The organism is Rhodoferax sp., assembly GCF_028688795.1.
Classification (GTDB): Bacteria; Pseudomonadota; Gammaproteobacteria; order Burkholderiales; family Burkholderiaceae_C; genus Rhodoferax.
Genome location: NZ_JAQTXM010000025.1, coordinates 1 through 56242 on the forward strand (window position 1 = coordinate 1; position 56242 = coordinate 56242).

The window sequence follows — 56242 nt, forward strand, 5'->3', positions numbered from 1 at the left end:
CCGGTTTCTGACATAAAAATGAACCGGAATTCATTTATATTGGTGCCCAGGAAGGGACTCGAACCCCCACGAAGTTACTCGCTAGTACCTGAAACTAGTGCGTCTACCAATTCCGCCACCTGGGCATTTCAGGAAAGAAAGGCATTGTATCAAGAATAGTAAGCAAACCAGCTTGTTGCTGGAAGAAATTGAAGGAATAGTTCAAGGGCATCGTGACGGTCACGGTTTTGTGATTCGGGATGATGGTGAAGCAGATATTTACTTGCCACCCAATGAGATGCGAGCTGTCCTACACAAGGATCGCGTCAAGGCCCGTATTGTGCGCAGCGACCGTAAAGGGCGACCAGAAGGCCGGGTGGTTGAAATTGTTGAACGCAACAGCAAGGTCATCATTGGCCGCCTGCTGCATGAAAGTGGCATTTGGATCGTGGCGCCAGAGGATAAGCGCTATGGTCAGGATGTGATGATTCCCAAGACCGCCACGGGTGCGGCAAAAGCCGGCCAAGTGGTGGTGGTTGAGTTGACGGAGCCGCCTGCGCTCTTTGGGCAACCCGTGGGCCGTGTCAAGGAAGTGCTTGGCGAAATGGATGATCCAGGCATGGAGATTGAAATCGCGGTGCGCAAATACGACGTGCCGCATGAGTTTTCTGAAGCCTGCATTGCCTTAGCTAGGGCGCTTCCAGACAAAGTGCGTCCAGAAGACAAGCGTCAGCGCGTGGACTTAACCGACGTGGCGCTGGTCACCATTGACGGTGAAGATGCCCGTGACTTTGACGACGCTGTGTACTGCGAGCCCGTCAAAATCGGAAAAGGCCGCTCGGCCGTCCCAGGATGGCGCTTGCTTGTCGCCATTGCTGATGTGAGTCACTACGTGGAAAACGGCTCGGCCATTGACATTGATGCCTATGAGCGTGCCACCAGCGTGTATTTTCCACGCCGGGTCATTCCCATGTTGCCAGAAAAATTGTCAAACGGACTGTGCTCGCTTAACCCCGAGGTAGAGCGCCTGTGCATGGTGTGCGACATGATGGTTACTGAAGACGGCGAAGTGTCCGCCTACCAGTTTTACCCGGCCGTCATGTTCAGTCATGCACGTTTTACCTACACCGAAGTTGCAGCTATTTTGGCCAATACCCGTGGCCCTGAAGCCACGAAGCGCAAGGACCGCATTACTGATCTGATGAACCTGCACGACGTGTATCGTGCGTTGCTCAAGTCCCGCGAACGTCGAGGTGCGGTTGATTTCGAGACAGTAGAGACGCAAATTGTTTGTGATGAAGCGGGCCACATTGAAAAGATCGTTCCGCGCACACGCAATGATGCGCACAAGCTGATCGAAGAGGCCATGTTGGCCGCCAATGTGTGTAGCGCAGACTTTATTGCTCAGAGCAAACATGCCGGCCTGTTCCGCGTGCATGAAGGGCCCACGCCGGAGAAAAAGGAGATTCTGCGTAATTTCCTGAAGATTACAGGTGTCGGTCTTAGCATCAGCGACGATCCGTCACCTGCTGAATTCCAGGCGATTGCGAAGGCCACCAAGGATCGTCCGGATGCACAGCAGATACAGACCATGTTGTTGCGCTCCATGCAGCAAGCCATCTACACCCCAGTGAACAGTGGTCACTTTGGTTTGGCGTTTGAGGCATACACCCATTTCACCAGTCCGATACGGCGGTACCCTGACCTGCTGGTACATCGGGTCATCAAGGCCATTTTGGCGAAAGCCAAGTACGAGTTGCCTATTTTGCCTACGCCGGGTGAAGCACATGCCAAGCTGTCCAAACGGTTGGAGAAAAATCTGGCATCCAAGGTGGCTGAGCCAGGCCAAAAACCTCGCAAGCTCAGCATTGACATGCAGGCTTGGCAGGCCGCCGGTCTGCATTGCAGTGCCAACGAACGGCGGGCAGATGAAGCCAGTCGTGATGTAGAGGCGTGGCTCAAATGCAAGTACATGCGTGAGCATTTGGGTGAGGAATTCAGCGGCGTGGTCAGCGCTGTCACCAGTTTTGGCATCTTTGTCACGCTTGATGCCATGTACGTCGAAGGCCTGGTGCACATTACAGAACTGGGTGGTGAGTACTACCGGTTTGACGAAGCGCGTCAGGAATTGCGGGGCGAACGCACCGGAATTCGTTTTGCGCTGGGCACCCGTGTCCAAGTGCAGGTAAGCCGTGTTGACCTGGATGGGCGGCGCATTGATTTTCATCTGTTACCAGAAGGCGATGGGTTGCTCGCGCGCTCATCCAAAGACCGCGAGCCGTCGCGGGAAACCACTGAGCGAAAGCTGGTTGACGACGTTGCCAATGTGGCAGATTCGGGTCGGCGCAGTCGAAAAATAGCCGAACCTCTGCCCCGCACCGGAGAGCGCAAGCGCACGCCTGGGGCAAAAGTGGCGCCAGTGGCAAAGGCCAAAGACAAGACACGCAAGCCGCGTCGCCGCAGTTGATTTTGCAAAACCCTCAGCACACTAACGTCATGACAAAAACAATCAAAGTCGCCTTGGTCACGGGTGCAGGAACTGGTATTGGGAAATCCGTAGCACTGGCTTTGCTGGCTGACGGCTGGCATGTGGTGCTGGCAGGACGGCGGTTGCAGCCTTTGCTGGATGTGGCCGCGCTGTCTGCTGCATCCGAACGGGCCCTGGCAGTGGCTAGCGATGTGACGCAGGAGGCCTCGGTGGTGGCGTTGTTTGATGCCGCCTTGCAGAAGTTTGGCCGTGTTGATGTGCTGTTCAACAATGCCGGTACCAGCTCGCCACCCGGCGTGCTACTTGAGGATTTGACGCTGGCGCAGTGGCAGGGCGTGGTCGATGTTAATTTGACTGGTATGTTTTTGTGCCTACGTCAGGCGTTTCGGGTCATGAAGCTGCAACTGCCGATGGGTGGACGCATCATCAACAACGGCTCAATTTCAGCTACCACGCCGCGTCCGAATTCGATCGTCTACACGGCCACCAAGCATGCGGTCACGGGCTTGACAAAAACGGCCTCGCTGGATGGCCGCAAGTACAACATTGCGGTGGGTCAGATTGACATTGGCAATGCCGCGACGGACATGACCCAGCGCATGCGCACAGGCATTCTGCAAGCCAATGGCAGCACGATGGTTGAACCAGTGATGGATGTTGGCATCGTGGGCCAGTCCGTCGTGTACATGGCCAACCTGCCTTTAGAGGCCAACGTGATGTTTCATACCGTGATGGCGACCCAGATGCCGTTTGCGGGTCGGGGCTGATAATTTATAAGAAATAGGCTTCTAGCCCTTATTAAATAAGCGTAAGCAGCTATCAATTAAATTAATACTCGACCTTGTTGGGGGCTGAGACGCAAGCTTTGAAGCTGTCAGTATGGACGTTACTGGCCAACTATCGGCGATTTGTCCATGTTGGTAAACCGCATCGCAGGCCGCCTGAAAAGCAGAGGCCCCAGCAGCTAATTTTGAGCCGATCATGCCTGCCAGGACATCTCCCGTGCCCGCCGTTGCCAACCGTGCATTACCCGTGGGGTTGATGGCTGTGAGTTGGTCTGGTGCGGCAATCACAGTGCCTGAACCTTTCAGCACCACGGTGCATGCAAACCGCTGTGCCAAGCGGGTGGCTGCGCCTAGCCGGTCTTGTTGCACCTGGTTGGACGTGCAATTCAAAAGGCGTGCCGCCTCAAGTGGATGCGGGGTCATTACGGTCGCAGCACCCCTGTTGATGCGGGCTACCAGAAGCTTCTGCAGGGCTACATCGCCTGCTATTGAATTCAAAGCGTCGGCATCAAGCACCATGGCGGATGATGCCAACAATGCCTTAGGTATGACCGACGCGACCGCATCGCCCCCGCCGCACCCGCACACCACGGTCTTGGTGTTGAAGTCCAAAGAATCTACCGACCTGAACATGAGTTCGGGCTGGGTCATGTCCACGCTCAGGCTGCCGCCATCAAGCAAGCCGACAAAAACCCGTCCAGCTCCTGCATGCAGGGCAGCGTTGGCTGCCAGCAGTGCCGCACCAGTCATTCCTGGCGCACCGCCAATCACGGCCACATCGCCAAAAATACCTTTGTGGCTGGCGTGGGTTCTGTGTGCCGGTGCTGGTTGGGCCAGTAGTCTGGCGCTAGCGCCAATGCGTTTCAGCATGTTTGGTGCGACTTGCAAGTCGTCAAGCCAAACGGTGCCGCTTGCGTCTCGGCCATGCGCGGTGAAGAGGCCGGGTTTGAGTGTCAACAAGCTCAGGGTATGCGTGGCATTGATGTGCCGCTGGGTTATTTGACCCGTGTCAGCGTCGAGCCCACTCGGGACATCAACGGCAAGAATGGGCACATTGCTGCCATTCATTTGATCGATCCAGCTGCCCATGTCAGCATTGGGTTCACCCAGATGTGCACCAATCCCGAGCAGCGCATCAATGCACAGTTGAATGTTGGTTGGCACCTGCGTGCTGAATGCCACGCCCGCTGACACCGCGCGCTGGTAAGCGGCCAAGGCATCAGGTGGCGCACGGTCGGGCTGACCCAGCCAAGTCACGATAGCCTCTTTGCCCCAGTGGTGCAGGTGAATCGCCGCCTCCAGGCCGTCGCCACCATTGTTGCCTGGACCACAGGCGATCCAGATACGGTGTGCATGTGGTGCAACTGCCAAGGCGAGTTTCGCAACGACCAAACCGGCGCGTTGCATTAGCGCGTGTAAAGGCAGCGTAGCGGTCGCTAGTGCCTCGATTTGGCGTGTTGCGGCAACGTTGTGCAAATGCCGCTCTAAACCTGGTTGGATGCGTTGCACGGTCTAGAACTCGTAGCTTTCGCCTTCTCTGGCCAAGCGGTACTCGGGGTCACCTGCTTGCTTGGGGTGTTCTTGCAACACTTGGGCAAAAACGGTTTCGAGCGCATCGTCGCTGCGGGTGGGTTCATGGTGTGTGCAATACAACACCTTGGCGCCCGCATGTTTGGCATAGTCAATGCTGGAGTGGAAAGTGCCGTGCCCCCAGCCTTTCTTTGAGATGTATTCGGCAGAGGTGTAGGAGCAATCTGCAATCAGCACATCGACACCCGCCATGGCGCGCAGGATGCTGGCCGATTTTTCATCAACAAAGCTTTGATATTCGGCAAAGTCAGGGTCGTTTGGCTCGTAGATGTTGAGCGGTGGTTCGTGGTCGCCGGTGAAGAAAATGGACTTGCCGTCGGCCTCAATCCGGTAGCCGAAGTCCACGACCGGATGGTTCATCAAAAAGGGCGTGACCTTGGCAGATCCGATTTGGATACTTTGCTCTGGCACCAACGTGACGTATTCAATTTGTGCTTTCATCTCGGCTTCGCGCACCGGGAAATAACTGTATTGCAATTGCACCGACATCACTTGCTCAATGCCCCTGCCAGACACCGGATCGAAGGCGCCGTGCAGCCTCAAGGTGTTCCCAGGGATGAAATTGGGGATGAAAAATGGCAAGCCTTGAATGTGGTCCCAGTGTGAATGGGTGATCAAGACATTCGCCGTTACAGGCAGTTCGGCCATGAGCGACTGTGACAGCGGAAATATGCCCGTGCCCGCATCAATGATGATGAGTTCATTCTGGTCAGTGCGAATTTCAATGCAGGTGGTGTTGCCACCGTAGCGCACCGTGGATGGTCCTGGGGACGCAATGGAGCCACGCACGCCCCAGAATTTAACTTTCATGCAGGTACCTCAAATTTTTGCAAACAACTTCGCTTCTTCAAATGCTGCATTCAAATCACCGGCCGTCAGAATCACCTCGTCAAGAGACCCCCCCATGATTTGAGCAACCGTTGGTGGTAATTCATAAACAAGGGGGTTGCCTGCATACCCAAACCGGAGTTTCTTGCTGATCTGATTTGCGGTAAAAACGCAGGCGAAAAGTTCAGAGGGTCGATCTGGTGCTCTATATTGATGTGCAATGGTGTCGATCAGGCTGGGCGCAAACCGCCATTTTTCAACCAGCATGGCCCCAATCACGGCATGATCTGTTCCCAGGGTGCGTTGTAAGGTTTCATGAAGCGATGTGCCATCCGTCTCGGAAATCTTCAGCGCCTGCCTGAATTCATCAGGCATGAACTGGGCGCAGACCACCTTGCCGAAGTCATGGAGAAGGCCGCCGATAAAACTATCCATCGGGTCTGCATCATCCAGGTGTGTGGCCAGTTGTTTGGCTATGACAGCGGTAGACAGTGAATGCAACAAGTAATTGTCAACATCAAAACCCGCAGCGTTGTGTTTTGGCAAGATGCCTATGGCGGCAATGCTAAGCGCCAGGTTTTTTATCGTGTTGAAGCCCAGGTACACCACAGCGTGGTTGACAGACGTGATTTGCTTGGGCAGGCTGTAATAGGCTGAATTGACAACCCTGAGAATTTTGACGGTGACCACAGGGTCTTTGTCGATCACTTGTACCAAATCCCTTGGTGTGCAGTTGACATCCCGCGTGAGTTCCAGAATCTTCTGGACACTTTTAGGGAATGCCGGCATGCCGTCAACGGCAGTGGCGAGCTTCTGTGAGAGTTCAGGTGACATGGCTTTCATTGTCTGTCTAATCATTCAACGGGATGACTGCGGAATTGAAATCTTTCAAAATCAAACTCCAAAGAACGTCGGAGGTTCAGTTTTCGGGCGAAGTCTTGCTGTGCGAGGCGGTGGGAAGGAAACTTGGGCGCGAATGCTATACTCGAAAAGCTTAACAAAGGCATGGTTAACATGTTGATGTCGGGTTCATACGCAAACCAGTCTCATCAAGGTGTTGTGGTGCCAGCCCCAAATACGTGGGCGTCGCTACAAAACGAGCTGGATTTTAGACTTAACCTTTGGAGTTATTCATGGCAATTACCATGCGAGAAATGTTGGAAGCTGGCGTCCATTTTGGTCACCAAACGCGCTTCTGGAATCCCAAGATGGCCCCCTTCATTTTTGGCCATCGCAACAAAATTCACATCATCAACCTGGAAAAATCGTTGCCGATGTTCCAGGAGGCTGCTAAATTTGTGCGCCAAATTTCCGCCAAGCGCGGTACCGTGCTGATGGTTGGCACCAAGCGCCAAGCCCGCGAAACGATTGCAATTGAAGCTCAGCGCGCTGGTGTTCCTTATGTTGACCAGCGTTGGTTGGGCGGCATGCTGACCAACTTCAAGACCGTCAAGACTTCGATCAAGCGCTTGAAAGATATGAAGATTCAGCAAGAAGCTGGTCTGGATAGCATGAGCAAGAAAGAGCAGTTGATGTTTGCTCGCGAGCTGGCAAAGCTTGAGCGCGATATTGGCGGTATTCAAGATATGGCTGTGTTGCCTGATGCTATTTTTGTGATCGACGTTGGCTACCACAAAATCGCCATTGCTGAAGCGCGCAAGCTTGGCATTCCACTGATTGCGGTCGTGGATACCAACCATTCGCCAGAAGGCATTGAGTATGTGATCCCCGGTAACGATGACTCGTCCAAGGCGGTAGCTTTGTACGCTAGTGGCATCGCAGACGCGATCATTGAAGGCCGTGCCAACGCGATGGACGATGTCGTGAAGGCTGTGGCTGCTGAAAGTGCTGATGAATTTGTGGAAGTCAACGAGGCTACAGCCTGAGTTGTCTGTTTCCCCAAAAAAGGGGGCTTTGTTGCCCCCTTTTTTTGATCAAATTTTTAATTAACTGAACTGAATCTGGAGAATAGAAATGGCTGCAATTACCGCAAGCATGGTGGCTGAACTTCGTGGCAAGACTGACGCCCCCATGATGGAGTGCAAGCGCGCTTTGACAGAGGCTGAAGGCGACATGGCCAAAGCAGAAGAGTTGCTGCGCGTCAAGCTGGGTAGCAAGGCGGGCAAGGCGGCAGGTCGTATCACGGCTGAAGGCGTTGTAGTCAGCAGCATCAGTGGTAATGTGGGCGCTTTGCTTGAAGTCAACTGCGAAACTGACTTTGTGACTAAAAATGACAGCTTTCTGGCGTTTGCCAACGCAGCGGTTGAATTGGTTGCGAAGAATGATCCAGCAGATGTGGTTGCCTTGGGCGGGTTGCCGTATGAGCAAGACGGTTTTGGACCAACGCTTGAGGATGTTCGTAAGGGGTTGATTGGCAAGATTGGTGAAAACATGAGCTTTCGCCGATTCAAGCGTTTCGCATCAGGTGCGCAGATTGCTTCCTATTTGCACGGCACCCGCATTGGTGTTGTTGTCGAATTTGAAGGTGATGCAAATGCGGCCAAGGACGTCGCCATGCATGTGGCAGCCATGAAGCCAGTCGCGTTGTCCAGTGACGACGTGCCGTCTGATTTGGTTGCACGTGAGCGTTCGGTGGCAGCTGCCAAGGCTGCAGAAGATGCGGCCGTCGCTACTGCTGCTGGCAAGCCAGTCCAGTCTGCTGAAATCGTTGCCAAGCGCATCGAGGGTGGCGTGCAGAAATACCTCAAGGAAGTCTCTTTGTTCAATCAGTCATTTGTGAAAAATGACAAGCAAACCGTTGAGCAGATGCTCAAGGCTGCCAGTACCACGGTGAAGTCTTTCACCTTGTATGTGGTGGGTGAAGGCATTGAAAAGAAGGTGGATGACTTCGCGGCAGAGGTGGCGGCGCAGGTTGCTGCGGCCCAGCAAGCTGCCTGAATTTCGCCTCATTTATGCCGACTTGTACCAAACCACATCAGGAGATTCACATGTCAACCGCCAAGCCCGCCTATAAGCGAATTTTGCTGAAATTGTCGGGCGAGGCCCTGATGGGTGATGACCAGTTTGGTATCAATCGCGACACCATCGTTCGAATGGTGGATGAGGTCGTTGCCGTGACGCGCCTGGGTGTCGAGGTCGCGGTTGTGATTGGTGGCGGTAACATTTTTCGTGGTGTTGCGGGTGGCTCTGTTGGGATGGATCGGGCCACAGCTGATTACATGGGTATGTTGGCCACTGTCATGAATGCTTTGGCTTTGGGTGACACCATGAACAAGGCTGGTTTGACTGCTCGCGTCATGTCGGCCATTGCCATTGAGCAGGTGGTCGAACCCTATGTGCGACCCAAAGCTTTGCAGTACCTCGAAGAGGGTAAAGTTGTTATTTTTGCCGCTGGTACTGGCAATCCATTTTTCACGACAGACACCGCAGCGGCTTTGCGTGGTGCCGAAATTGGTGCAGAGATCGTTCTGAAAGCTACTAAGGTAGATGGCGTGTACAGCGCTGACCCGAAGAAAGACCCAACTGCGACCCGGTACAGCAAAATCTCTTTTGATGATGCGATATCACAGAATCTTGGCATCATGGACGCCACGGCTTTTGCGCTGTGTCGTGATCAAAAGCTCCCTGTTAAGGTTTTTTCAATATTTAAACATGGTGCGCTGCAACGAGTCGTGATGGGTGAAGATGAAGGCACGTTGGTGCACGCTTGAGCGTGCCAAAATTCTGTTTTTAAGAGGCTGGTTGAACGCCGTGTGAGGAGAAAATATGCCAATTGTTGATATAAAACGCAACACTGAGTCCAAGATGGACCAGTCGATCGAATCTTTCAAACATAACCTGACCAAGATTCGCACAGGGCGCGCTAATCCCGCCATTCTTGACACGGTTCACGTGGACTACTACGGTGCCATGGTACCTATCAGTCAAGTGGCCAATGTTTCGCTGCTTGATTCCCGCACAGTAAGCGTTCAGCCTTGGGAAAAAGGCATGGGTGCCAAGATCGAAAAAGCCATCCGTGACAGTGACTTGGGGTTAAATCCATCGTCGATGGGGGACTTGATACGTGTGCCGATGCCTCCTATGTCTGAGGAGCGGCGAAAAGAGTTGACCAAACTGGTTCGAAATGAAGGCGAAAGTGCCAAAGTGGCTGTTCGTAATTTACGTCGGGATGCCAATGAGTCGCTTAAGAAGCTGGACAAAGACAAGCTGGCTTCTGAAGACGACCTGAAGCGCTGCGAAGCTGACATTCAAAAGGTCACGGACAGACACATTCTGGCCATAGACCAATTGGTGGCTGGCAAAGAGCAAGACATCATGGCGGTCTAGGCTTGCCATGACCGTCCAGCGAGTGCCGTATCACATTGCCATTGTCATGGACGGCAATGGTCGGTGGGCTAACAAGCGGTTTTTACCTCGGATTGCCGGACACAAGGTGGGCGTGGATGCACTGAAACGTTGTGCCAAAGCCTGCGACGCGCGTGGTGTCCGGGTTCTGACTGTCTTCGCCTTTTCGTCGGAAAACTGGAAGCGTCCGAGTGACGAGGTTTCAGGACTGATGGATTTGTTTGCCATCGCACTTGCCCGTGAGGTGCCACAACTCAATGCTGATGGTGTGCAACTTCGTTTTATTGGGGAGCGACAGGGCTTGTCCACGCGTGTGCTCAAAGGCATTCAGCAAGCCGAAGCCGTTACTGCTTTGAACACGCGGCTGGTGCTCAATGTTTGTTTCAATTACGGTGGTCGGTGGGACATCGTCCAAGCTGCTGCCAAATTGGCTGCACAGGGCATCTTGCCGACTGAGCAGCACTTGAGCCAAGCCATGGCTTTGGCACATGTGCCTGACCCTGACTTGGTGATACGCACAGGTGGGGAACTGCGAATCAGCAATTTTTTGTTGTGGCAGTCAGCCTATTCGGAATTTGTTTTTGTCGATACGTTGTGGCCCGATTTTGACGATGCTGCGCTTGCCGCTGCAATTGCGTCTTACGCTGGCCGCGAGAGGCGTTTTGGCAAAACGTCCGATCAGCTCCAGTTAGTCAATACGCCGACGCGGGTAGGTTGATTAGAACTATGCTCAAACAACGAATCATTACTGCGCTGGTGTTATTACTGCTGCTGTTGCCTGCTTTGTTTTATAGCGAACCATGGCCGTTTTGCCTATTGGCACTCCTTTTTATCGGTGCAGCCGGCTGGGAATGGGCGCGCGCAAACGGCTGGAATCAGACTGTGGCCTTGGCGGCTGGTGGGTTGTGTTGTGCAGTTTGCGGCCTGATGTGGTGGCAAGGTTGGCTTATGCAAAGCATGCCGCGTTTGTGGCTGATGGTGGGTGGGGCTTGGGTTCTTGGAGGCGCTCTGATTTTGAGGGCCGGCGTGGCTGCATGGGCCACCCACTCACGCTATTTGCGTTTGTTTTTAGGTGTGGCGGCTTTGTCATTGACTTGGTTGGCCGTTGGCCAGGCCAAGGTCATCGGCACCAATTTTTTGTTGTCAGTTTTGGCGTTGGTCTGGACAGCCGATATCGCAGCCTATTTTGCCGGTCGGACTTGGGGTGGGCGCTGGAGTCGGAGCAAGCTCGCGGCCTCTATCAGTCCCGGCAAGAGTTGGGAGGGGGTTTGGGGCGGCATGGCTGGTGTGCTGCTGTTGGCCTTAGTCTGGCGTGCCACAGACCTGGTGACTGGCGCAACGGTGCCCAGCTTGTACACCCATGTGGGTGAAAAAAGCCTGTGGCTGTTGATGGTTGCGGCGATCTTCATGGCGGCCATGAGTGTGGTGGGGGATTTGGTTGAGTCTCTGGTTAAGCGCAGCGCAGGCATTAAAGACAGCAGTGGCTTACTGCCCGGCCACGGTGGTGTGTTGGACCGGGTCGATGCGTTGTTGCCAACATTGCCTCTGGCGATGATGCTGTATTCCTTGTAAGGGCAAACATGTCTGACCAAAGTGGCTTGAAAAAGCAGCGCGTCGCAATTTTGGGGTCAACCGGATCAATCGGTGTCAGTACCTTGGAGGTAATGGCATGTCATCCAGATCGTTTTGAGGTGTTTGCGCTCAGCGCTGCAACACAAGTTGACAAATTGCTGGCTCAATGTATCCAGTTTAAGCCCGCTTTTGCGGTGATGGCCAGCGTTGCACATGCACGTGACTTGGCCCAAAAGTGCGCGGTGCTTGGTCTTCCTACGCATGTGCTCAGCGGGGCTGATGCGATCACCGAAATCGCGAAGCATGAGCTTGTAGACACAGTTATGGCTGCGATCGTTGGCGCTGCAGGGCTGGCATCATGTTTGGCTGCTGCGCGGGCAGGCAAACGCTTGTTACTTGCCAACAAGGAAGCACTGGTGGTCGGTGGTGAGTATTTTCTTCAGGCCGTGATTTCTGGTGGCGCTAAATTGTTGCCCATTGACAGCGAACACTCTGCTGTGTTTCAGTCCTTGCCCGATGATGCGTCGCTTTGGCCCGAGCAAATCCACAAAATCATTTTGACCGCTTCCGGCGGGCCTTTCCGACGGCGTGACCCTGCAACTTTTTCAGACATCACCCCTGATCAAGCTTGCGCCCATCCCAATTGGGTCATGGGGCGGAAAATTTCTGTGGATTCCGCCACCATGATGAACAAGGCGCTGGAGGTGATTGAGGCGCGGTATCTTTTTGGTGTGGCACCTGTGCAAATCGAGGTAGTGATTCACCCACAAAGCGTCATTCATTCCATGGTGCAGTACCGTGACAACTCGGTCATAGCCCAGCTGGGTACGCCTGACATGAAGGTGCCAATTGCCTACGGGTTGTCCTGGCCGGACCGGATGACATCCGGTGCGTCAGCGCTTGATTTCACGTCCATGGCGGACCTCTCGTTTGAGTCATTGCAGGCGCATGGTCATGCCGAACGTTTTCCGGGTCTTGCACTTGCGTGGTCTGTGCTTGAGGCTGCGCCCGGTAGCACCGCCGTATTGAATGCAGCCAACGAAGTGGCGGTGGACGCTTTTCTTGATCGTCGAATCCGGTTTGATCAAATTCACAGTGTGAACCTCGCGACGCTGGCTGCCATCAGTCCGGCATCACCCCACTCCCTGGAAGATTTGCTGGCGCTTGATGCGCAGTCTCGTGCAGCAGCGCGCGCAGCCGTGACGCGCATGGGCATGTAACCTTGACCCAGGACACTTTGCCATGCTGACCCTGCCTGCCTTCATTCTGGCGATCGCCCTGTTGATCGCGGTGCATGAATACGGGCATTACCGCATGGCTTTGGCGCGTGGGGTGAAGGTGCTGCGGTTCTCAATTGGTTTTGGAAAACCACTTTTCTGTTGGCGGTCAAAAAAATCTGGCACCGAGTTTGTCTTGGCATTGTTTCCCTTGGGTGGCTACGTCAAGATGCTCGACGAGCGTGAGGAACCGGTCGAACCTGCGCTGCGGCACCTTGCTTTCAACACGCAGCCCCTGCGCAGTCGCGTGGCGATTGTGGCGGCTGGGCCACTGGCCAATCTGGGACTGGCGGTGTTGCTCTATGCCTGCGTGAACTGGATGGGCGTTGAACTGCCGGCTGCTGTGTTGAGTGTGCCAGCCGCGGGAACCTTGGCCAGCCAGGCTGGGGTGACTGGTGGTGAACATGTGCTGCAGGTGGGGATTGATGAGCAGGATTTGGATGAAGTTCGGTCTTTTGAGGATGTGCGTTGGGCGTTGACCCGCGGCAGCCTTGAAGGCGATGACGTGCGCTTGGTATTGGCATCGCCCAATTCTGAAGCGCGTGAGGTGGTGCTGAAAGTTTCCGGGTTGCCGCGATCTGAAGTAGATGCCCAACTGTTTGCCAAAATTGGTGTGATCGCGCCCTTTAGTCAACCATTGATAGGGCAGACCGTAGCCGATGGTGCGGCAGCGCGTGCCGGCCTGTTGGATGGCGACGTCGTGCGAAGCGTGAATGGTCAGCGCGTCATTGATGGCCAGCAGTTGCGGCAGATGATTCGTCAGTCTGGTGCCAATGGGGTGCCGGTTGTACAAGTTTGGCAAGTGATTCGCAGTGGTCAGGTTCATGATATTTCAGTGGCACCTCAAGTGGTGGCGGAAGGCGCACTGACCATCGGTCGCATTGGCGCCTATGTGGGTGCTCGTCCGGAAATGGTCACGGTGCGTTATGGTGTGCTGGACGGCTTTTGGCAAGGCGCTGTCAAAACCTGGGACGTGTCGGTGTTAACGCTGAAGATGATGGGCAAGATGCTGATTGGTGAGGCGTCTCTTAAAAATATCAGTGGCCCGCTGACCATTGCTGACTACGCAGGCAAGTCTGCCAGTCTGGGTTTGACGCAATATTTGATTTTTTTGGCGCTGATCAGCGTCAGTCTGGGTGTCTTTAACTTGCTTCCCTTGCCGGTTTTAGACGGGGGACACCTGATGTATTATCTTTGGGAAGGGATGACCGGCAAGCCTGTCTCTGAGGTTTGGATGGAGCGTTTCCAAAGGGGCGGCATCGGTATTTTGGTACTTATGATGTCCATCGCCTTATTCAATGATATTTCCCGTTTGTTTGCTTTGTAAGTGAGGGCGCCGTGGGTGCCCCTTCCTAGTTTTTGGTTTTAAAAAATGCAACTAAATCGCTTTCGTCTCAAAACGCTTTCTACGCTGGTGTCTCTGGCTTTTGTGGCCCAGTCGGCATGGGCTGTTGACCCCTTCACGGTGCGTGACATCCGCATTGAGGGCTTGCAACGTGTCGAGCCGGGTACCGTGTTTGTGTCAATGCCCGTGCGCGTAGGTGACACCTATGATGACGACAAGGGCACTGCCGCCATTCGCGCCTTGTTTGGACTGGGCCTGTTCAAAGACGTGCGCATTGAAGTCAATGGCGATGTGCTGGTGGTGGTGGTTGAAGAGCGCCCAACCGTGGCCACTGTTGAATTTGTGGGCACCAAAGAATTTGACAAAGACGTATTGGTGAAGTCTTTGCGCGATGTGGGTCTGGCAGATGGCCGGCCCTTTGACAAGGCACAGCTTGACCGCGCCGAGCAAGAGCTCAAGCGCCAGTACATCAACCGCAGCCTGTATGCGGCTCAAGTGGTGACCACGGTTACGCCAATTGAGCGCAACCGCGTCAACCTGACCTTCACGGTGACTGAAGGCGAGCCCGCCAAGATCAGTGAGATTCACATTGTGGGCAACAAGGTGTTTAACGAGTCCACGTTGCGCAATTTGTTTGATCTGGACACAGGTGGCTGGCTCAGCTGGTACACAAAATCCAATCGATACTCGCGCGCTAAGCTCAACGCTGACATTGAAACCCTGAAGTCTTATTACCTGACACGTGGCTACCTTGAGTTCAAGGTCGAATCGACCCAAGTGGCTATTCTGCCTAACAAGACGGACATTGGCATCACCATCAATGTGACCGAGGGTGAGCGCTTTGTGGTCAGCAGCGTTAAATTGGCTGGTAATTACCTGGGCAAAGACGATGAATTCAAGGCCTTGGTGGCAATTCGGCCTGGTCAGGCCTTCAATGCAGATGAAGTCGCCAAGACCACCAAAGCGTTTACTGATTATTTTGGCAATTTTGGTTACGCCTTTGCACGGGTTGAAGCCAAGCCCGAAATCGACCGGGTGAATAACCGGGTGGCGCTGGTGTTGCAGGCGAACCCTTCTCGGCGTGCTTATGTGCGCAACATCAATGTAGCCGGCAACACCCGTACCCGTGATGTGGTGGTGCGTCGTGAGTTTCGTCAGTTGGAAGCGTCCTGGTACGACGGTGACAAAATTCGCGTATCGCGTGACCGGGTTGACCGTTTGGGATACTTTGGAGACGTGGGTATTGAAACGCAAGAGGTGCCAGGTTCCCCCGATCAGGTTGACCTGACGATCAGCGTGACTGAAAAACCAACCGGTAGCCTGAGTCTGGGCGCTGGCTATTCAAGCGGCGACGGCCTTGGGTTGTCATTTGGCTTGAAGCAGGACAATGCGTTTGGGTCAGGCAACTCACTGGGTATTCAGGTGAACACCAGCAAGATTAACCGTGTGGTGGTGCTCAACACCACTGATCCCTATTTCACAGCAGATGGCGTCTCGCGCACCTTTGACGTCTACCACAAGACCAGCAGTCCGTACCAGGATCAGGACTACTACCAATTGATCACGTCGGGTGGCGGGGTTCGGTTTGGTGTGCCATTCACTGAAATTGACACTGTTTTCTTTGGCGCAGGCCTGGAAAACACAAAAATTGTTCCAGGCACCTTGTTGCCCACTTTGTATGCGGCGCACATCAAGGAATACGGCACTTCCAGCCTGGCCGTGCCGTTCACGGTCGGCTGGGCGCGTGACAGTCGTGACAGCTCAATGGCACCCACCAACGGCCGCTTTCAGCGAGCCAACGCAGAGTGGTCCTTTGCAGGTGATGTCAAGTACCTTCGAACCACTTACCAGTACCAGCAATATGTGCCTTTGAGCAAACAATACACCGCTGCATTTAATGCAGAGCTCGGTTTGGGGAGTGCTGCGGGTGGGAAATCCTACCCTGTCTTTAAAAATTTCTACGGTGGTGGCCTGGGTTCGGTTCGTGGTTTCGAGCAGGGTAGCCTGGGCCCTCGTGATGAAACCGATACCGTCCTGGGCGGTACACGCAAGCTCAACGTCAACATGGAAATTCTGACGCCGTTTCCCGGTGCTGGTAACGACCGCACCTTGCGGATGTATGGCTTCCTCGACGCCGGTATGGTGGGCGGATCAGGTGGTGTGAATGCAAATGCCAGCAACTTGCGCTCGTCTGTGGGTGTTGGTATCAGCTGGATTTCTCCAGTCGGGCCTTTGCGCTTGGCGTTTGCCAAGCCGATCAAGAAATTTGACGGCGATAAAATCCAGACCATGCAATTTCAAATTGGGACCAGTTTCTAATGAATTACTTTTTACGTCAGTTATCCGCCACCCTCGTTGTTGGGCTGAGTCTCTCTGTAGCCCAGGCTGAAGAGGTTCGTTTAGGTTTCGTTAGCACTGACCGTGTGCTGAAAGAAGCCAGCACCGCCAAGGCCGCTCAAACCAAACTTGAGCAAGAGTTTTCCAAACGCGAAAAAGAGTTGGTTGACCAGGGCGCCAGCATCAAATCGATGGCCGACAAGTTTGAGCGTGATGCGCCCACCTTGCCTGAAACCCAGCGCCAGGCAAAGCAAAAGCAATTGCTTGAACAAGACCGTGACTTTCAAAGAAAACGGCGCGAGTTTCAGGAAGACTTGAACGCGCGCAAGAATGAAGAATTACAGCTGGTGATCCAGCGTGCCAACAAGGTCATCAAGGACATCGCTGTGGCTGAAAAGTACGACTTCGTCTTTCAAGATGCGGTCTACGTCAACCCAAAACATGACATCACTGACAAAGTGATCAAGGCGCTCAATACGCCTGCTGCCAAGTAAGCCGACTGCGAAGGCTGGCGGCGCGTGTCCCTGCGTTTGGCATCTATTGTTGAGGCATTGGGCGGTGAGTTGCATGGCGATGTGTCGCTGCTGATTGAAGGACTTGCACCGCTGGAAAGTGCCCGTGTTGGGCAACTGAGTTTTCTCAGTCACCCCAAATACCAAGGGCAATTGGCGCTTACCCAAGCCTCTTGTGTCATTGTGAGCCCACAGTTTCAGGCGCAAGCCTTTGCCCGCGGCAGCTGCATCGTCACGGATCAGCCCTACCTCTATTTCGCGCGCTTGACGCAACTCTGGAAGAACAGCCTGCCAATGACCGCCAAGCCGCTGGTGCACCCCACGGCTGTCATTGATCCTTTGGCCCAAGTCCACGCCACAGCAAAAATTGGTGCGCTGTGTGTGATTGAAGCTGGAGCTGTGATTGGGGCAGACACCGAGCTCAAATCGCGTGTCACTTTGGGCGAGCGTTGTATCGTGGGTGAGCGATGCCTGATTCACCCCGGTGTGGTGATCGGGGCTGATGGTTTTGGTTTTGCGCCCAACGCCGGGGCGTGGGAAAAGATCGAACAATTGGGTGCGGTCCGCATTGGCAACGATGTTGAAATTGGTGCCAACACCTGTATTGATCGGGGCGCTTTGCAAGACACCGTGATTGAAGACGGCGTCAAGCTTGACAACCTGATTCAGATCGGACACAACGTCCAAGTTGGTCAACACACGGCTATGGCCGGTTGTGTTGGCGTGGCGGGCAGTGCCAGCATCGGTGCGCATTGCACCGTAGGTGGCGGGGCGATTGTGCTGGGCCATCTGACTCTGGCAGATGGGGTCAATATTTCGGCGGCGTCCGTGGTGACCCGCTCCCTTCACAAACCCGGCCACTACACCGGCATGTTTCCGATCGACGAAAACGCTGCATGGGAAAAAAACGCCGCGTCGCTCAAGCACCTGGCCAAACTACGTGAACGTATTCGCACGCTGGAATCGCTGGTCAAGACCAGTCAAGACATTCAATAAGGAAAAAAGTTAATGGACATTCACCAAATCCTCAAGCAACTGCCGCACCGTTACCCATTTTTGCTGGTGGATCGGGTGTTGGAAATAGACAAGGGTAAAACCATCAAGGCCCTGAAGAATGTCACCATCAATGAGCCATTTTTTCAAGGGCATTTTCCACATCGTCCGGTGATGCCGGGTGTTTTGATGCTCGAAGCGCTGGCGCAAGCCGCGGCCCTACTGGCTTTTGATACGCTGGATTCCTCACCCACCGACGACATGGTGTATTACTTTGCTGGCATTGATGGCGCGCGTTTCAAACGGCCTGTGGAGCCGGGTGATCAGCTGATTCTGGAGGTTGAACTATTGCGCATGAAAGCCGGTATCTTCAAATTCAAGGCGCGCGCCCTGGTGGCTGGCGACTTGGCTGTTGAGGCCGAACTCACGTGCGCCATGCGCAAGATTGCCTAAGGAGGCACGTTTGACAGCGATTCACGCCACCGCCCTTGTTGACCCGGCTGCCGAACTTGACAGTTCAGTCACCGTCGGCCCTTATACCGTCATCGGTCCAAACGTCAAGATCGGTGCTGGCACCACGGTGGGCCCGCATTGTGTGATCGAAGGCCACACCACACTTGGGCAGGACAACCGAATTTTTCAGTTTGCGTCGCTCGGCGCGATTCCTCAAGACAAAAAATACGCTGGTGAGCCGTGCCAGTTGGTCATTGGTGACCGCAACACGGTTCGCGAGTTTTGTACCTTCAACATCGGCTCACCCGGTGATGTGGGCGTGACGCGCGTGGGTGACGACAACTGGATCATGGCCTATTGCCACATTGCCCATGATTGCCAGGTGGGCAACCAGACCATTTTTGCCAATAACGCCCAGCTAGCGGGGCATGTGCAAGTGGGTGATTGGGCTATTTTGGGTGGGTTTACTGTGGTGCACCAGTTTGTTCGTATCGGTGCCCACAGCATGACGGCGATGTGCACGTTGTTGTTTGCGGACCTGCCGCCGTTCGTGATGTGCCAGGGGCAACCCGCCGCAGCCCGCTCGATGAACTTTGAAGGCTTGCGCCGCCGTGGTTTCTCGCCCGAGCGCGTCAGTGCGGTCAAGGCGATGCAAAAGGCCTTGTACCGTGACGACTTGACCTTGCAAATGGCGCGTGAGCGCATTGCAGATATCAGTCAATCTCATCCCGAGTCCAAACCAGATGTGCAGATGATGCTCTCGTTTTTAGAGCAGACATCACCCCAGCGCGGCATTGTTCGCTAGCTTTTGGGCGAGAGCATGATGCGCGCAGCGATGGTGGCGGGTGAAACGTCTGGCGACTTGCTGGCCGGTTTGTTGCTCGACGGGTTAAAACAGCGTTGGCCTGATCTCCAGGCTGCTGGCATTGGCGGTCCACAGATGGCGCGGCGTGGCTTTCAGGCCTGGTGGCCGCACGACAAACTGTCGGTGCATGGTTTTGGCTGGGAGGTGCTGCGCCGCTACCGCGAGATTGTGGGCATCCGCCGACAGCTCAAAGCACGCTTGCTGCAAGACCACCCGGATGTTTTTATTGGTGTTGATGCACCTGACTTCAATCTTGACCTGGAGGCTGACTTGAAGGCGCAGGGCATCAAGACCGTGCATTTTGTCTGCCCCTCCATTTGGGCCTGGCGACCTGAGCGCATCGAGAAAATCAAGCGCAGCGTCGACCATGTGTTGTGCATTTTTCCGTTTGAGCCTGCCTTGCTTGCCGCTCACGGCATCGCCGCCACCTATGTCGGTCATCCGCTGGCCAATGTGATTCCGATGCAGGTTGACAAATCTGCTGCCCGCGCGGCCTTGGGTCTGGCTCCGGATGATCGGGTGGTAGCCGTCTTGCCGGGCAGCCGGGAGTCAGAAATCAGTCATTTGGCTTATAAGTTTTTTCAGGCTGTAGCCCTTATTAAACAAGCGCAGTCAGCTATTAAATTCATAGTGCCTGCGGTGCCTTCTCTCAAGGCAAAGATTGAAGCTGCAGCGCGCGCCGCGGGCGTGTTCGCGTCGGTGCAAGTGCTCAGTGGCCAATCCCATACGGCTTTGGCAGCCTGTGATGTGACCCTGATCGCCAGCGGCACGGCCACCCTGGAGGCGGCCCTGTTCAAGCGCCCGATGGTCATCGCCTACCGCATGGGGGCCGTGTCATGGCAGATCATGCGCCGCAAACAATTGCAACCTTGGGTTGGTCTGCCTAACATTTTGTGTCGTGAGTTTGTGGTGCCTGAGCTGCTACAAGATGCGGCAACGCCGCAGGCGCTGGCTGCAGAAGTCTTGCGTTGGCTCGATGCCATTACCGCCGAGCCTGAGAAAATACGAGCCCTTGAACAACGATTCGCCGCGCTGCACACCGAGTTGCAGCGCGACACACCAGAGCTTGCTGCCCATGCCATTGCCCAAACCCTCAGAAGCTAAGCCCGCTAAAGTCAAGCCTGCCAAGCTCAAGTCCACCAAGGGTCAGCCTGCTGCCACCTCAGCAGTGGTCAGGAGCAGCGCGGCACGGGCGAAAAAACCTCGCAGTGCCAATCCCGCCAGCGCCCAGCAAGTCGCTTTGCAGTGGGGTGTGACGGGGCTGGTCGCTGGCGTGGACGAGGCTGGCCGTGGCCCGCTGGCCGGCCCGGTGGTGGCGGCGGCCGTGATTCTGGATGAGCTCAACCCCATTAAAGGATTGGCAGACTCCAAAAAGCTCACGCCCCGCAGACGTGAGCAACTGTTTGACGAGATTCGTGCCAAAGCCTTGTGCTGCTCGGTGGCGCAGGCCAGCGTGCAGGAAATTGACGACCTGAATATTTTGCAGGCCACTTTGCTGGCCATGCGCCGCGCCGTTGAAGGCTTGCGCCTGGCACCCAAGCTGGTGCTGGTCGATGGCAATCGCTTGCCGGTGTTGTCCGTGCGCGCCGAAGCCATTGTCAAGGGTGACGCGCTGGTGGCCGCCATTTCTGCCGCCTCTATTTTGGCCAAGGTCACGCGGGACCGCTGGTGTGTCGAGGTGGACCAACAGTATCCCAACTATGGTTTTGCCAAACACAAAGGGTATGGCACGGCGGTGCACTTGGCCGCGCTGCAGGTACATGGCGCGTGTCCTGAACATCGCACCACGTTTCGGCCAGTGACTGATGTGCTGGACAGGGCCTCTAAATGACTGCGCCATTGCTGATCAGCTCGCGTGACAACGCATTTGTCAAGGATTTGAAGAAGCTCGCCCATGGCAGCACCGAATACCGAAAACAGCGACGCGTTTGGGCCGAAGGCGATCATTTGCTGCGAGCCGCCATGGCCCGTGGTTCACGTCCTGGTTTAGGTATTTTTTCAGAGTCTTTTTGGCCTCTAGCCCCCGTAGAATATGCGCAAGCAGCTATAAAAAATATAATTATCTCTGATGTGTTGTATGACACGGTGAGCGCTTTGGAGTCGCCTGCGCGGATGGGTTTTGTCTTTGACCTGGCTGAACCACCCGCCATTGAGTCAAGTGCCGCGAGTGTTATTTTGGACCGTGTACAAGACGCTGGCAACGTGGGTGCCATTTTGCGCAGTGCCTCGGCCTTTGGTTTCAAGCAAATCATTGCACTCAAAGGCACGGCAGCGCTTTGGTCGCCCAAGGTGTTGCGTGCTGGCATGGGCGCGCATTGGGGCCTGCAACTGATTGAAGGCGTTGAGCTGCCTTTGTTGGACGGACTGCAGGTGCCGTTGCTGGTGACCAGTTCACATCGTGGCAGCTATTTGCACCAGGCGCTGTCTAATAAAGAGCTACCCATGCCCTGCGCGTGGGCGTTGGGGCACGAAGGGCAGGGCGTCAGTGCCGAGCTTGAGGCCCGCACGAGCCTTCATGTGCGTATTGCCCAGCCGGGCGGTGAAGAGTCGCTGAATGTGGCCACTGCAGCGGCTATTTGCTTGCATGCCAGCGCAACCGCACACTTGATCTAGCTCGTTTTTAGCATGGCGGGCGGGCAAGTTAGGGTTGCCCCTAGGCTATAATTGGGGCCAATTTCGCACCCGCGTACGCTCGCAGCAGCAGTCCAAGCCCAATCCCTTTTTGACGCAAACCCAGGAAGCAATTCCTGTGTGCTTGGGCGTACCCGTAACATTTCGGAGAACCCAGTGCTTTTGTCTCTTAAGGGAAATACCCCACCAGCCATTTTGGCGCTCGCAGACGGCACGGTCTACCACGGCAATTCCATTGGGGCCACTGGCTCCACGGTCGGTGAGGTGGTGTTCAACACCTCCATGACCGGCTACCAGGAAATCCTGACGGACCCCAGCTACTGCCAGCAGATCGTCACCCTCACTTACCCACACATTGGCAACTATGGTGTGAATGCGCAAGATGTCGAGTCGGACCGCGTTCACGCTGCCGGCCTGATCATCAAGGACCTGCCGTTGTTGGCATCCAATTTTCGCTCCACCCAAACCCTGGACGCTTACTTGCGTGACCAAGGCACGGTGGCCATTGCCAACCTTGACACCCGCCAATTGACACGCCAGTTGCGTACGAATGGCGCACAAAATGGCTGCATCCTGGCTTTGGCGCAAGGTGAGGTGGTGACACAGGTCGTGATTGACCGTGCCGTCGCTTTGGCCCAGACCGCGCCCAGCATGTCTGGTCTGGATCTGGCCAAGGTGGTCAGCGCCAAGTCTGGTTATGACTGGACGCAGACCGAGTGGATGTTATTCAATCCTGAGCAGGGTAGTCAGCCAGGTTTTGGCGAGCAAACTGCCCCGCGTTTTCATGTGGTGGCGTATGACTTTGGCGTCAAGAAAAACATCTTGCGCATGTTGGCGCAACGCGGCTGCAAGGTCACGGTGGTGCCAGCCAAAACCTCGGCAGCCGAGGTGCTCAAACACCAGCCAGACGGTATTTTCCTGAGCAACGGCCCGGGCGACCCTGAGCCGTGTGACTACGCTGTCGCTGCTGCGGCAGAGTTGATGGATTCCGGCATCCCGACTTTTGGTATTTGCCTGGGTCATCAAATCATGGCGCTGGCCTCGGGTGCCAAAACCTTCAAGATGAAGTTTGGTCACCACGGCGCAAACCACCCGGTGAAAGACCTGGACAGTGGCCGGGTGTCCATCACCAGCCAGAACCACGGTTTTGCAGTGGATGAAAAAACCCTGCCTGCCAACTTGCGGGCCACCCACATCAGCTTGTTTGATGGCACCTTGCAAGGCATGGAACGTACTGACAAGCCCGCATTCGGCTTTCAGGGTCACCCTGAAGCGTCACCCGGACCGCATGACATTGGTTACCTGTTTGACCGCTTCATTGCTTCCATGGCATCGCGCGCATGAGTTTTTACGGCGTCACTGACCTGTGGACTTACGTGATTGGTGCCTTTGGCATCATCTTGTTGCCTGGGCCGAATTCGCTGTATGTGCTCTCTGTGGCCACGGCACGCGGGGTGCGGGCCGGTTTTCAAGGGGCTTATGGGGTGTTTGTGGGTGACACGATATTGCTGCTGTGCACCGCTCTGGGCGCCGCCAGCTTGATGCGCACCCACCCGATGGCGTTCATGGTGGTCAAGTATGCAGGTGCGGCCTATTTGTTTTGGGTGGGTTTGAATTTGTTGTATGCCGCGCTCATGGGGTTGCGGTCGCGACCTGATGCGCTGAAAGCCGTGGCGGACGCATCCACCCCAAGCGTAGCTGCCAGCGCCAGCCATTTGCAGAGCCCGTTTCGGCGTGCTCTGGTGATCAGTCTGCTGAACCCGAAGGCGATTTTGTTCTTGCTGTCGTTTTTCGTGCAGTTCATTGACCCGGCCTATGCGCAGCCTGAGGTGCCGTTTCTGATTTTGAGCGCCATCCTGATGAGCTTCAGCGCGCTTTACCTGGCGGTGCTGATCTTTACTGGCGCGCGCCTGGCTGAAACCTTTCGGCAACGCCGGCGCTTGTCGTCGGGCTTGTCCAGCCTGGTGGGTGGTTTGTTTGTGTGGTTTGGCAGCAAACTGGCCACGGCCAGTCTCAATTAAATTGATATAAAAATAGGAGCTGCTAACGCTTGGTTTATAAGGGCTAGAGGCAGTTTTAATAGAAAATTATGGCAAAACGTACTGACATCAAAAGCATCCTGATCATTGGCGCAGGCCCGATCATCATCGGCCAGGCCTGTGAGTTTGACTACTCTGGCGTGCAGGCTTGCAACGCGCTGCGTGAAGAGGGCTACAAGGTCATCCTGATCAACAGCAACCCCGCCACCATCATGACCGATCCGGCCACGGCCGATGTGACTTATATCGAGCCCATCACCTGGCAAACGGTTGAAAAAATTATTGCCAAAGAGCGGCCTGACGCGATTTTGCCGACCATGGGTGGTCAGACCGCGCTGAATTGCGCGCTGGACTTGTGGCACAACGGCGTGCTGACCAAGTACACCGGCGCCGCCACGGGTAAGCCAGTGGAACTCATCGGTGCCAAGCCAGAGGCCATCGACAAAGCCGAAGACCGCCTTAAGTTCAAGGATGCAATGACCAAGATTGGTCTGGGTTCAGCGCGCTCAGGCATCGCGCACACCATGGAAGAAGCCTGGGGCGTGCAGAAAACAGTGGGGTTTCCCACCGTGATTCGACCCAGTTTCACGCTGGGTGGTACCGGCGGCGGCATCGCCTACAACCCTGAAGAATTTGAAGTCATCTGCAAGCGCGGCCTGGAAGCCTCGCCCACCAATGAGTTGCTGATTGAAGAGTCGCTGCTCGGCTGGAAAGAGTACGAGATGGAAGTGGTGCGAGACACCGCAGACAACTGCATCATCGTCTGCTCCATTGAAAATCTCGACCCAATGGGTGTGCACACCGGCGACTCGATCACCGTGGCGCCAGCGCAAACCCTTACGGACAAGGAATATCAGATTCTGCGCAACGCCTCATTGGCCGTGTTGCGCGAAATTGGCGTGGACACCGGCGGCTCCAACGTACAGTTCTCCATCAACCCGGCAGATGGCCGCATGGTGGTGATCGAGATGAACCCGCGCGTGTCACGATCTTCTGCGCTGGCTTCCAAGGCCACCGGTTTCCCGATTGCCAAAGTGGCTGCCAAATTGGCCGTGGGCTACACCTTGGACGAACTCAAGAATGAAATCACGGGTGGCGCGACACCGGCCAGTTTCGAGCCCAGCATCGACTACGTGGTGACCAAGATCCCACGTTTTGCGTTCGAGAAATTCCCCACAGCCGACAGCCGCCTGACCACGCAAATGAAGAGCGTGGGCGAGGTGATGGCCATGGGCCGTACGTTCCAGGAATCGTTCCAGAAAGCTTTGCGCGGCCTGGAAGTGGGTGTCGATGGCATGAACGAGAAAACGCAGGACCGCGAAGTGTTGGAGCGTGAGCTGGGTGAACCCGGCCCGGATCGCATCTGGTACGTGGGTGATGCTTTTGCTGCGGGCTGGAGCGTGGATGAGGTGTTTGCGCTGACCAAAATCGACCGTTGGTTTTTGGTGCAAATTGAGCAGATTGTCAAAATCGAGCTGGAAATTGAAAGCCTGCCGCAGCCTGCTGTGGGCACGGCGCTTGACAGCATCGATGCCGCCACATTGCGCGCCTTGAAGCAAAAAGGCTTTTCTGACCGCCGTTTGGCCAGGCAATTTAAGACCTCAGACACCGCAGTGCGCGCCCGCCGTCACGCCCTGGGGGTGCGCCCTGTGTACAAGCGAGTTGACACCTGCGCAGCAGAATTCGCCACCAACACGGCTTACCTCTATTCCACCTACGAGGCCGAAGGCTCCGAGTGCGAAGCGGCACCCACCAACAACAAAAAAATCATGGTGCTCGGCGGTGGTCCGAACCGCATTGGGCAAGGCATTGAGTTTGACTACTGCTGCGTGCATGCCGCCTTGGCCATGCGCGAAGACGGCTATGAGACCATCATGGTCAACTGCAACCCTGAGACCGTGTCAACCGACTACGACACTTCAGATCGTCTGTATTTCGAGCCCTTGACGCTGGAAGACGTGCTGGAGATTGTTGACAAAGAAAAGCCGTATGGCGTGATCGTGCAATACGGCGGTCAAACCCCCTTGAAACTCGCACTCGACTTGGAGGCCAATGGCGTCCCGATCATCGGCACCAGTCCGGACATGATTGACGCAGCGGAAGACCGCGAGCGGTTCCAGAAGCTGCTGCATGAACTCAAATTGCGCCAGCCGCCCAACGCCACCGCTCGCACCGAGCCGGAAGCGTTGGAAAAAGCTGCTGCCCTGGGTTACCCGCTGGTGGTGCGCCCAAGCTACGTGCTGGGCGGGCGTGCCATGGAGATCGTGCATGAGCAGCGCGACCTGGAGCGCTACATGCGTGAAGCGGTCAAAGTGTCACACGATTCACCCGTGTTGCTGGATCGCTTTTTGAACGACGCCATCGAATGCGATGTGGACTGTGTGCGTGATGTCACAGGCGCTACCTACATTGGTGGTGTCATGGAACACATTGAACAGGCTGGCGTGCACAGTGGCGACTCGGCCTGTTCACTGCCACCCTACAGCTTGTGTGCCGAGACGGTGACTGAGATCAAGCGCCAGACGGCCGCCATGGCACATGGCCTGAATGTAGTTGGGCTGATGAACGTGCAGTTTGCCATTCAGCATCTGGACGGTCAGGATGTAATTTTTGTGTTGGAAGTCAACCCGCGCGCCTCACGCACGGTGCCGTTTGTCTCCAAAGCCACCGGAGTGCAATTGGCCAAAGTGGCTGCCCGCTGCATGGTGGGGCAAACATTGGCATCGCAAGGCATCACGCGCGAGGTCAATCCGCCTTATTTCAGCGTCAAAGAAGCGGTGTTTCCGTTTGTCAAGTTCCCTGGTGTTGACACCATCCTTGGCCCTGAGATGAAGTCCACGGGTGAGGTCATGGGGGTGGGCAAGACTTTTGGCGAGGCGTTTGTCAAGTCGCAAATGGGTGCTGGCTGCAAGTTGCCTCGGCCTTTCACGGCGACCGGTGAGCCCTCGGGCAAGGTGTTTCTGTCGGTCAAAAACAATGACAAGGCTCGAGCTATTGAGATCGCAAGATCATTGGCGGCCATGAATTTTGTCATCGTGGCCACCAAGGGCTCAGCCGCTGCCATCAATGCCGCAGGGGTTGCTTGTGGTGTGGTGAACAAAGTCACGGAAGGCCGCCCGCACATTGTGGACATGCTCAAAAACAATGAAATTGTGCTGGTGATCAACACAGTGGAAGAGCGTCGTAACGCGATTGCTGATTCGCGCCAGATTCGCACGTCTGCCTTGTTGGCCCGTGTCACCACCTTCACCACCATTGCAGGGGCTGAAGCAGCCGTGGAAGGCATGCGCTGCATGGATCAGCTTGATGTGATCTCAGTTCAGGAAATGCACGCGCAGTTACAAGCTGGGTAAATTCTGAGCTTGGCGCGCTGATATTCGCGGCATAATTCGCCTACACCGCCGGACCACAACGTTCGGCGGTTTCATTTTTGTGTTTTAACTTTTTCCGGAGCTGTACGTGGCGACCCTTCCTATTACCAAACGCGGAGCCGAAAAACTCAAGGCTGAGCTGCATCAACTTAAAGCGTTTGAGCGTCCATGGGTCATCAACGCCATCGCTGAGGCCCGCGCCCAAGGTGACTTGAGCGAAAACGCCGAGTACGAGTCTGCCAAAGACAAACAAGGCTTTGTCGAAGGCCGCATTCAGGAAATTGAAGGCAAGCTGTCGGTCGCACAAGTCATTGATCCTGCCGACCTGCATGCGAGCGGCCGTGTGGTGTTTGCCGCCACTGTTGCACTGGAGGACGAGGAGTCTGGCCAACAAGTGACTTACCAAATCGTTGGTGAAGACGAGGCAGATATCAAGCTGGGCTTGGTCAACATCAATAGCCCCATTGCCCGCGCCTTGATTGGCAAAGAAGAGGGCGATGTCGCCGAGGTTCAGGCCCCAGGTGGATTGCGCCGCTACGAGGTGATGAAGGTGAGCTACCTCTAAATGTTGCGAGGTTTGTCGGCATTGACGATCTGGGCTGCGGCCTTGTGGTGGGGCGCTTTGACCACCGTTGGAACGATCGTTGTGCCGATGTTGTTCGCGAATTTGCCCAGCCCTGCCATTGCCGGGGCCATGGCAGCCAAATTGTTTTCAGCAATGACTTGGTTGGCACTTGGGTGTGGTTTGCTGTTATTGATGATTTTTAGATCAAATCAGCCTGTAGCCCTTAATAATAAAGCGCAAGGCACTATTTTATTTATAGCGCTTGGTGTGTTGCTGGCGCTGTTGTCAGAATTTGCCATCGCACCGCGCATCATCGCTCGGCAAGACTTACGGCTCTGGCACAGTGTGGGTACCGCTATGTTTGTGGGGCAGTGGCTCTGCGCCGGGCTGACGTTTTGGAAGCTGGCGGAAAGAAGTTCAGAAGCCTGACAAGGTTTGCCATTGCTGGCCCCAGACTGGTGTGCGAGGTAAGTCTAATCTGCGGTCAATGGCATCTTGGTGGAAGAGACCGATGCGGCAGGGTTGCCGCCCCGGCTTAGTCTTGGTTGCGTTTCTTGATGCTGACAGGTTTGCGCTTGGCGCGCTTGATCTGGCCACCTGTGGTAAGGCGCTGGTTGCCCAGCACGCGCAGGGTTTTGACTTCCGGACGCTGACCACCGCGTTTGCTGAATTTAAGCACCTTGACGTCGCGTGGGCCAGGCAGGCGGTCATCGTCGGCGGTTTTTTCCCGCTCAGGCAATGGACGCCAAAGCACCAGCAATTTGCCAATGTGTTGAATGGGCGCCGCATTCAATTCATCGGCCAGGGTTTGAAACATGGTTTCACGGGCGGCACGGTCATCCGAGAAGACGCGTACTTTGATCAGGCCGTGGGCATTCAGGGCGGCATCAGTTTCTTTTTTGACGGCGGCGGTCAAGCCATCGCCACCAATCATCACCACGGGGTCGAGGTGATGGGCTTCGGCCCGATGGGCTTTGCGTTGGGCTGGGGTCAGTAATATTTGAGACATGGGCATATTATCGATGAGACTGAAACATTTTGGGGCAGACCCACTTACTTGCGCATGAAGTTGCCACAACATTAACACGATAAAAATTATGAAATCAGCAGTTAAAAGCAGCAAGGTCAACCGGGCGTGGCTCAACGACCACGTCAATGACACCTACGTCAAGCTGGCGAAAAAAGACGGTTACCGGGCGCGTGCCGCCTACAAACTGCAGGAAATAGACGAATCCCTGCATTTGATCAAGCCCGGGCAGTTGGTGGTGGACTTGGGCTCGACGCCGGGTGCCTGGAGCCAGTATGTACGGCGCAAACTCTCGCCAAAGAATGCGTCTGGCGGGGGCGCTGCGGTGGGTGAACTCAATGGCCGCATCATTGCGTTGGACATGCTGCCCATGGAGCCTATCGAGGGTGTGGTTTTTATTCAGGGCGACCTTTGTGAAGATGCTGTGCTGACTGAGTTGACGGCCCAAATGCGGGGGCAGCAGGCTGATTTGGTGATCTCTGATATGGCGCCCAACTTGTCAGGCATCGGTTCGGCTGACGCTGCGCGGATTGAGCACCTGGTTGAACTGGCGCTAGAGTTTGCGCAAGCGCACCTCAAACCTGAAGGCGCGCTGGTGGCCAAAGTGTTCCATGGCGGCAGTTACGACACCTTGTACAAGCGCTTCAGGGAAATCTTTGTGAATGTCAAACGGCTCAAGCCAAAGGCCTCGCGCGACAGGTCGTCTGAAACCTTTTTAATTGGTCTGGTCTTGAAAAATCCTTAAATTCCTTGCAACTGCTGTGGCTGAAGGCATCAATACCTGCAATGGAGTGGGTTGAAGAGCCTAAAATTGCGCCTTACAAAGTGTCTCGTTCGGCTTTTTCTGCCGATATTTACTGGAGTTTCGCTTGAACAATCCATGGTTTTCGAAAATTGCGGTCTGGTTGGTGATTGCGATGGTGCTATTCACCGTCTTCAAGCAATTTGACACCCGCCCTGCTGCTGGTGCCGGTTATTTGGGCTACTCCGACTTTCTTGAGGAAGTGCGCGGCAACCGGATCAAGAGCGCCATCATTCAGGAGGGTCAAGGCGGTACCGAGATCTTGGCAGTGACCAGCGATGACCGCAAAGTGCGCACCACTGCCACTTACCTTGACCGTGGCTTGGTCGGTGATTTGATTGCCAATGATGTCAAATTTGACGTGCGTCCCCGTGAAGAAGGCTCGCTGTTGATGACCTTGCTGGTGAGTTGGGGGCCCATGCTGCTGTTGATTGGCGTCTGGGTGTATTTCATGCGCCAGATGCAGGGTGGCGGCAAAGGCGGTGCGTTCAGTTTTGGCAAAAGCAAGGCGCGTCTGCTGGATGAAAACACCAACACGGTGACATTTGCTGACGTGGCTGGTTGCGACGAAGCCAAGGAAGAGGTCAAGGAAGTCGTCGACTTTTTGAAAGACCCCGCCAAGTTCCAGAAGCTCGGTGGCCGCATACCACGTGGCCTGCTGCTGGTTGGCCCGCCGGGCACCGGTAAAACCTTGTTGGCCAAATCGATTGCTGGCGAGGCCAAGGTGCCGTTCTTCAGCATTTCCGGCTCGGATTTTGTTGAAATGTTTGTCGGTGTGGGCGCATCACGTGTGCGCGACATGTTCGACAACGCCAAGAAAAATGCGCCTTGCATCATTTTCATTGACGAAATTGACGCAGTGGGGCGTCAGCGTGGTGCCGGTTTGGGCGGTGGCAATGACGAGCGTGAACAAACGCTTAATCAAATGCTGGTCGAGATGGATGGCTTTGAAACCAATGTGGGCGTGATTGTGGTGGCTGCGACCAACCGCCCTGACATTCTGGATGCTGCATTGTTGCGTCCAGGTCGTTTTGACCGCCAGGTGTATGTGACGCTGCCAGATATTCGTGGTCGTGAGCAGATTCTGAATGTCCACATGCGCAAAGTGCCGTTGAGCCAGGACGTGAACGCAGCTGTGATCGCCCGTGGCACCCCCGGCATGAGCGGTGCGGACTTGGCCAACCTGTGTAACGAAGCTGCCTTGATGGCTGCGCGCCGCAATGCCCGCACGGTGGAAATGCAGGATTTTGAGAAGGCCAAGGACAAGATCCTGATGGGCCCGGAACGCAAGAGCATGGTGATGCCTGAGGGGGAGCGCCGCAACACGGCCTACCACGAGTCAGGTCATGCCCTGATCGGCAAGCTGCTGCCCAAATGCGACCCGGTGCACAAGGTCACCATCATTCCGCGTGGCCGCGCCCTGGGGGTCACCATGAGCTTGCCTGCGCAAGATCGCTATAGCTACGATAAAGACTACATGCTTAGTCAAATCAGCATGCTGTTTGGTGGCCGTATCGCGGAAGAGGTGTTCATGAATCAGATGACCACGGGTGCCAGCAACGATTTTGAGCGTGCCACCCAGATCGCCCGTGACATGGTCATGCGTTATGGCATGACGGCGGCGTTGGGCCCAATGGTTTATGCGGAAAATGAGGGTGAGGTGTTTTTGGGTCGTTCGGTCACAAAAACCACCAACATGAGTGAAGAAACCATGCAAAAGGTGGATGCCGAGGTGCGCCGCATCATTGACGAGCAATACGCTCTGGCTCGCCGCCTGATCGAGGAGCACAGTGACAACATGCACGCCATGGCCAAAGCCCTGCTTGAGTGGGAAACGATTGACAGCGATCAGCTTGATGACATCATGGCTGGCAAGCCACCGCGTCCTCCCAAAGATTGGTCACCGCGTATTCCTCCGGCCAGCTCAGACAGCAACAGCGGTGGAACCCCGGCTGTCAAACCTGACGCTGCGCCTCACGCGGCTTAAGCTTGCGACACAATACCAAACGGGGCTTAGGCCCCGTTTTTTTTAGTTCGTGCAGCGGCCGGTTTGGTTGCAAATAGCAAATGAAGGGATGAGGATGTTTTGGCAAACCAGCCGTTTCCAGATTGATTTGAACCAACCCAAAGTCATGGGCATCGTGAATGTCACGCCGGATTCCTTTTCGGACGGTGGCAAACATGACTCTGGGGTGACTGCTATTCGCCGCTGCGAGCAACTTATTTTGGATGGTGCCGATATTCTGGATATCGGCGGGGAATCCACCCGACCCGGTGCACAGCCGCTTGGCCAAGAGGAAGAACTTGCGCGAATTCTCCCCGTGGTACGTGCCGCGGTGAGTTTGGGCGTGCCCGTGTCGGTGGATACCTACAAGCCGCGGGTGATGCAGGTGGTGCTGGACTTGGGTGCAGACATCATCAATGACATATGGGCCCTGCGGTGGCTTGATCCGTTAGATGATTTGAGTGCGGCTCAGGTAATTGCGGCCCACCGGGCCTGTGGTGTCTGCCTGATGCACATGCATCTGCAGCCGCAGACCATGCAGCTGCAACCCATGCAAGGTGATGTGGTGTCCCAGGTGCTCCTATTTTTGGAGCGTGCTGCGCAAGATTTAAAAGGGCTAGGGGTCGAAAATACTAGAATTTTATTGGACCCTGGCATAGGTTTCGGTAAGACCGTGGCGCAAAACTTTGCTTTGTTGGCACGCCAGACTGAACTGCTCAAAGCAGGCTACCCTTTGCTGGCAGGGTGGTCGCGAAAATCGTCGTTGGCAGGTATGGGGGGGCGTGCCGAACAAGACAATGGGTTGTCTGCAAAGGAGCGTCTGGCACCCAGTCTTGCAGCTGCGCTGCTGGCGGCTGAGCGTGGTGCATCGGTGCTGCGGGTGCACGACGTGAAGGAAACTGCTCAAGCACTTCGGGTCCTTGCGGCCATACGATAATTGGCCTTCGGTCAATCATCAGGTGAAGGAACAACAATGACAAGGCAATATTTTGGGACAGACGGCATTCGCGGCACCGTGGGTCAGTCCCCCATTACGGCGGACTTTGCACTCAAGCTGGCGCATGCAGTGGGCCGCGTTCTCAAACGCACTGAGTCAAAGCCTACGGTGTTAATTGGCAAAGACACGCGCATTTCTGGTTACATGCTGGAGAGCGCGCTTGAAAGCGGTTTCAATTCAGCCGGGGTTGACGTGGTGTTGTTGGGTCCCTTGCCGACCCCCGGCGTTGCTTACCTGACGCGTGCACAACGGGCATCGTTGGGCGTCGTCATCAGTGCCAGCCACAACCCGTTTGACGACAATGGCATCAAGTTTTTCAGCGCCCAAGGCACCAAGTTACCTGATGTTTGGGAACTTGATGTGGAGGCGATGGTGGCTGAGCCGCCCGTGTGGGTGAACTCTGCCAATCTGGGCCGATCTCGCCGCCTTGAGGATGCCGCTGGCCGCTACATCGAGTTTTGCAAGAGCACGTTTGCAAACAACCTGACGCTCAAAGGCTTGCGCATTGTGGTTGATGCTGCCAATGGCGCGGCTTACAACATCGCACCCAAGGTGTTTCATGAGTTGGGCGCTGAGGTGATTGCCATCGGCTGTTCGCCAGATGGCCTGAACATCAACAAGGGGGTTGGCGCCACCCATCCAGAGGCTTTGATTGAAGCGGTAAAAAAACACCGTGCTGATCTGGGTGTGGCGCTTGACGGTGATGCCGATCGGCTCCAGGTGGTGGATGCCAATGGGCGCTTGTTCAATGGCGATGAATTGCTTTACCTGATGGTGGATGACCGCTTGCGCAGAAATGAACCCGTGCCGGGCGTGGTGGGCACTTTGATGACCAACATGGCCGTTGAAGTAGCCATAAAGGCGCGTGGTGTACAGTTTGTGCGTGCCAAGGTCGGCGACCGTTATGTGCTCGAAGAACTTGAAAAGAACCAGTGGTTGTTGGGTGGCGAGGGCTCTGGCCACTTGCTGGCGCTGGACAAGCACACCACGGGTGATGGCCTGATTTCTGCCCTGCAAGTATTGCAAACCAGTGTCCGCAGTGGCAAGAGTCTGGCCGATTTGCTCAGCGAACTTACCCTGTTCCCCCAAACCTTGATCAACATTCGCTTGCAACCAGGCCAGGACTGGAAGCTCAGCGTCAATCTGGAGGCTGAAACCCGAGCCGTTGAAGATGAACTCGGGCAAGCTGGACGGGTGCTGATTCGCGCCAGTGGCACTGAGCCCTTGGTACGCGTCATGGTGGAAGCCCGAGACGGCGCCCAAGCCAAAGCCTGCGCTCAGCGCATTGCCAAAACCATCAGCGGTTAAAGGCAGGTCTTGAATGCAAACTAATTTACGAATTTTCCAGGCAGATTACGCTGATGCCAATCACATCAGCGCCCTAATGGCCTTGCTTGACGGTTACGCACGCGACCCCATGGGCGGTGCTGAACCGTTGTCTGAATTTGCACGCGAGAACTTACCTGTTGCGTTGCGGGCGCGGCCTTTTCTGTTCAGTGTGCTGGCCTTTGATGAGGCACAAAATGATGTCCCGGTGGGGCTGATCAACTGTGTTGAAGGCTTCTCGACTTTTGCCTGCCAGCCACTGGTGAATGTGCATGACGTTGTGGTGGCTGCTTCGCACCGTGGCAAGCGGGTGGGCGAGTACATGCTGGCAGAAGTTGAAGCCTTGGCTCGTTTGCGTGGTGCCTGCAAACTGACATTGGAAGTGCTTGCAGGCAATGTATCTGCGCAAAAGCTCTATCGACGCGTCGGTTTTGACAACTACCAGTTGAGCCCGACCATGGGGCACGCTCAGTTTATGCAAAAGTGGCTTTAATGGCCCCGCTGTGGCGGACAGAAGCCCAAAACAAACCCTTGATCTATCACCTGATGTTGGCGGTGCCTAAAATGCGCCCATGAACTGGCTCACCAAACTCCCCGGATTTCAGCGCACCCCGTACGGGTTTGAGTTGCGTTTGCTGCGAATGATACCGAGTGTGTTGCTTGCGGGAACTGTGTTGCCTGCGGGTTTGGCTTGGCTGGGGCGTTGGCTTTTTAGTCAGGGTACGGCTGAAGAAATTACCCAAAAAATTCAAACCTTCGACTTCGTCATGATTGGTTTGGCCATTTTCATCTGGTCAGCGGCATTGACGGTGGCCATTGGTTGCGTGATTGTCTGGCTGATGAAGGGTCCGGCCTATGTGGCCGATGGTTACGAGGTGTCCCACAGCGACAAACCAAAAGTCTAGGCTTCCAGGGTAGCTGACGAGACGGCGTTTCCCTGATTGAAGAAGCATAGGGGGCGATCATTCACCACAAAGGGGATGCAGATGGACCTGATGTTATGGCGGCACGCGGAGGCAGTTGAGTGTGATGACCCGGCGCAAGACAGCTTTCGCAAGTTGACTCCCAGAGGCGAGAAACAGGCAAATCGGATGGCCCATTGGCTGGATCGGCAGTTGCCCCAAACCACCCGCGTATGGACAAGTCCGACGGTACGCACACAACAGACGGCCAGCGCCTTGGGACGGCCCTGCAAGGTGCGCAAGGAACTTGCACCAGATGGGTCAGTGGATCAAATCATTGAATTAATCGGCTGGCCGAATGCCAAGAGCCCTTTCTTGCTGGTAGGGCATCAGCCCATGCTGGGCCACCTGATTGCACGGTTGTTGGGCATCAGCGCGGGTGAATTGCCTGTAAAAAAGGGTTCCGTGTGGTGGCTTCGGTATCGCCAACGCGGTGACTTTGGGCAAACTGTGTTATTTGCCGTCCAATCACCTGACACCTTGTAGTTAACCGACGCTGACATCCAGTGACCAGGGCGTTTTTTGCCAAGCAACACTTTCCTCGTTCAATAGGTAGGCCGATTGGGGGAACGCTTTGGCCCATTCATTGGATAAACTCAACGTGAAATGGCGGGCATTTTTGACATCACGGCGCAGCGTAATACCTTTGAGGTCTGGGTCACGTCTGGCATGGCACAAAGCAACAGCCATGCGCAACACCAACAACTGTTGAATTAGCATGTTGTCTTCAAAATCGGCCTCAAGCTTGCGCAGCTTGCCTCGATGCCCAAGCACCAGCAGGCTCAGTTTATGCAACTCAGTCAGGGCGAAGCCCATGGCATCAGTGTTGTCGAGAATATATGCGCCGTGTTTGTGGCTGTCGCTGTGAGAAATATGGCTGCCAATCTCGTGCAGTTGGGCAGCCCAGGTAAGTTTTCGAGTCGCTCGCTCATCGATAGCCTCGGGCGCAATATGCTTGAAGAGTTCATTGGCAACCCGCCCCACGCGGTGACCATGGGTCGGGTCAGCACCAAATTTGGCGGCTAAACGCTGGACGGAATGGTCGCGCAGATCAGAGGCGTGTTGCGCACTGCCCAACATGTCTTGCAAAAGGCCGTGGCGCAAGCCGCCGGTGGCCTGTTCCAAGCGCTTGATACCGAGCAATTCAAACAATGCCCGAAGCACGCTTAAACCACCGCCAATGATGGCTTTGCGGTCTTCCCGCATACCCGCCAGCTTCAATCGATCAATAGTTTGCGCGACCAGGAGCTTGTCCAGCAACCAGTCCAGCCCATCCTGAGTGACAGAGCCTGCAGGCCATCCAGCAGCTACCAGAACATCCATCACAGCATTGATGGTGCCAGCCGAGCCGTAGGCCACCTCCCATTGGTCTGGCGTGTAAATTGCCAACGCTTCGTCAAGCACTGCTTTGGCAGCAATTTCAGCAATCTGAAAAGAGCGCTTGGAGAACTGGTTGTCTGCAAAATAGCGCATGGACCAAGTGACGCTGCCTACCCGATAAGACTCCATGTGTCTGGACTCATGTCCTTGACCCAGTATGATCTCGGTTGAGCGTCCGCCAATGTCAATGACCAAACGGCGCTCCGGGATGTTCGGCAAAGCTTGTGCCACGCCCTGGTAGATCAATCGTGCTTCTTCACGGCCCGATATCACATCAATCGGAAACCCCAGATTTTTCATTCCCTGCGCCAAAAACTCGTCGCGGTTACGTGCTTCACGTAAGGTTTGCGTGGCAACGGCTCGCACTTCAGTGTCGGCAAACCCTGCCAGGCGCTCGCCAAATCGTGCCAGGCAGTCCCAGCCGCGCTGCATGGCTGGTAAGGTGAGGTTGCGGCTGTCGTCAAGGCCATTGCCTTGGCGAACGGTTTCCTTGAGGTACTCGGTGCGGTAAAACTGGCCGTGTTCAACACGTCCAATTTCTAGCCGGAAGCTGTTTGACCCCAAGTCAACTGCAGCCAGGCGTGTGGTGTTTTGCATGGTCTTTTTCGATGTCATCAATGGTGTCAGCATAGCATTTGAATCAGCAAAAGCCGGAGACGCTGAGGCACTTGAAGCGAATTTGTGAGTGTGACAAATTTTTCTTCGCCATCGCCTCGGTATTTAACGCCGTCTATCGCGGTTGTCACACATTTGACACATTAGTGTCTTAAATTACGGCATGTTGAATCAATAACGGTTCTGCAAGGTGTAACCAACTGAAGGATTTTTATGAAAACAAACCCGATCAAAAACATTTTGGCCACCACAGCGTTGGCGTTTTTTGGTGTAGCAACAATGAGCAATGTGGCCAGTGCCCAAAGCATTACTGGCGCGGGTGCTTCTTTTCCGGCTCCGATTTACGCGAAGTGGGCGGCTGAATACAACAAGCTCACCGGTGTCAAGGTGAATTACCAATCCGTGGGTTCAGGTGCTGGCATCAAACAAATTGATTCCAAAACAGTTGACTTTGGTGCATCAGACATGCCGCAAACCGACGATGTGCTTAAAGCCAAGGGCCAGTTTCAGTTTCCTACCGTGATTGGTGGTACTGTTCCAGTGATCAATATCAAGGGCATTGCACCGGGTCAAATGAAGCTTGACGGTCAGGTTCTGGGTGACATCTACCTGGGCAAGATCACCAAGTGGAATGATGTAGCCATTAAGGCCTTGAACCCCGGCCTTGCATTGCCGGATGCAGACATTGCGCCGGTTCGCCGCGCTGACGGTTCGGGTACCACCTTCAACTTCACCAACTACCTGAGCACAGTCCATCCTGAATGGAAAACCAAGGTGGGTGAAGGTACTGCCGTGAACTGGCCGGTGGGTGCAGGTGGCAAGGGTAACGAAGGCGTGGCCTCGTTTGTCAATCGTTTGCCTAACTCGATCGGCTACGTCGAGTACTCCTATGTCAAGCAAAACAACATGACCTACACCCAGTTGAAAAACAAGGATGGCGTGTTTGTGTCTCCTAGCGAAGACGCTTTCAAGGCCGCTGCTGCCGGTGCTGACTGGAACAAGTCGTTCTACCAGCTCATCGTTAACCAGCCAGGCAAGGCTACATGGCCTATTTCTACTGCAACGTTCATCTTGATGCACTTGCAGCAAGACAAGCCTGCACAGGCCACAGAAGCCTTCAAGTTCTTCACATGGGCATTCAAGAGTGGCGACAAATTGGCGTCCAGTCTTGACTATGTAGCTCTGCCAGACAGCGTGATTGCCTCCATTGAAAAGTCTTGGTCTAACGTCAAGGACACCGCTGGCAAACCTGTCGCTTTGAAATAAGTAGCCTGCTAGGGCCTCGTTTGATCATTGGAGAAGCTTGCTATGTCTACTACACTTTCGGCCAAAGAAATGTCTTTGAATTCATCTGAAACTTCTGCTGGCCGTGTCATGACCCAAGTTGCTCCTGTCAAACATACCCCTTCACGCCCCTGGGCTGACCGCGTTTTCGCTTGGCTTGCCAAGAGTGCAGCGTTGTTGACCTTGGGGTTGTTGATTGCCATTCTGGCCTCTTTGACGGCGGGTGCCTGGCCCGCCATTGAGAGGTATGGCTTGGGTTTTCTGACCACGGCCACCTGGGATCCGGTGAAGGAGGAGTTTGGTGGCCTGGTGATGATCTACGGCACCCTGATGACTTCATTTATCGCTTTGCTGATTGCGGTTCCGGTCAGTTTTGGCATCGCCATATTTTTGACCGAGTTGTCGCCCGCATGGTTGAAGCGCCCATTGGGGACTGCCATCGAATTGTTGGCGGCCATTCCTTCAATTGTGTATGGCATGTGGGGTTTGCTGGTATTTGGTCCAATTCTGGCCACTTACGTTCAGCAGCCGTTGCAGAAAGCGTTCAAAGGTGTGCCATATCTTGAGGCCTTGTTCTCAGGCCCGCCCGTAGGCATAGGTATTTTGTCGGCCGGCATCATTTTGGCCATCATGATCATTCCGTTCATTGCGGCGGTGATGCGCGATGTGTTTGAGGTAACCCCTACGCTGCTCAAAGAGTCCGCTTATGGTTTGGGAGCCACCACCTGGGAGGTGGTGTCTACAGTGGTGTTGCCATATACAAAGGCTGGGGTTGTTGGCGGCATCATGCTGGGCCTGGGGCGCGCCATTGGCGAAACCATGGCGGTCACTTTTGTAATCGGTAATTTCAACCAGCTTGATTCGTTGAGTTTGTTTCAGGCAGCAAACAGCATTACCTCGGCGTTGGCCAATGAGTTTGCCGAGGCTGGCGAGGGACTGCATCAGGCCTCGTTGATGTACCTCGGGCTGGTCTTGTTTTTTATTACTTTTGTCGTGTTGTCTCTGTCCAAATTGTTGCTAAATCAATTGAAAAAAGGTGAGGGCGCAAAAACATGACTACCAGTGAAATTTTGTTGCGTGCTGCGGCATTGTCCGAAGTGCGTAAGCAGCGCTACGGACAGCGTAAGCGAGTCAACCAATTGGCTTTGCTTTTATCGTTGCTGGCCATGGCCTTTGGCTTGTTCTGGCTGTTCTGGATATTGTTTGAAACCGTTCGCCTTGGTTACGCTGGTTTGACGTTGTCAGTGTTGACTGAAATGACACCAGCACCGAACGATGCCGGTGGTTTGGCCAATGCAATCTATGGGTCATTCTTGATGGTACTGCTGGCCACTTTTGTGGGCACGCCAATAGGCGTGATGGCAGGTATCTACTTGGCTGAGTTCGAGCCAAAAAGTTGGTTGGCGGCCACCACCAGGTTTGTCAACGACATTTTGTTGTCCGCACCTTCCATTGTGATTGGCTTGTTTGTTTATTCCGTGGTGGTGACTCGTTTCAAATCATTTTCTGGCTACGCAGGCATTGCGGCACTAACCTTGATTGTGATTCCCGTGGTGATTCGCACGACCGAGAACATGCTGCAACTGGTGCCACCGGGATTGCGTGAAGCCGCATATGCACTGGGTGCTCCCAAGTGGAAAGTGATTCTGAGCATCACCATGCGCTGTGCCCGAGCCGGGGTGGTCACCGGAATCTTGCTTGCTGTGGCCCGTATTTCGGGTGAAACAGCGCCCTTGTTGTTCACAGCTTTGAGCAACCAGTTCTGGACCTCGAATTTGGGTGAGCCCATGGCTAGCTTGCCGGTGACGATCTTTAAATTTGCCATGAGCCCCTATGAAAACTGGCAACAGTTGGCTTGGGCCGGGGTGTTCTTGATCACATTGGCGGTGTTGGCGCTTAACGTGCTGGCCAGGGTGTTGACCCGAACCAAGATGTGATCTAAATCTATTGAATTTGAAAAGGTTGCGAATGAACACGACAAATACCATTGAGAAAACCGAGCAGTCGAAGATCAAGGTAAATAATCTTGACTTCTATTACGGTAATTTCCACGCGCTCAAGGGCATCAACCTTGAGATTCCAGAGAACAAGGTGACTGCATTCATTGGTCCGTCGGGCTGCGGAAAATCTACCTTGTTGCGTGTCTTTAACCGCATGTTTGAGTTGTACCCTGAGCAACGTGCGCAGGGGGAAGTGATTCTGGACGGTGAAAATCTCTTGACCAGCAAGCAAGATGTGGCTCTGTTGCGGGCCAAGGTTGGCATGGTTTTTCAGAAACCGACACCTTTTCCCATGTCAATTTTTGACAACATTGCTTTCGGCGTGAAATTGTTCGAGTCGCTGAGCGCCTCGGATATGGAAGAACGCGTGGAGTGGGCCTTGCGCAAGGCCGCTTTGTGGGGTGAGGTCAAGGACAAACTCAAGCAAAGTGGCTCCAGTTTGTCTGGCGGGCAACAACAACGCCTGTGTATTGCCCGTGGCATTGCCATCAAGCCCGAGGTGTTGTTGCTGGATGAGCCGTGCTCTGCACTTGACCCGATTTCAACAGCAAAAGTTGAAGAGCTCATCATTGAACTCAAAGAGGACTACACCGTGGTGATCGTGACTCACAACATGCAGCAGGCAGCCCGCTGCAGTGATTACACCGCTTACATGTATCTGGGTGACTTGATCGAGTTTGGTGCCACGGAGCAAATTTTCTTCAAGCCCAATCGGCAAGAGACAGAAGACTACATCACAGGCAGATTCGGCTAATCAACAAGACATACGTTGCCGTTGCCAGCCATTTTTGACCGCTTATTCTTTCAAGGAAATCCCTCATGCCTGAAAAACATTTATCGACACAGTTTGACAGCGAACTCAGTGCCGTGTCCACCCGCGTGATGGAGCTGGGCGGCTTGGTGGAGTCGCAAATTCGTCAAGCAATCTATGCCTTGTCTCAGTTCAGCGTGGAGGTTGCCAACCAAGTCACTGCTGCCGAAGCGCGTGTCAACAGCATGGAAATTGATATTGACCGGGAGCTCTCCAGCATCATTGCCAGGCGTCAACCAACGGCGCGCGATTTGCGCCTGTTGATTGCCATCTCAAAAGCCACCGCCAACTTGGAGCGCGTCGGAGATGAGGCCGAAAAAATTGCACGCATGGTGCGCTCTATCATCCAGAGTGGTGCGCCACGATCCTTGCCATCGTTGGAGTTGCGCGTGGCCGCTGACATGGCCTCGGGTCTGTTGCGCAAAGCGCTTGACGCATTTGCCCGGCTCGACACCACGGCCGCACTGGCGATTCTTAAAGAAGATGACCTGATTGACCGTGAGTTTGATGGCTTTGTGAGGAAACTCATCACTTACATGATGGAAGATCCGCGCATGATCTCGCCCAGCCTGGACTTGTTGTTTCTAGCCAAGGCCATTGAACGCATTGGCGACCATGCGAAAAACATTGCAGAGTTGATCATTTACATCGTCAAGGGTGCCGATGTTCGTCATGCACCGATGGATCAGATTGAGTCTGCGCTGAAATGAGACATCTGCCGACGGTGCTGATTGTTGAGGACGAGCCGGCCATCGCCGAACTGATTTCGGTCAACTTGCGGCACAGCGGTTTTCGCCCAGTTTGGGCCATGGACAGCGCCACAGCCCAGGCAGAGTTGGACGCCGTTTTGCCGGATGTGATTCTTTTGGACTGGATGCTGCCTGGCGAAAGTGGGTTGGTACTGGCTAAACGTTGGCGCGCTCATCCGCGAACCAAGACCGTGCCCATCATCATGCTGACTGCTCGGGGCGATGAGGTCGATAGGGTGGCAGGCCTTGATGCTGGCGCAGACGATTACATTGCCAAGCCATTTTCAACCAAAGAAATGTTGGCACGCATTCGCGCAGTGCTTCGCAGACGGGCACCCGAGCAGGACGCAGGATTGGTGACCTTGGGTGAACTGTCTCTTGATGCTTCCACCTACCGGGTCACGTTTCAAGGGCAAATGCTGAAGCTTGGCCCAACCGAGTTCAAGTTGTTGAACTACTTGATGACCCATGCCGAGCGCGTTCATAGCCGCTCGCAACTTCTCGATAAGGTCTGGGGTGACCATGTGTTCATCGAAGAACGCACGGTAGACGTTCATGTCAAGCGGCTTCGTGAAGCTTTGGGTGTTGGCGCTGGGCAGATGGTGGAAACCGTCCGCGGAGCAGGTTATCGTCTGACCACTCAAGCCAACCTGGCTTCACTGACATAAGGCGCAAGCAGGTCGCGCATGCTTGGTCGTTTTTTGTTGTTTGTTGCGTGCCTCGCAGGTGGAGGCGTTTTGGGTGCCTGGCTCGATGTGTTTTGGCCCCACAGTCATGCTTTGCCTATTGGACTGATACTCGCCGCTGTTCTGTGGATGCTTCAAGACCAGTGGCGTACCGGTCAGATGTTGCGTTGGTTACGAAATGACCCACCTGTTGAGAACGCGCCGACTTTTGGCGTGTGGGGTGAAGCGGCAACCCGTGTGCGACGCTTGCTCCGCGATCGGGATCGTCAAATCATTGACAGTCAGGCCCGGTTAAAAGATTTTTTATCAGCGCTGCAAGCCTCGCCCAACGGGGTGATGTTGCTTGATGGAGACTCTCGGATCGAGTGGTGCAATCAGACTGCTGCCGCGCATTTTGGGCTAGACACCGAGCGTGACATGCTGCAAACCATTGGCAATCTGGTGCGAGACCCAGGTTTTGCCAATTACCTAGCTTCGAACGATTTTCACAGCAGTCTGAACATGTCTGGGCGGGACAGCTCGTCGGCACACCCTGTCACCTTATCAGTACAACTTCACCCCTACGGCGATGGGCGAAAGCTGCTGTTGTCCCGTGACGTCACCGCGCTGGAGCAGGCTGAAGCCATGCGACGTGATTTTGTTGCAAATGTATCGCATGAAATTCGCACGCCCCTGACAGTGCTGGCGGGGTTTGTTGAAACCTTGCAAACACTCAATCTGGACGAGTCAGAGCGTCAGCAATACCTGGCGCTCATGGCGCAGCAGGCTGATCGCATGCAAACCCTGGTCAGCGACTTGTTGACATTGTCAAAACTTGAAGGCAGTGTGCTGCCAGGGTTTGACACGCACGTGGCAGTGGCTGCATTGATGCGCCAGCTTGAGGCAGACGCGCTGGCATTGTCACAGGTCATTGGGATAGCTGGCGACACTGATCACCACTTCGTATTTAAGTGCGAGTTTGATGGTGAATTGGCGGGTGTTCCCAGTGAATTGTTCAGCGCCATGAGCAACTTGATCAGTAATGCGGTGAGGTACACGCCTGTGGGTGGCCACATCACGGTGAAAGCTCGCCAACTGGCAGGTGGTTGCCTGGTCTTTTCTGTGGCTGATACCGGGCCGGGCATTGCCGCTGAGCATCTGGGTCGCTTGACTGAGCGCTTTTACCGTGTGGATCGCAGCCGCTCGCGTGAAACGGGTGGCACTGGCCTGGGGCTGGCCATTGTCAAACATGTCGCGCAACGCCATGGCGCCATACTGACAATAGAAAGCGTCGTAGGAAAGGGCTCCGTGTTTACCTTGACGTTTCCGCCGTCTCGGGTTGTTCCGGTAGTTGTGGCTGGCGCTCAAACAAGCCAAGAGACTCTTTCCGCTCAGCTGGGTGCCCAATAGTTCTGCGCAATTCCCAGTTTTTTCGTCGGGCAAAGTTTGAGTTTGGATCCGCTGACTCAGTGTCAGCAATCAGCCACATGCATGGGCTGTTGGCTGTGAGTGGCTGGAGCTCAAGCCTGCCGTGAAACTCAATGGCCGCGACTTGGCTGCGACTTAAACCTGACGTCGCCACACAACCTGGTTTTGCCGGCATGGCCTGCGTGGCCTGACGCACCAGAGGCGCATAACTTCGGGCAAAGTCCAACAAGGGCAACCATAAAGTCATCAACAGCAGCCAACACAGGGCAGCGCCACCAGCAGGCAGTACCAGGCTTTTCCAGATCGCAGCCTGGTGTCGGCCTACACGCCATTTAACGAGCCAAGCCCATGTCAATGTTGCGCAAGAAGCTATTAAAAAAGTAGCAATTGAAAAACTGTGAGTAAATCCTGGTGCGAGTCTTGCCACGTTGGCTGCGGGTTGTGCTGGAAACCCTGTCTGCATGGAAACCCACACCACCCAGATGACGAGTGCGCAGCCAGTGAAGAAAATCAATGTAAACCAGTCGATCAAAGCGCCGACGCTGCGCCCAAGTGTGGGCAGAGCAAATGCGGCCAGGGCAGCCAGGGCGGGCAGGGCCAGCAGCAGCGAGCGATCTGCGGCACTGGTAGTTAATGTTGCCACGCTGGCCACTGTCACAAACCAGACAGGTAACCACAAGTGCAGCCCGGTGAAGCGTGCGCTGAACAGTTGTCGACGCCAGCGCCAGAGCGTCCAGATAGCCAGCGGCCAAGCTGGCCAGGTAAACCATAAAAAAAGTCGACCCATGCTTTGCCACTCAACCAGATTAGCCTGGGGCAAGTCAATGCGCCAACGCCATAAATTCAAAATGGTGGCCATGATCGCAGATCCGATAGACAGCGCAGCCAGGCCAGTTGCCCTGAGTCTTTTTTGCTGGGTGCTGGTGTTGTCTGAACTTGGGGTGAGTAAGTAAAGCGTGGCGCTGCCCAACCCCAAAGCCAGTGCCATGGAGGGTGCGCCCGACAGCGCTAAGCCAAACAGTCCTACAGCAGCGCTCAAGCCAGGTGCCCATGGGCGATAAGGCAAGGCCGCCGTGGCGTAGAAGAGGAGCGCAGTAAAGCATAACTGCGTGAGTGCGGGCGTGGTTTCATGGGCCAACTGTGCCAGCCCCAGGCACGCGATGAAGGCCAGCACACCGCCATCGGCAATGGCGCGGGCGTAATCGGCGGGGCGAGCTTCCCCCCCAAAGGCAAATGCGACTGGCTGCGCCAAAGGGTTGCGGGCCAGGTAATAAGTGCCGTACCACGTGGCTACCATTGCCAGTACCAACAAAAATATAAAGGGCAGGCGTGCAGCCAGATCGGGTGCAAACCAGCCAGGCGCCAGCTGAATGCTCCAGGCCCCTAGCCAGTAGGGCAGCAGGGCATCGACTTCAGGAGGCATCCCGCCCAGCGTTGGGTGCCACCAGTCGACCCCGCCACGGGCCAGTTCAGCCATATAACCAAAGCTGGTGATGTCGTCACGCTTCCAGGGAACCCGTCCCAGAAAGCCAGGCAGCACATAGGCCAAGCAAAACAACAGCAGTGCCAGCCGCGGCAAGCGCTTGACAGCATCTTGAGCGACGATGGCTGGTGTAGGTTGATTCAAAGAGCGCAACGGAAATTGATTTTTATCAGCGCAAAGAAAAAGGCAGCGCGGAATGACCCGGCTGCCTTTGGCAAAGCGCGCTAAATGGCTTAGCTGGCGGCAGTTTTGCCGAAGCGATTGCGGAAGCGTTCCACACGGCCACCCATGTTGTCCACCGATTTTTGTGTGCCGGTGTAGAAGGGGTGCGACTCGCTGGAAGTATCAAGTTTGAAAAGTGGCACTTCGCGGCCGTCTTCCAGTTTGATCATCTCTTTGGCATTGGCGCAAGAGCGTGTGACAAATTTGAAACCGTTGGACGAGTCCAGGAAACAAACGTCGCGGTAGTTGGGGTGAATGCCTGCTTTCATGATTTCTCCATCAGATGCGTTAGCCGCGTCAGCCCTTGCGCAACCCATTGCGCAATTAAAAGCCGGTCGTACTTTTCGCTAAAAACCAGTGATTATAGATCAGCCGCCGCGACGCATCATGTCGAAGAACTCGCTGTTGTTCTTGGTTGCACGCATTTGTTTTAGCACCATCTCCATGGACTCGATTTCGTCCATGTTGTACAAAAACTGGCGCAATATACGCGTTTTTTGCAGAATATCGGGGGCCAGCAACAATTCTTCGCGGCGTGTGCCGCTGCGGTTGAGTTGGATGGACGGGAACACGCGCTTTTCGTAGAGGCGGCGGTCTAGGTGGATTTCAGAGTTACCCGTGCCTTTGAACTCTTCAAAGATCACCTCGTCCATGCGGCTGCCAGTGTCTACCAACGCTGTGGCGATGATTGTGAGCGAGCCACCTTCCTCGACATTGCGGGCAGCACCCAAAAAGCGTTTTGGCCGTTGCAGCGCATTGGAGTCGACGCCACCGGTGAGCACCTTGCCTGAAGATGGCACCACGTTGTTGTATGCGCGTGCCAGGCGGGTGATGGAGTCGAGCAAAATCACCACATCTTTTTTTAACTCGACCAGGCGTTTGGCACGCTCAATCACCATTTCAGCCACGTGTACGTGGCGAGCGGCGGGTTCGTCAAAGGTTGATGCAATCACCTCGCCCTTGACGGTGCGCTGCATCTCGGTCACTTCTTCCGGGCGCTCATCTATCAACAGCACCATTAGGTAACTGTCGGGGTAGTTGGCTGATATGGCGTGTGCAATGTGTTGCATCATCACCGTCTTGCCGCTTTTTGGCTGCGCTACGATCAGGGCGCGTTGGCCTTTGCCAATCGGTGCAATGATGTCGATGATTCGCCCGGTGATGTTTTCTTCACCCTTGATGTCTTGCTCCAAGCGCATTTGCACATTGGGAAACAGCGGCGTTAGGTTTTCAAACATGACTTTGTGTTTGTTCTCTTCAGGGCCGCCGCCATTCACTTTCTCAAGCTTGTTCAGCGCAAAGTAACGCTCACCATCCTTGGGTGTGCGCACTTCGCCTTCAATCATGTCGCCGGTGTGCAGGTTGAAGCGACGCACCTGGCTTGGGCTGATGTAGATGTCGTCGGTGCTGGCGGTGTAGCTGGTGTCAGGGCTGCGCAGAAACCCGAAACCATCGGGCAGAATTTCCAGCACGCCATCGGCAAAAATCTGCTCACCGGCGCGGGCGCGTTTTTTAATGATGGCAAACATCAACTCCTGTTTGCGCATGCGGCCCGTGTTTTCAATCTCAAGATCTTCAGCTTGCTTGAGGACTTCTGACACGTGCAGTGCCTTGAGTTCATTTAAATGCATGGATTAACTCAGTGGATGTGTAAATTCTGCCGGGGGAAGGGGTGGGCGAGCTGGACTTGTCATGGTTCAAGTCGCAATGGCGTGGCGCCTAAGAGTCGTGCTAACCCTGGATGGGGGCCAGCGACTGGATCGAATTATGACAGGAAAAAAACCTCACACAGAACGGTGAGGCAGGCAGACGCGTGGCGGCGCCTGCAAGAACCAGGATCAAGCCAGTTGCTGATCGATGAAGGCGGTCAACTGCGCTTTGCTCATGGCCCCTACTTTTGTGGCGGCCAATTGGCCGTTCTTGAAGATCATGAGTGTGGGGATGCCGCGAATGCCGAACTTGGCAGGAACATCGCGATTTTCATCGACATTCATTTTTGCAATCTGCAATTTGCCTTCATAAGCCGTCGATACTTCGTCCAGAATCGGTGCAATCATTTTGCAAGGGCCGCACCATTCTGCCCAGTAGTCCACCAACACGGGGACGGTAGCTTGCAATACATCGCCTTCGAACGATGCATCGGAGACATGTTTGATCAGTTCACTGGCCATGGTTTTTTCCTAAAGATAGAAGGTTTGAAAAGAATAAAGTTGAGAAATTGTGACAGAAACTGAAATAGCGCATTACCTCCCGGTTGTTGTCGCCCAAGTTCGGGATGACGTTGGCAGGTTGGGGCGGTGGTTCAAGCTTGTTGCTCAGAATTTATTTTTAAAGAAATGTGGGTATCAGTGATGAAGAAAGTTGTCGTTGTGGGCGCTGGCCCGGCTGGCTTGATGGCCGCCGAGGTTTTGTCAAGCGCTGGCGTGGCAGTGCAATTGTTTGACGCCATGCCGAGCATTGGCCGAAAGTTCTTGCTGGCTGGCAAAGGCGGGTTGAATTTGACGCATTCAGAGCCTGCCGATCTATTTGCCTCTCGTTATGGGCAACGTCGGCATCAGATTGAGGCGCTGTTCAATGCGTTTGATGCCGCGAGCGTGCGTGATTGGGCGGCTTCGCTTGGGATTGAGACGTTTGTGGGCAGCTCTGGGCGTGTTTTTCCCACCGACATGAAGGCCGCGCCGCTGCTGCGCGCTTGGCTGACGCGTTTGCGGCATCCAAAAAATGGTCTACCGGTTCAATTTTTTATGCGCCATTGCTGGACCGGCTGGCATAAGCCTGCGTCAGAGCCCGATCAGGATGGGCAAGTTGCGAGCCACACTTGGCTGGACTTCGAAACCCCACAAGGCCCGATTCAAGTACAGGCGGATGCCGTAGTGCTGGCATTGGGTGGCGGTAGTTGGGCGCGTCTTGGGTCTACTGGCGCTTGGGTGCCCTGGTTGCAGGCAAAAGGTGTGGCAGTGGCTCCTCTGCTGCCTGCCAACTGCGGGTTTGATGTGCAAAACGGCTGGAGCGAATACTTCGTCAGTCGCTTTGCTGGTCAACCCTTTAAATCGGTGGCAATCACGTTCACCAATGCCCAAGGGCTCAAGTTTGTCCGCAAGGGCGAGTTTGTGGCGACTGCCACCGGGGTCGAGGGCAGCCTGATTTATGCGGCCTCCAGCTTGCTTCGTGATGACATCGCGGCGCATGGCCCTGTCACGTTGCATCTTGATCTATTGCCTGACATGTCGCCCGAGCGGGTGCTGGCTGAGGTGCAGCACCCGCGTGGCTCGCGCTCGTTGTCAAGTCACCTGAAAAGCCGATTGCACATTGAAGGCATCAAGGCGGCTATTCTTCACGAGTTGTTGAGCAAAGAACTGATGCATGATTCGGTGCAATTGGCACATGCCATCAAGGCTTTGCCGATGACCTTGACGGCAGCCCGCCCGATTGACGAAGCCATCAGTAGCGCCGGGGGCGTGCTGTTTGAGGGCATGACCGAGCAACTGATGTTGGAGCCTTTGCCCGGCGTGTTTTGTGCTGGTGAGATGTTGGACTGGGAAGCGCCAACCGGCGGCTACTTGCTGACCGCTTGTTTGGCCAGCGGTGCTGGCGCGGGGCATGGTGCGCTCGCATTTATTAGTGACAAAAAGCCTTAGGTTCATTGGTATATTCATCGTCTACTTTGAGGAAGATCCGTATGTCATTTCAACAGGATTACGCCAACAAAAAAATGTCAGCCGCTGATGCCGTGGCTCTGGTCACGGATGGCGACTTCATCATCGTACCGACCGGTGTGGGCGAGCCACCAGCGTTGCTCAGCGCCTTGTCCGAGCAGCGCCAGCGCCTGCATGACGTGAAAGTGGCGCAGATTCTGGCCATTCGCAAATTTGGCTACCTTGACCCGAAAACCGTCGACCATGTACGCCACGTCGCACTGTTTTATGGAGCTGCTACCCGGGCTGGTGGTCAGGCGGGTTGGATTGATTTCATCCCCAACTATTTTTCCGAGATTCCGAGCTTGATCGGGCGCGGTCAAATGCCCGCCGATGTGGTGTTCAGCATGGCGTCGCCGATGAACGAAGAAGGTTGTTTTTCGCTCAGCCTGGGTGCCGACTACACCATGGCGGCGGTGGCCAAAGCGCGCGCGGTGGTGCTGGAAGTGAATCCCAATGTGCCGTTTGCCTTTGGCGATTGCCATGTACATATTTCGCAAGTGGCGGCCTTGGTAGAAAGCAGCGACGCAGTGCTTGAGGTGGGTCTGCCCACAATTGGCCCGGTGCAGGAGGCCATTGGCAAATATGTGGCCGACCTGATTGATGACGGGTCCACCCTTCAAATTGGCTACGGCGGCATTCCGGATGCCGTGGTGATGCAGCTCACCCACAAGCACGATCTGGGCATTCACACCGAGATGATCGGTGACGGCATTCTGACGCTGCTGGAAAGTGGTGCCGTGACCAATCAGCGTAAAAACTACCTGCCGGGCAAGATGGTGGCCACGTTCGCGCTGGGCTCGGCCAAACTCTACAAGTTCATGGAGCGTAACCCGGCACTCGAAATTCACCCGGTGAATTTCACCAATGCTCCGGAATTGGCGGGGCTCAATGACAACCTGGTTGCCATCAATGCCACCTTGCAAATTGACTTGCTGGGGCAATGCGGCTCGGAAAGTCTGGGGCATTTGCCGTACTCGGGCACCGGCGGGCAGGCTGATTTTGTGCGGGCGGCGAATCGCTCCAAGGGCGGCAAGGCGTTCATTGTGTTGCCATCCACGGCCAAGAACGACAGCATTTCACGCATCGTGCCGGTGCTGTCGCCAGGCACCCATGTGAGCACCAGCAAGAACGACATCAACTATGTGGTGACAGAGTTTGGCGTGGCGCAACTGCGCGGCAAGTCGGCCGGGCAGCGCGCGCGCGAACTGATTGGCATTGCCCACCCAAACTTTCGGGCCGAGCTGGCAGACCAGGCCAAGCGCATGGGCTTAATTTAGTATGGTATATAGGGCTCTAGCTCTTATATATACTGCGCGGAATGCTACATAATATGTAGCAATTGGCGAAAATGAGGGTGACGAGCCTTGACCCCGGCACTGGCTCTACAGTTAGGGCTGCTTGGTTCCCCACCTGACCCGGTTGGCCGCTTCACCATGCGGGAAGGCCCGTCTAATTTCTTCGCTCATGTGCTACAGGGCTGTGACACAGGATGCTGGTTATTTTAGGGTGAAAAGAACCGGTTGCCCGTGATTTTGCAAAGGACTGGCGAGCCCTCAAAAATTTCTTGAAACCAAGTTCTTTGCCTCTTCAGACAATTCAGTCAGCCATACCCCTCGCTTGATGCGAACCCTTGTCATCGTGGTGGCCAAGCTGACTGGACACTGAACTTGTGTGTGAATGTGGGAGGACCTGTTCTCGCATGTGGTCTTAAATAAGTTGGGTAGCTGACCTTGTCGGCGAGTTACTGGTTTTGATGCCGTTACTCTCAACTACCAAGAATGGCGCTAAATTGGAGCGACTTGCCCAATGCGGTCAGGGTGAGCAGGGACACCAGCTGAGAAATTGGTTACAATTGCTGCACTGCAACATTTACACCAAAGGTCACCTCATGTTCAAGAACACCCCCTTCGAAGCCATCGCCAAGACCATGTCGGAATCGGCGCCTAAATTCAACGCCACTTCAATACAAGACGCTGTCAAACCAGTGCAGGAAAATTTGAAGGCATGGGCTGACTTGGCTCAACATCAGGCTAAAGAAGTGCAAGCTGTTATTGCTGAAACCATGGCGTCCATCAAGGACGTCAAGGACCCTCAGGCGGCTTTTGAAATCATGAAGGCTTCTGCCGAAGCTGGCATGGCGATGTTTGCACAGAACCTGAAAGAAGTAACTTCCTTGAGTGTGGGCCAGTTCCACAGCACTGTTGATGCTGTCGAAAAAGCCCATCCTGCACCAGAAGCTTTTGCTCCAGTAGCCAAGAACCTGAAAGCAGCTGCAACGACTGTTGAAACCACGCTTGACTCTGTCATGGAAAAAGGTGCGGCAGCTGTTGCATCTGCCTCTAAAGCTAAAAAGGCCCGCTAATTAGCGACCTTCGGGGTGATGGATTTCGGCCACCTCAGAGCGGCTGATGGATAAGGGCGGTATCCATCGCTCTTTTGTTCACCCTGATATGTATTCTGAAAAACCCAGCCTTCGCGCTGGGTTTCTTAGTTGGAAGCCCGTTCAACGTGTTGGTCTTCAGCACAGCGACGTGTTTTATATTTCTCAGTTTTTCTTCGCATGCCCCAGTAATCGTTGGTATATCGGTTAATTTCGTAGGATGACTTTCCACCGCTATTCAAGCATCTTTCCATTGCTCGCCGTCTTGGGCTCAGTGAGCGCACTGGGCATCGGCACCTCCTTTGCCAAGCAGCTTTTTCCGCAGGTAGGCTCGCTTGGCACCACTGCTTTGAGGGTGGGGTTCTCTGCTTTGCTGCTGCTTGCCCTGTGGCGACCCTGGCGCTGGCCGCTCTCGCGTGTTGATGCGGTCTCCATCCTGCGCTATGGCGTGGCGTTGGGCTTCATGAATTTGCTGTTTTACCTGTCACTGCGCACCCTCCCGTTTGGCTTGGCCGTGGCCATCGAGTTTTCTGGCCCGTTAACAGTGGCCATGTTTTCTTCGCGCAAGCTGATTGATTTTCTTTGGTTGGCACTGGCCATCATCGGACTTGGTTTACTTTTGCCGCTTGGAACTGGTGCAGCACATTTGGACCCTGAGGGCGTGCTTTATGCGCTGGGTGCTGCAGTCTGCTGGGGTTCTTACATTGTGTTTGGCAAGCGTGTGGGGCATTTGCACGCAGGTCAATCCGTGGCGCTGGGGCTGACCGTGGCTGCCTTGGCCGTTGTGCCCTTTGGCATCTGGCATGCGGGCAGCGCCTTGCTTGAGCCACACATTCTGCTTTTTGGTCTTGGCGTGGCCGCTATCTCCAGCGCACTTCCAATTTCTTTGGAAATGATGGCATTGAAGCGCCTGCCGCAAGAAGCCTTTGGCATCATGGCGAGCATGGAGCCGGCCGTTGCCGCGTTGCTGGGCCTGCTGATGCTCGATGAGCATCTTAGTGGACTGCAATGGCTGGCCATTGCCTGCATCATGCTGGCCGCCGTCGGTTGCGCGGTCACTGCACGCCGTGACATCCCCAAAAGCGTGCCAGCAGACGTCGTGATGTAAGACGCACGCGGGGCGTGCAACCTGAACTAGCAAACAACCGTTGGCGCAGGAACCATGAGTTCCAGCGGCCAATGGGTCTCCGCCACGTCATCTGTGCGGCTTTTGAGGTCTCCAGCCACAATCCATCAAAATCCTAAAATGCCGCCATGTCTGCCACCCAAATCCGTCTTTTCTTTCTCGGCAATGGCACGCAGGCATCTCAACCCATCGTTTGGCTCATTGGTTTTTTTGCCTTCCTGAACGTCTACTCCATTCAAGCCGTCTTGCCTATAGTGATGGATGACTTTCATGCCTCTGCGTTGCAAGCCGGGATGACGGTGGGCGCCACAGTCCTGGCCGTCGGACTGGTCTCCCCCGTCATGGGAATGTTGTCTGATGCCTTTGGACGACGAGGCATCCTGTGCCTTTCCATGTTTGCGATGACCGTCCCGACAGCCTTGATACCCATGTCCCACAGCCTCAATGCATTGATAGCCTTGCGTTTTATTCAGGGTCTGGCCGTGCCCGGCATTGTGGTGGTTCTCATTGCCTACATTGCAGAAGAATTTCGCGACAGTGGCGGTGTCGCCCGCATGACCGCCACTTACGTGGGTGGCACAGTCATGGGCGGTTTCAGCGGTCGCTTCATCACAGGGCATTTGGGCGACTTGCTGGGCTGGCGAGGCGCTTTCGTCACCTTGGCCATTCTGAATTTTCTGGGGGCGTTGCTCGTGCTGTGGCTGCTGCCAGTGTCACGTCACTTTGTCCCGAATCGCAACTTCAGCGGCGCACTCGGTATCCTTTCGCGTCACCTTCAGCACAAGCGCCTGATGGCCTCCTGTGCGGTCGGGTTCAGTGTTTTGTTCTCATTGGTGGGAACCTTCACCTATGTGAACCTGTATCTGGCGTCTGAACCTTTCAATCTTTCTGCAGCCGGTCTGGCCAATGTGTTCGGCGTCTATCTTGTTGGCGTCCTGGTGACCCCGCTGGCAGGGCGCCATATTGACCGCCTGGGTTTCATGAGGTCACTACTTTTGGCCCTGGCAATTTCTGCCTCCGGGTTGCTGTTGACGCTTGTGACATCGTTGCCCCTTATCGTTATTGGGCTGACGGTGTGTTCAAGCGGTGTTTTTTTGTGCCAATCCGCCACCATCAGCGCCATTTCCAAAAACGTGACCGAGGGACGCTCTCTGGCCACCGGTCTTTATTACATGAGCTATTACGCGGGCGGTGCATTGGGCACTTGGGGTGCCGGGACGGCCTTTGTGCACTGGGGGTGGAGTGGCTCAGTGATGACAATCGCTCTGGTACAGGTACTCGCCGCAGCAATTGTCGTGTCCGTTTGGTACCAGCCAAGGACAAAATATTTTTGAAGTGGTGACCCTATGAGCTTGCAAACTTGGTGGCTTTTTGTTCTGATGACTTTTGTGGTGTCTGCCACGCCGGGACCCAACATGTTGCTGGTGCTGAGCAACAGCGCCAGGTTTGGACTGCGTGCGGCCATGGCCACCATGGTGGGTTGCATGACATCGTTACTCGCCATGATGAGCATTTCTGCCGCAGGTTTGGGTGCGTTGTTGCAGATGTTTCCGGCGGTGTTTGATGCACTGCGTTTGGCGGGTGCTGCCTATTTGGCCTATCTGGGTGTCAAAAGCTGGCGTTCGCCGGTGCCGGAGCATCCGTTGGACCAATCCAAGGTGTTGGAACCATTGGTTAAGCCAAGTGCAAATTTTCGCCAGGGCATGATGGTTGCAGCCAGCAACCCAAAAGCTATCCTTTTTGCAGTGGCTTTTTTGCCTCAGTTCATCAATCCAGAAAATGCCCAGCTGCCTCAGTTTGCAATATTGCTGTCGACCTTTTCTGTCATTGAAGTGAGTTGGTATTTCGTCTACGCCGTCAGCGGGAAAAGGTTGGCAGTCTATCTGGGGCGCGCCAGCGTGTTGAAGGTGTTCAATAGGGTCACTGGTGGCGCGTTCATCGGTTTTGCGGCGATGATGGCGACGGTCAGGGATTGAACTGACCCTGAATCACTGCGATGGCAATTTTGAGGTGCACATGAAGCAGAAATTATGGTGAGCGTTTCCAACAAGCGACCAACTCAGCTGGAGGACTTGCCCAATATTGGTAAAGCCATTGCCGCTGACTTGCGCGCGTTGGGTGTTCTCAGCCCAGAAGAATTGGCAAGTCATGAGCCACTGGCGACCTATCAAGCGTTGGCGATCGTGATGGGAAAGAGACTTGACCCTTGTGTTTTGTACACGCTATTGGCAGTGGCGCATTTTCAGAAAACTGGAGAGCGGCTGCCTTGGTGGCACTTTACCGCGCAGGGTAAGCAATTATTGTGAACTTATTTGAAGGGGCCGCGTCAGCGGCAAGGGCACTGCGATTGGGCATTATGCTGGGAGAGCTCCATTCTTGACACTGGGCTCTGGTCGTGGTGGTACACCCAAACGAGTTTGGTCAACACTGTTGCGAATTGCCGTCCACAGTTGGCCCCTGCATGGCACACCGGATGTGTGGTGTTTAGCCGTCTGCATGAAATTCTGAAATGGCAACACCACTAGATTTTTCGCGATGACGGTGATTCATCAGCATTCGATTCGATGAATGCGCAATCGTCACCGCAGGGCGTCATGTGCCCATCAGATTTGTCTAAATTCGGCAAGTGTTATAGTTCATACCCTTGACGCGCGATGGAGCAGCTTGGTAGCTCGTTGGGCTCATAACCCAAAGGTCGGAGGTTCAAATCCTTCTCGCGCAACCAAATATTGATTGAAGCGCTCCCGTCGTTGACCGGAGCGCTTCTTTGTTGCTGACAACCGTCAGGCAAGTTGCACGAAATAAAGTCTCAAACCCAGCCACGCCGCCACTGGGTTTCGTCCCGCAACTCACGCCAGTCAATCCGACGTATTGACTTGGAGTGCACAGCCTCCAAGTCAATCCACTCGACCTTACCGCCCTCAAGCTCAGGTGCGACTACTTTTGCCACCAGAAAGTGTTTTTCCTTCGACACCGGGTTTGCAGAAGTCCACTTTGACAACAGCAACTTGTTTGGCTGCAATATATTCATGTTGGACTCGTCGTTACGGCGTTGTTGTGTGAATGCAATCTTCCCAGGGCAGAACATTGCAACCGCAGTGCGGCACATCGCTTGTGGACTTGGAGGGAGTAGGGGCCTCGGACCTCAGAGATTGGGTATTGGCTGGTCTTGCCGCCTGCAGCTGACTTACAGCTACCGAGTTCTCAGTCGCCACTCCCATATTGGGAATCCAGCGTAAAAATGGGGTGAGGTCCGCAACATCCACGATGTACCAGAGCTTTTTGGTGGCGTCCCAGCGAGCGCCGAGCGCTTTCACAGCGTCCTTCTCTGCGAATGGCGTTACTAA

55 protein-coding genes, 2 tRNA genes and 1 other RNA gene (1 of these 58 cut by a window edge) are annotated in these 56242 nt (G+C 54.9%); 45 read left to right on the forward strand and 13 right to left on the reverse strand.

All coding sequences use genetic code 11. From position 1 onward, the window contains the following. Positions 1-40 precede the first annotated feature (40 nt). Positions 41-125 (reverse strand) — tRNA-Leu (locus tag PHQ58_RS16890). A 23-nt stretch (positions 126-148) separates the two neighbouring features. Here PHQ58_RS16890 and rnr point away from each other — a divergent pair. Continuing rightward, complete coding sequence (gene rnr, locus PHQ58_RS16895; protein WP_300113283.1) at positions 149-2446, forward strand: ribonuclease R; 2298 nt, start codon at positions 149-151, stop codon at positions 2444-2446. A gap of 29 nt (positions 2447-2475) precedes the next feature. Beyond that, positions 2476-3234: an SDR family oxidoreductase gene (locus PHQ58_RS16900; protein WP_300113065.1), complete on the forward strand. Its 759-nt coding sequence runs from the start codon at positions 2476-2478 to the stop codon at positions 3232-3234. A gap of 21 nt (positions 3235-3255) precedes the next feature. On the opposite strand, the gene PHQ58_RS16905 is transcribed toward PHQ58_RS16900, so the two are convergent. From PHQ58_RS16905 to PHQ58_RS16915, 3 genes are read right to left on the reverse strand one after another with little or no spacing between them, the layout of a single operon-like run. Beyond that, a complete protein-coding gene (locus tag PHQ58_RS16905) occupies positions 3256-4761 on the reverse strand; it encodes an NAD(P)H-hydrate dehydratase (RefSeq protein ID WP_300113068.1) in 1506 nt (501 codons plus the stop codon). Between the two features lie 3 nt (positions 4762-4764). Beyond that, entirely contained in the window at positions 4765-5652 is an 888-nt protein-coding gene (locus PHQ58_RS16910; protein WP_300113071.1) for an MBL fold metallo-hydrolase, read from the reverse strand. A 9-nt stretch (positions 5653-5661) separates the two neighbouring features. Beyond that, positions 5662-6513 carry an HDOD domain-containing protein gene (locus PHQ58_RS16915; RefSeq protein WP_300113074.1) on the reverse strand — a complete coding sequence of 284 codons (852 nt, stop codon included), beginning with the start codon at positions 6511-6513 and terminating at the stop codon, positions 5662-5664. A 290-nt stretch (positions 6514-6803) separates the two neighbouring features. On the opposite strand from PHQ58_RS16915, the gene rpsB reads away from it, so the two are divergent. The 21 genes from rpsB (at position 6804) to PHQ58_RS17020 (ending at position 28364) form a co-directional block, all read left to right on the forward strand. Further along, the gene (rpsB, locus tag PHQ58_RS16920) at positions 6804-7556 is read left to right on the forward strand and encodes a 30S ribosomal protein S2 (RefSeq protein WP_300113077.1); all 753 of its coding nucleotides are present in this window, start codon (positions 6804-6806) and stop codon (positions 7554-7556) included. Between the two features lie 88 nt (positions 7557-7644). Continuing rightward, positions 7645-8568 (forward strand): translation elongation factor Ts, encoded by a 924-nt coding sequence (gene tsf / locus PHQ58_RS16925; RefSeq protein WP_300113080.1) that lies wholly within the window; start codon positions 7645-7647, stop codon positions 8566-8568. 50 nt (positions 8569-8618) lie between these two features. Further along, positions 8619-9341 (forward strand): UMP kinase, encoded by a 723-nt coding sequence (gene pyrH / locus PHQ58_RS16930; RefSeq protein WP_300113083.1) that lies wholly within the window; start codon positions 8619-8621, stop codon positions 9339-9341. 55 nt (positions 9342-9396) lie between these two features. Continuing rightward, positions 9397-9957, forward strand: a complete 561-nt coding sequence (gene frr, locus PHQ58_RS16935) for a ribosome recycling factor (protein ID WP_300113086.1) — start codon at positions 9397-9399, stop codon at positions 9955-9957. Positions 9958-9964: 7 nt separating this feature from the next. Further along, complete coding sequence (gene uppS / locus PHQ58_RS16940; protein ID WP_300113089.1) at positions 9965-10693, forward strand: polyprenyl diphosphate synthase; 729 nt, start codon at positions 9965-9967, stop codon at positions 10691-10693. An 8-nt stretch (positions 10694-10701) separates the two neighbouring features. Then, the gene (locus PHQ58_RS16945) at positions 10702-11547 is read left to right on the forward strand and encodes a phosphatidate cytidylyltransferase (protein ID WP_300113092.1); all 846 of its coding nucleotides are present in this window, start codon (positions 10702-10704) and stop codon (positions 11545-11547) included. Between the two features lie 8 nt (positions 11548-11555). Further along, positions 11556-12767 carry a 1-deoxy-D-xylulose-5-phosphate reductoisomerase gene (dxr, locus tag PHQ58_RS16950; RefSeq protein WP_300113094.1) on the forward strand — a complete coding sequence of 404 codons (1212 nt, stop codon included), beginning with the start codon at positions 11556-11558 and terminating at the stop codon, positions 12765-12767. A 22-nt stretch (positions 12768-12789) separates the two neighbouring features. After that, positions 12790-14151, forward strand: a complete 1362-nt coding sequence (gene rseP, locus PHQ58_RS16955) for an RIP metalloprotease RseP (RefSeq protein WP_300113097.1) — start codon at positions 12790-12792, stop codon at positions 14149-14151. Positions 14152-14196: 45 nt separating this feature from the next. Continuing rightward, positions 14197-16488, forward strand: a complete 2292-nt coding sequence (bamA, locus tag PHQ58_RS16960) for an outer membrane protein assembly factor BamA (protein WP_300113100.1) — start codon at positions 14197-14199, stop codon at positions 16486-16488. Next, positions 16488-17000 carry an OmpH family outer membrane protein gene (locus tag PHQ58_RS16965; protein WP_300113103.1) on the forward strand — a complete coding sequence of 171 codons (513 nt, stop codon included), beginning with the start codon at positions 16488-16490 and terminating at the stop codon, positions 16998-17000. The genes bamA and PHQ58_RS16965 overlap by 1 nt, the downstream gene beginning before the upstream one ends. A gap of 24 nt (positions 17001-17024) precedes the next feature. Continuing rightward, complete coding sequence (gene lpxD / locus PHQ58_RS16970) at positions 17025-18014, forward strand: UDP-3-O-(3-hydroxymyristoyl)glucosamine N-acyltransferase (RefSeq protein ID WP_300113106.1); 990 nt, start codon at positions 17025-17027, stop codon at positions 18012-18014. Positions 18015-18026: 12 nt separating this feature from the next. Continuing rightward, positions 18027-18464 carry a 3-hydroxyacyl-ACP dehydratase FabZ gene (gene fabZ / locus PHQ58_RS16975; RefSeq protein ID WP_300113109.1) on the forward strand — a complete coding sequence of 146 codons (438 nt, stop codon included), beginning with the start codon at positions 18027-18029 and terminating at the stop codon, positions 18462-18464. A 10-nt stretch (positions 18465-18474) separates the two neighbouring features. Further along, positions 18475-19269 (forward strand): acyl-ACP--UDP-N-acetylglucosamine O-acyltransferase, encoded by a 795-nt coding sequence (lpxA, locus tag PHQ58_RS16980; protein WP_300113112.1) that lies wholly within the window; start codon positions 18475-18477, stop codon positions 19267-19269. Between the two features lie 30 nt (positions 19270-19299). Further along, complete coding sequence (gene lpxB / locus PHQ58_RS16985) at positions 19300-20433, forward strand: lipid-A-disaccharide synthase (RefSeq protein WP_300113285.1); 1134 nt, start codon at positions 19300-19302, stop codon at positions 20431-20433. Next, positions 20405-21160: a ribonuclease HII gene (gene rnhB / locus PHQ58_RS16990; protein WP_300113115.1), complete on the forward strand. Its 756-nt coding sequence runs from the start codon at positions 20405-20407 to the stop codon at positions 21158-21160. Before lpxB ends, rnhB begins: the two co-directional genes overlap by 29 nt. Beyond that, a complete protein-coding gene (locus tag PHQ58_RS16995) occupies positions 21157-21942 on the forward strand; it encodes an RNA methyltransferase (protein WP_300113118.1) in 786 nt (261 codons plus the stop codon). The genes rnhB and PHQ58_RS16995 overlap by 4 nt, the downstream gene beginning before the upstream one ends. A gap of 174 nt (positions 21943-22116) precedes the next feature. Next, complete coding sequence (gene carA, locus PHQ58_RS17000) at positions 22117-23304, forward strand: glutamine-hydrolyzing carbamoyl-phosphate synthase small subunit (RefSeq protein ID WP_300113121.1); 1188 nt, start codon at positions 22117-22119, stop codon at positions 23302-23304. Then, the gene (gene leuE / locus PHQ58_RS17005) at positions 23301-23981 is read left to right on the forward strand and encodes a leucine efflux protein LeuE (protein ID WP_300113124.1); all 681 of its coding nucleotides are present in this window, start codon (positions 23301-23303) and stop codon (positions 23979-23981) included. Before carA ends, leuE begins: the two co-directional genes overlap by 4 nt. A 68-nt stretch (positions 23982-24049) precedes the next feature. After that, complete coding sequence (gene carB / locus PHQ58_RS17010; protein WP_300113127.1) at positions 24050-27352, forward strand: carbamoyl-phosphate synthase large subunit; 3303 nt, start codon at positions 24050-24052, stop codon at positions 27350-27352. Between the two features lie 106 nt (positions 27353-27458). Next, positions 27459-27935: a transcription elongation factor GreA gene (gene greA / locus PHQ58_RS17015; protein WP_300113130.1), complete on the forward strand. Its 477-nt coding sequence runs from the start codon at positions 27459-27461 to the stop codon at positions 27933-27935. Beyond that, positions 27936-28364 carry a DUF4149 domain-containing protein gene (locus tag PHQ58_RS17020; protein WP_300113133.1) on the forward strand — a complete coding sequence of 143 codons (429 nt, stop codon included), beginning with the start codon at positions 27936-27938 and terminating at the stop codon, positions 28362-28364. Between the two features lie 106 nt (positions 28365-28470). Here the strand turns inward: PHQ58_RS17020 and PHQ58_RS17025 are convergent, their stop codons facing one another. After that, entirely contained in the window at positions 28471-28944 is a 474-nt protein-coding gene (locus tag PHQ58_RS17025; RefSeq protein ID WP_300113136.1) for a YhbY family RNA-binding protein, read from the reverse strand. Between the two features lie 88 nt (positions 28945-29032). Here PHQ58_RS17025 and PHQ58_RS17030 point away from each other — a divergent pair, with 88 nt between their 5' ends. From PHQ58_RS17030 to PHQ58_RS17060, 7 genes are all read left to right on the forward strand, one after another. Continuing rightward, a complete protein-coding gene (locus PHQ58_RS17030; RefSeq protein WP_300113139.1) occupies positions 29033-29707 on the forward strand; it encodes an RlmE family RNA methyltransferase in 675 nt (224 codons plus the stop codon). Positions 29708-29831: 124 nt separating this feature from the next. Further along, entirely contained in the window at positions 29832-31751 is a 1920-nt protein-coding gene (ftsH, locus tag PHQ58_RS17035; RefSeq protein WP_300113141.1) for an ATP-dependent zinc metalloprotease FtsH, read from the forward strand. Positions 31752-31845: 94 nt separating this feature from the next. Next, positions 31846-32706 (forward strand): dihydropteroate synthase, encoded by an 861-nt coding sequence (folP, locus tag PHQ58_RS17040; protein WP_300113144.1) that lies wholly within the window; start codon positions 31846-31848, stop codon positions 32704-32706. A 36-nt stretch (positions 32707-32742) separates the two neighbouring features. Next, a complete protein-coding gene (glmM, locus tag PHQ58_RS17045) occupies positions 32743-34074 on the forward strand; it encodes a phosphoglucosamine mutase (RefSeq protein WP_300113147.1) in 1332 nt (443 codons plus the stop codon). A 13-nt stretch (positions 34075-34087) separates the two neighbouring features. Further along, positions 34088-34585: an N-acetyltransferase gene (locus tag PHQ58_RS17050; RefSeq protein WP_300113150.1), complete on the forward strand. Its 498-nt coding sequence runs from the start codon at positions 34088-34090 to the stop codon at positions 34583-34585. Between the two features lie 79 nt (positions 34586-34664). Beyond that, positions 34665-34997: a hypothetical protein gene (locus tag PHQ58_RS17055; RefSeq protein ID WP_300113152.1), complete on the forward strand. Its 333-nt coding sequence runs from the start codon at positions 34665-34667 to the stop codon at positions 34995-34997. An 81-nt stretch (positions 34998-35078) separates the two neighbouring features. Next, a complete protein-coding gene (locus PHQ58_RS17060; protein WP_300113154.1) occupies positions 35079-35540 on the forward strand; it encodes a histidine phosphatase family protein in 462 nt (153 codons plus the stop codon). Here PHQ58_RS17060 and PHQ58_RS17065 read toward each other — a convergent pair whose 3' ends face one another. Further along, positions 35541-37031 (reverse strand): Ppx/GppA phosphatase family protein, encoded by a 1491-nt coding sequence (locus tag PHQ58_RS17065; protein WP_300113157.1) that lies wholly within the window; start codon positions 37029-37031, stop codon positions 35541-35543. It lies immediately after the preceding gene. Positions 37032-37262: 231 nt separating this feature from the next. Here PHQ58_RS17065 and pstS point away from each other — a divergent pair, with 231 nt between their 5' ends. The 7 genes from pstS to phoR all read left to right on the forward strand — a co-directional run bounded on the left by pstS (position 37263) and on the right by phoR (position 43968). Then, complete coding sequence (pstS, locus tag PHQ58_RS17070; RefSeq protein WP_300113160.1) at positions 37263-38315, forward strand: phosphate ABC transporter substrate-binding protein PstS; 1053 nt, start codon at positions 37263-37265, stop codon at positions 38313-38315. 108 nt (positions 38316-38423) lie between these two features. Next, positions 38424-39389 (forward strand): phosphate ABC transporter permease subunit PstC, encoded by a 966-nt coding sequence (gene pstC / locus PHQ58_RS17075; RefSeq protein WP_300113288.1) that lies wholly within the window; start codon positions 38424-38426, stop codon positions 39387-39389. Further along, positions 39386-40270 carry a phosphate ABC transporter permease PstA gene (gene pstA / locus PHQ58_RS17080; RefSeq protein ID WP_300113163.1) on the forward strand — a complete coding sequence of 295 codons (885 nt, stop codon included), beginning with the start codon at positions 39386-39388 and terminating at the stop codon, positions 40268-40270. Before pstC ends, pstA begins: the two co-directional genes overlap by 4 nt. A 31-nt stretch (positions 40271-40301) precedes the next feature. Then, complete coding sequence (pstB, locus tag PHQ58_RS17085; RefSeq protein WP_300113166.1) at positions 40302-41087, forward strand: phosphate ABC transporter ATP-binding protein PstB; 786 nt, start codon at positions 40302-40304, stop codon at positions 41085-41087. Positions 41088-41152: 65 nt separating this feature from the next. After that, positions 41153-41854: a phosphate signaling complex protein PhoU gene (phoU, locus tag PHQ58_RS17090; RefSeq protein WP_300113169.1), complete on the forward strand. Its 702-nt coding sequence runs from the start codon at positions 41153-41155 to the stop codon at positions 41852-41854. After that, positions 41851-42561, forward strand: coding sequence for a phosphate regulon transcriptional regulator PhoB (gene phoB / locus PHQ58_RS17095; RefSeq protein ID WP_300113172.1), 711 nt, complete (start codon positions 41851-41853; stop codon positions 42559-42561). The genes phoU and phoB overlap by 4 nt, the downstream gene beginning before the upstream one ends. Before the next feature lie 147 nt (positions 42562-42708). Then, entirely contained in the window at positions 42709-43968 is a 1260-nt protein-coding gene (gene phoR, locus PHQ58_RS17100) for a phosphate regulon sensor histidine kinase PhoR (RefSeq protein ID WP_367187339.1), read from the forward strand. Here the strand turns inward: phoR and PHQ58_RS17105 are convergent. From PHQ58_RS17105 to trxA, 4 genes are all read right to left on the reverse strand, one after another. Continuing rightward, positions 43871-45613 (reverse strand): hypothetical protein, encoded by a 1743-nt coding sequence (locus PHQ58_RS17105; RefSeq protein WP_300113177.1) that lies wholly within the window; start codon positions 45611-45613, stop codon positions 43871-43873. The genes phoR and PHQ58_RS17105 overlap by 98 nt on opposite strands. Before the next feature lie 89 nt (positions 45614-45702). Beyond that, positions 45703-45960, reverse strand: coding sequence for a type B 50S ribosomal protein L31 (locus tag PHQ58_RS17110; RefSeq protein ID WP_300113180.1), 258 nt, complete (start codon positions 45958-45960; stop codon positions 45703-45705). A 99-nt stretch (positions 45961-46059) separates the two neighbouring features. Then, positions 46060-47322, reverse strand: coding sequence for a transcription termination factor Rho (gene rho / locus PHQ58_RS17115; RefSeq protein WP_300113183.1), 1263 nt, complete (start codon positions 47320-47322; stop codon positions 46060-46062). 207 nt (positions 47323-47529) lie between these two features. After that, positions 47530-47862: a thioredoxin TrxA gene (gene trxA, locus PHQ58_RS17120; RefSeq protein ID WP_300113185.1), complete on the reverse strand. Its 333-nt coding sequence runs from the start codon at positions 47860-47862 to the stop codon at positions 47530-47532. Positions 47863-48042: 180 nt separating this feature from the next. Between trxA and PHQ58_RS17125 the strand changes: the two genes are divergently transcribed. Continuing rightward, on the forward strand, positions 48043-49329 hold the full coding sequence (locus PHQ58_RS17125) for a TIGR03862 family flavoprotein (RefSeq protein WP_300113188.1): 1287 nt from the start codon (positions 48043-48045) through the stop codon (positions 49327-49329). Between the two features lie 41 nt (positions 49330-49370). Then, positions 49371-50666, forward strand: coding sequence for an acetyl-CoA hydrolase/transferase C-terminal domain-containing protein (locus tag PHQ58_RS17130; RefSeq protein ID WP_300113191.1), 1296 nt, complete (start codon positions 49371-49373; stop codon positions 50664-50666). Between the two features lie 76 nt (positions 50667-50742). Here the strand turns inward: PHQ58_RS17130 and ffs are convergent. Then, positions 50743-50839, reverse strand: an RNA gene (ffs, locus tag PHQ58_RS17135) — signal recognition particle sRNA small type. Positions 50840-51277: 438 nt separating this feature from the next. On the opposite strand from ffs, the gene PHQ58_RS17140 reads away from it, so the two are divergent. The 6 genes from PHQ58_RS17140 (at position 51278) to PHQ58_RS17165 (ending at position 55620) form a co-directional block, all read left to right on the forward strand. Next, on the forward strand, positions 51278-51751 hold the full coding sequence (locus PHQ58_RS17140) for a hypothetical protein (RefSeq protein WP_300113195.1): 474 nt from the start codon (positions 51278-51280) through the stop codon (positions 51749-51751). Positions 51752-51989: 238 nt separating this feature from the next. After that, positions 51990-52877 (forward strand): DMT family transporter, encoded by an 888-nt coding sequence (locus PHQ58_RS17145; RefSeq protein WP_300113197.1) that lies wholly within the window; start codon positions 51990-51992, stop codon positions 52875-52877. 146 nt (positions 52878-53023) lie between these two features. Beyond that, positions 53024-54229, forward strand: a complete 1206-nt coding sequence (locus PHQ58_RS17150; RefSeq protein ID WP_300113200.1) for an MFS transporter — start codon at positions 53024-53026, stop codon at positions 54227-54229. Positions 54230-54241: 12 nt separating this feature from the next. After that, the gene (locus PHQ58_RS17155; RefSeq protein ID WP_300113203.1) at positions 54242-54871 is read left to right on the forward strand and encodes a LysE family translocator; all 630 of its coding nucleotides are present in this window, start codon (positions 54242-54244) and stop codon (positions 54869-54871) included. 57 nt (positions 54872-54928) lie between these two features. After that, positions 54929-55201: a helix-hairpin-helix domain-containing protein gene (locus tag PHQ58_RS17160; protein ID WP_300113206.1), complete on the forward strand. Its 273-nt coding sequence runs from the start codon at positions 54929-54931 to the stop codon at positions 55199-55201. Between the two features lie 342 nt (positions 55202-55543). Beyond that, a tRNA-Met gene (locus PHQ58_RS17165) sits at positions 55544-55620 on the forward strand. Positions 55621-55704: 84 nt separating this feature from the next. On the opposite strand, the gene PHQ58_RS17170 is transcribed toward PHQ58_RS17165, so the two are convergent. Next, positions 55705-55926, reverse strand: coding sequence for a TIGR02450 family Trp-rich protein (locus PHQ58_RS17170; protein ID WP_300113209.1), 222 nt, complete (start codon positions 55924-55926; stop codon positions 55705-55707). A 13-nt stretch (positions 55927-55939) separates the two neighbouring features. Next, a protein-coding gene (locus tag PHQ58_RS23670; RefSeq protein WP_367187341.1) for a DUF5710 domain-containing protein crosses the window boundary here: on the reverse strand, positions 55940-56242 show its 3' portion. 12 nt of this gene lie beyond the right edge of the window; the window shows 303 of its 315 coding nt (coding positions 13-315); its start codon lies beyond the right edge, outside the window — the gene reads right to left on this strand; it ends in the stop codon at positions 55940-55942.

Bases quoted from the DNA above. Each gene is read 5' to 3' on its own strand.
- PHQ58_RS16900 (WP_300113065.1), top strand. From the start codon at position 2,476: ATGACAAAAACAATCAAAGTCGCCTTGGTCACGGGTGCAGGAACTGGT.
- PHQ58_RS16910 (WP_300113071.1), bottom strand. From the start codon at position 5,652: ATGAAAGTTAAATTCTGGGGCGTGCGTGGCTCCATTGCGTCCCCAGGA.
- PHQ58_RS16915 (WP_300113074.1), bottom strand. From the start codon at position 6,513: ATGAAAGCCATGTCACCTGAACTCTCACAGAAGCTCGCCACTGCCGTT.
- rpsB (WP_300113077.1), top strand. From the start codon at position 6,804: ATGGCAATTACCATGCGAGAAATGTTGGAAGCTGGCGTCCATTTTGGT.
- tsf (WP_300113080.1), top strand. From the start codon at position 7,645: ATGGCTGCAATTACCGCAAGCATGGTGGCTGAACTTCGTGGCAAGACT.
- pyrH (WP_300113083.1), top strand. From the start codon at position 8,619: ATGTCAACCGCCAAGCCCGCCTATAAGCGAATTTTGCTGAAATTGTCG.
- frr (WP_300113086.1), top strand. From the start codon at position 9,397: ATGCCAATTGTTGATATAAAACGCAACACTGAGTCCAAGATGGACCAG.
- uppS (WP_300113089.1), top strand. From the start codon at position 9,965: ATGACCGTCCAGCGAGTGCCGTATCACATTGCCATTGTCATGGACGGC.
- PHQ58_RS16945 (WP_300113092.1), top strand. From the start codon at position 10,702: ATGCTCAAACAACGAATCATTACTGCGCTGGTGTTATTACTGCTGCTG.
- dxr (WP_300113094.1), top strand. From the start codon at position 11,556: ATGTCTGACCAAAGTGGCTTGAAAAAGCAGCGCGTCGCAATTTTGGGG.
- rseP (WP_300113097.1), top strand. From the start codon at position 12,790: ATGCTGACCCTGCCTGCCTTCATTCTGGCGATCGCCCTGTTGATCGCG.
- bamA (WP_300113100.1), top strand. From the start codon at position 14,197: ATGCAACTAAATCGCTTTCGTCTCAAAACGCTTTCTACGCTGGTGTCT.
- PHQ58_RS16965 (WP_300113103.1), top strand. From the start codon at position 16,488: ATGAATTACTTTTTACGTCAGTTATCCGCCACCCTCGTTGTTGGGCTG.
- fabZ (WP_300113109.1), top strand. From the start codon at position 18,027: ATGGACATTCACCAAATCCTCAAGCAACTGCCGCACCGTTACCCATTT.
- lpxB (WP_300113285.1), top strand. From the start codon at position 19,300: ATGGTGGCGGGTGAAACGTCTGGCGACTTGCTGGCCGGTTTGTTGCTC.
- rnhB (WP_300113115.1), top strand. From the start codon at position 20,405: ATGCCATTGCCCAAACCCTCAGAAGCTAAGCCCGCTAAAGTCAAGCCT.
- PHQ58_RS16995 (WP_300113118.1), top strand. From the start codon at position 21,157: ATGACTGCGCCATTGCTGATCAGCTCGCGTGACAACGCATTTGTCAAG.
- leuE (WP_300113124.1), top strand. From the start codon at position 23,301: ATGAGTTTTTACGGCGTCACTGACCTGTGGACTTACGTGATTGGTGCC.
- carB (WP_300113127.1), top strand. From the start codon at position 24,050: ATGGCAAAACGTACTGACATCAAAAGCATCCTGATCATTGGCGCAGGC.
- PHQ58_RS17020 (WP_300113133.1), top strand. From the start codon at position 27,936: ATGTTGCGAGGTTTGTCGGCATTGACGATCTGGGCTGCGGCCTTGTGG.
- PHQ58_RS17025 (WP_300113136.1), bottom strand. From the start codon at position 28,944: ATGTCTCAAATATTACTGACCCCAGCCCAACGCAAAGCCCATCGGGCC.
- PHQ58_RS17030 (WP_300113139.1), top strand. From the start codon at position 29,033: ATGAAATCAGCAGTTAAAAGCAGCAAGGTCAACCGGGCGTGGCTCAAC.
- folP (WP_300113144.1), top strand. From the start codon at position 31,846: ATGTTTTGGCAAACCAGCCGTTTCCAGATTGATTTGAACCAACCCAAA.
- glmM (WP_300113147.1), top strand. From the start codon at position 32,743: ATGACAAGGCAATATTTTGGGACAGACGGCATTCGCGGCACCGTGGGT.
- PHQ58_RS17050 (WP_300113150.1), top strand. From the start codon at position 34,088: ATGCAAACTAATTTACGAATTTTCCAGGCAGATTACGCTGATGCCAAT.
- PHQ58_RS17055 (WP_300113152.1), top strand. From the start codon at position 34,665: ATGAACTGGCTCACCAAACTCCCCGGATTTCAGCGCACCCCGTACGGG.
- PHQ58_RS17060 (WP_300113154.1), top strand. From the start codon at position 35,079: ATGGACCTGATGTTATGGCGGCACGCGGAGGCAGTTGAGTGTGATGAC.
- PHQ58_RS17065 (WP_300113157.1), bottom strand. From the start codon at position 37,031: ATGCAAAACACCACACGCCTGGCTGCAGTTGACTTGGGGTCAAACAGC.
- pstS (WP_300113160.1), top strand. From the start codon at position 37,263: ATGAAAACAAACCCGATCAAAAACATTTTGGCCACCACAGCGTTGGCG.
- pstC (WP_300113288.1), top strand. From the start codon at position 38,424: ATGACCCAAGTTGCTCCTGTCAAACATACCCCTTCACGCCCCTGGGCT.
- pstA (WP_300113163.1), top strand. From the start codon at position 39,386: ATGACTACCAGTGAAATTTTGTTGCGTGCTGCGGCATTGTCCGAAGTG.
- pstB (WP_300113166.1), top strand. From the start codon at position 40,302: ATGAACACGACAAATACCATTGAGAAAACCGAGCAGTCGAAGATCAAG.
- phoU (WP_300113169.1), top strand. From the start codon at position 41,153: ATGCCTGAAAAACATTTATCGACACAGTTTGACAGCGAACTCAGTGCC.
- phoB (WP_300113172.1), top strand. From the start codon at position 41,851: ATGAGACATCTGCCGACGGTGCTGATTGTTGAGGACGAGCCGGCCATC.
- phoR (WP_367187339.1), top strand. From the start codon at position 42,709: ATGCTTCAAGACCAGTGGCGTACCGGTCAGATGTTGCGTTGGTTACGA.
- PHQ58_RS17110 (WP_300113180.1), bottom strand. From the start codon at position 45,960: ATGAAAGCAGGCATTCACCCCAACTACCGCGACGTTTGTTTCCTGGAC.
- rho (WP_300113183.1), bottom strand. From the start codon at position 47,322: ATGCATTTAAATGAACTCAAGGCACTGCACGTGTCAGAAGTCCTCAAG.
- trxA (WP_300113185.1), bottom strand. From the start codon at position 47,862: ATGGCCAGTGAACTGATCAAACATGTCTCCGATGCATCGTTCGAAGGC.
- PHQ58_RS17125 (WP_300113188.1), top strand. From the start codon at position 48,043: ATGAAGAAAGTTGTCGTTGTGGGCGCTGGCCCGGCTGGCTTGATGGCC.
- PHQ58_RS17130 (WP_300113191.1), top strand. From the start codon at position 49,371: ATGTCATTTCAACAGGATTACGCCAACAAAAAAATGTCAGCCGCTGAT.
- PHQ58_RS17140 (WP_300113195.1), top strand. From the start codon at position 51,278: ATGTTCAAGAACACCCCCTTCGAAGCCATCGCCAAGACCATGTCGGAA.
- PHQ58_RS17145 (WP_300113197.1), top strand. From the start codon at position 51,990: ATGACTTTCCACCGCTATTCAAGCATCTTTCCATTGCTCGCCGTCTTG.
- PHQ58_RS17150 (WP_300113200.1), top strand. From the start codon at position 53,024: ATGTCTGCCACCCAAATCCGTCTTTTCTTTCTCGGCAATGGCACGCAG.
- PHQ58_RS17155 (WP_300113203.1), top strand. From the start codon at position 54,242: ATGAGCTTGCAAACTTGGTGGCTTTTTGTTCTGATGACTTTTGTGGTG.
- PHQ58_RS17170 (WP_300113209.1), bottom strand. From the start codon at position 55,926: ATGAATATATTGCAGCCAAACAAGTTGCTGTTGTCAAAGTGGACTTCT.